This is a genomic window from Nonomuraea sp. NPDC003709, from assembly GCF_040610775.1.
Taxonomy (GTDB): domain Bacteria; phylum Actinomycetota; class Actinomycetes; order Streptosporangiales; family Streptosporangiaceae; genus Nonomuraea; species Nonomuraea angiospora_A.
The window spans coordinates 1-57,671 of sequence record NZ_JBEXMW010000041.1 but is presented as its reverse complement, the minus strand read 5'-3'; the positions used below and the strand labels follow the sequence as shown (position 1 = coordinate 57,671).

Below are 57,671 nucleotides of genomic sequence, written 5' to 3'. Positions count from 1 at the left end.
ACAGGGTGGTGGAGCTTCCGTTCAAGGGCTACCGGGATATCGAAGACGTTCTGGAGTCCTGGTCTGTCGTGGGCTTTGATAGGCTTCGTTAGTGACTGAATGGACAGCGATCGACGCAGTGCGGTCTTTCGAGGCCGCGCTGCGTTCTCTTCGTGATCGGGTCATTGCTCAGATCGCTGATGCCGACAGCATCGAGGACGTGGTCCATATGGCGCAGCGGGGGGCTGTTCCACGGGATGGCACGCTTGAGGACGGGACGCGCTACTCAGTTCACGGAATCGGCTGCTGGATGGCGGATACCCGAGGCCGAGAAGTCGATGTGGATATTGACGAAAAGGGCCGCGAAATTTTCGATGACTGGCGCATGGTCATGCATTGGGAGGCCGTTTCCGGAGAACGCAGCAGTCGAGAGGATATTCTCGCGGAATGCCGCCGGCTCGTTGATTCCGGGGAATTGATCGAGTCCCGGAAAAATTGGTTCTGCTTGCTTGCCTGATCAGGCTCGTTGACCTCGATGACTCACGGGTGGCCGTCCCTCCTGATCAGTTTCGGCTGGTGGAGGTTTCCGCCTGATCGTCCTGTTCGCTGTGGATGGTGGCACGGCAATCTGCCCGGGACGCTCGGGCGGGCGGCGGTTCCACGGGCCGCGATGAAACCGGCACTCCTCCTTCCGGGATCTGGGGGACGCGTTGGCAATGGTCAGGTGGGTGCTGGCAGGGCGCTGAGCCGCTGCCAGCAAGTCAGGAAGGCGTGCTTCCACGGCCAGGTGGTACTGATCTTCACGATCCGCTGGCGGGCGTGACAGACCAGGCGGGCGGGCAGGTGCCTCAGGCAGTAGCGCAGTGTCTGTGGTTCGGCGCGGGCGAGTGCGGGCTCGTCATGCAGACCGAGGAGCCGGGTCCAGGCATCCAGGTCAGCGGCGAGGTTGGCCGCCAGTACCCACCCGACGTTCACATTCCACGTCTTGGAGGGCAGGTTGCGCAGGCCCACGGCCTTGTTGGTGCGTACCCGGTCTTCGACCTCAGCGTGATCGCGATGGACAGCGTCGATGAACTGCACGTGGTGGCTGCCGGGGATGCCGCGCAGTCCGCGCGGGCCGAGGTTGGTAGCGATGATCGCGTACTTCCAGCCGGTCTTGGTCTCCAGTTCCGTCAGTTGGCGGGCGTCGCGAGCCGAGGGCTTGACCCGGCGTACCAGCAGGCGCACGCCCCAGGCTGTGGCGCGTTGGTCCAGGCCGGTCAGTTCGGCGACGTGAGCGTGGGGGTGTACCCGGCCGTCCTGGCGGACGGCGGCGTGCCAGGCGCTGGCGGGGAGCTTGGCGATCGCGGCCTCGTCGACGTCGGTGATCTTCCAGCCGACGGTGAATCGGCGGCCGGCGTACGCGTCGATCCCTCAACGTGACGGCGACCTGCCCCGACGGACCTGGCTGTCCGCGCGGGTTGCCGTCAGGGTTGCCGTCACCGTTCGGTGAGATAGTCACCGGCCCCTGACCGCGTTCGCCTGTACAAGGTCGACAATTGTTATCCGCGGACACTGGTGCGTCGAGGCCCTGCACCACATCCGCGACGTCACCTACCGCGAAGACGCCTCCCGCGTCCGCACCGGCACCGGCCCTAGTGCTGCGTTCCTCAAAGAGCATAGACCAACCGTCGACGTAGGTAGCGGGGAGACGGCGGTGGACGTCCCCATACCCAGGGCTTGGCCTGCTGGTTGAGCTGCGTGGTGGCGATGCGGGTGGCGTAAGCGATGTCGTCGCGGTCGGCGAAGGACACCCCGGCCAAGGCGTGCCGTCGGAAGATACGCCACCAGGCTTCTTGCATATTGAGCCAGCAAGCCCCGATCGGGATGAACGCGTGCCGGATCCGGGGATGGCCGGCCAGCCATTCCCGGGTGGCCACGCTGTTGTGGCTGGACAGGTTGTCGGCGATCACCCAGATGTCGCCGTCTCCAGGGTTGGCGTCCTCTACCTGTTGCAGGAACTGCTGGTAGCAGGCGCTGTTGCGGGACGGAGCGGTCATCGTCAGCGCGGTGCCGTCGGCGATGCGCAGGGCGCCGTACACCCAGGTCTTGTCCGGTCCTCGGGCATAGTCCAGCGGCGCTTTGATCCGGTGGCCATCGGGCGACCAGGCCGGTCCGGGCGCAAAGGAGCGGGGAACGATCGGCCCCAGCTCGTCGGCGCACACCACGACCGCGTCGGCGGGCGGATCGGTGTACAGGCCGACGATCATCGTTCTTTTGCGGCGAACTCGGGGGCCTTGCTGGTCGTCCAGGATCGGGTACGGCGCCATCTCACCCCCTCCTTCAGCAGGATCCGGCGGACCTGGGAGCGGTGCACGTCGATGCCGGCCCCACGGGCCGCGTCGGTGAGCGTGTCCAGCGTCCACACCGCCGGCCCGTTCTCGTCGGAGGCTCTCAGCTCACCGCGGTCTTCCCAGCGCGGATGCCCCGGTGGCGGGCTTTTGGCCAAGGCCGTGAAGTTAAGACGCGCGTGCCTGTAGGCAAGGGATGATCTCGATGTGATGGCTCGCTGAGCGAAAGAAGCGGAGCTCCGGTAGAACGACGTCTGCCAAGACCAACCGTTCGACCTGAGGAGCTCCGCTGTCTGATCAATGTGTCATCACCCGCGAGATCGCGGTAGCCAACGGCTTGCACGCCCCGGGACATCTGGGTGAGTTAACCCAGATCGTGCCGTTTGAGATGGTCGATGCGGCTCTGGCCGAGTGCGGGGCCGTTAAGCGGCGATTGCGTAGTTACCCGCTCGAGTGGTGGTCTATCTGCTACTGACAGCGGCGTTGTTCGAGGAATGCGGCTACCTGGCCGTCTGGCGCAAACTCACCGCAGCGTTGGCCGGCCTGCCGATTCCCCACGTCACCGCCACCGCGTTGTGGCATGCTCGCACCCGGCTCGGCGTGGCTCCCGTACGTGCCCTCTTCGACCTGCTGCGCGGACCGGCCAGCGCGATCCGGACCACAGGCGCGCGCTGGGCCGGGTTGCTGGTGGTCGCGATCGATGGCACCTACCTAGACGTGCCCGACGATCCGGCCACGCGCGCCCGGCTGGGCAAGGGCTCCAACCAGTACGCCACATCTGGCTACCCGCAGATCTTGCTGGTCGCCCTGGTCGCCTGCGGAACCCGAGCCATCATCGACGCCACCTTCGGCCCCCGCACCGCCAGTGAGACCCACCAGGGCACCCGGCTGCTGCGCTGTCTGCGCGAGCAGATGATCGTCCTATGGACCGCGGCTTTGCCACCAACGCCTTCCTCACCGCCGTCGCCGACACCCCGGCGGCCTTCCTGGCCCGGCTGACCGCCACCCGCAAGCCGCCGATGCTGCGACGCCTGCCCGACGGCTCGTTCCTGTCGCTGATCGGACCGGTGCCGGTGCGCATCGTGGAATGCGAGATCACCATCGCCACCGCAGCCGGACGGCGCACCGGTGTCTACCGGCTGGCCACCAGCCTGCTCGACCATCGCCGCTATCCCGCCTTCGACCTGGTCAAGCTGTATCACGAGCGATGGGAAGTGGAATCGGCCTACTTCGCGATCAAGAAATCCATGCTCGGCCGCCGCGTGCTCCGCGCCCGCACCATGCCCGGCATCGCCCAGGAGGTCTACGCCCTGCTCAGCAATTACCAGATCATCCGGATCGCCATCGCCGACGCCGCGCACGCCAGGCCCGACCTCGACCCCGACCGGGCCAGCTTCAGCATCGCCCTGCAAGCCGCCCGCGATCAGATCATCCAGGCCGCGAACGTCCTCGCCGGCACCATCATCGACCTCGTCGGCACCATCGGGCGGGCCGTTCTCGACCAACTCCTGCCCGCCCGGCGACAAGCATGACCCGCTCCCAGCTCACTCCTCATGTGGGGTGCCAAACTGGCGGCAGAAACGGCCGCCAGCTGAGGTAATGGCTGGTCAGTGTTCTGAGATTGCCGTGTAGGTGGTGGATGGGCCGGATTTTGAGCGTGCGGGCGGCTTCGGTGACCGATACGCCTCGGCCACCAGGCGGCACAGGGTGGCCGGTTCGCCCGGGTCGACCACGCAGGGTCGGCCGATGCGTCTCGGTGAAAGTGATGCGGGCGTGGGAAAGCGTTCGCCATGCGGTGATCACCAGTCCGGTTCGGTGGGGATGTGGTGATTTCCTTACCGGCAGTCATGCGGCGAGCATGTCGAGCGGTCCGCCGACAAGCACCAGGGCGAACGCCGCCCAGCGGAACAGATGCAGCGGCCGAGTGCGATGCAGGAGCGCGCCGAGAAGCAGCTCGAAAGCGCCCCTCACAGCCCACCACGCTGCCTTGGCGAGCAGCCAGCTCCAGCCCTCATCCAAGAACCGTTGCCGATCAGCGGGCACATGTTCCGTCAGGAACGCGTCGATCCGCATAGAAATGTGACGACGCTGTCCGGCGCACAGAGCGTCGTGCTCGCGGTCGCATGGATTGCCGTCGTCCCCCACGTGGACGCGGGCAGCTCTGCGATGACGCTCTGATGGAAGGCCTGGTACTCCTCAAGCGAGCAGCCCAGCGCGCGGAGAACGTAGCCCGGACGGCTACGTTCAGCCAATACGTAGTAGGTAATGCCCCACTGATCATAGGCGTGTCCGTGCATGAACTGCTCCCGGACATTCGTGTTGAGGCTGGCCACGCCGGCTTGAGACAGCCTGAGCCGGGCACGGGCGAGAGCGCCGGTAGCGCGAGCCTTCAATTCGCCGCCCCGCATTCGCAGTTTGTGGGGGTCGAGAAGGTCCAACACGATGGACAGCGCGGCGAAGTACAACATGACCTTCCCGACACGGCCCCACACCAGCATGGGCCACCCCCACACCACCATGCTCGTGGTCGAACGGCCGTCGAACCATGTGGCGATGACGTCAAATAGTTCGTTTACGGCCTGCTCCTTCGCGTGTGCAGCGGCCTTCACACAGGTTCCGGTCTTCTCCCGGTTCGCCCCAGCATCAGCTAGGGCGTATCCAGGGGCCTGCTACGGCTGTACCGCTGAGCGCGGTCGTGCTCCTACGCGGGAGGTCACTTGGCGTGCGGATAGGTGACCATGGTGTTTGTGGAGTCGTCCCAGAACAGACCGTATCCGGAGTAGTCGCCGAAGGGAGCCACGACGTAGTCGCCGAGCTGGACTTGGCCTGTGGCGAGGTCGATGGTGACCCGCGGGTCGGCCTGGTCGGCGGTCGAGGCGCCGATACCGAAGGCGACGCCGGTATCGGTCACACCGGTGAGATGGACGGGCTTGTCTTGGTCGGTCTCCTCGAAGCAGTGGCCGGTGCCTTTGTCCAGGTCGAAGGCCGTGTGGCTGCGGACGAGATAGCGTCCGTCGGCGGACAGGGAGGCTCCCTTGGAGTCGTCGGCCGTCACGCGCTGATCCGGTGCGCAGTCGACTCTGGCGCGGACCTTTCCCGTGGCGGGGTCCAGGACGGCCCACGTGTCGTTGGGTGCGCCTTTGTCGCGCCACTGTGCGACGAGGGAGTCCTCGACCGGGGCGATGAAGAGCTTGTTCTCGCTGTCGGTGGTGAGAGTCCCGCCCGACCAGACTCCCGGCACCCAGTAGTGGCGGCGGGGCTGGGTGTTGGTGGCCAGCAGTGGCCCGCGAGGGGTGACCGCTACAGCCTCGGTCGAGGCGAAACACAGCTTGCACTCGCTGGCCGGGGGTTTCATCTTCTTCAGGTCGTACGTCTTCGTCGCGCCTGTGGCCGGATCCACGGTCATCACCACGTCTTCGTCGAACGACGCCAGCAGCCCGCTGCCACCGTCGCTGACCGCGCCGTCGCCATCGAGTTCGAGATGATGCGCCGGCGCGACGTTGTCTCCGGTGGCTCGGGCGGGGAAGATGTCGATCGTGGTGACCTCCCGTCCCTTGCTGACGACGTCGGCGCCCTTGGCGCCGGACGCGGCGGCGACCAGGTAGTCCTTTCCATTTACGGTGGCCGAGAACGCTGACACGATGCCGGGGCCTTTCACCTCGGTCTTCCACAGGCTTTGGCCGCTAGTCACATCGAGCACGGTGAAGGTGCCATTGTTCCTGCCACCTTCCCGGAAGACGGCGACCGCCCCGGAATGCGGCAGGGGGATCTGGGTTCCCGGCAGATCTGACTCCCAGCCGCGGGAGGTGTCATAGAGGCTGGGAACCGACAGCTGTGTTCTCGGCGCCACACGTTCAGGCGAGGCGGACGAGGACGGCGTCCCCGTGCCGGTCCGGGCCCCGTGCGACCCTCCCGAGTCATCGCTTGCCGCACCTCCTCCACAGGAAGTGAGAAGACCGGCGGCCACCACCGCCACGAGTACGCACCTGAGCCGATTCACACGAATCCTCCATTTAGCAGAACGCGTTGGTCGGTTCGGCTGCCGAGATCGGCGCAAGGTTCCGGATCCGGCGCGGTTGCTCTCACCCATTGCCCACTGCCACGTACGGGCCACGGTGACGTGGTTGATCATGGTGACGGTCCCCGCCGGAGGCGTGCGCTTTCAGCGCCATTCGATGAATGCGGCAGTGTCGCCGAGCGCGGAGAACTTCCCGGTTCGCTCGACCTTCTGGGGCGTGGATCCCGGCTTGGTGTCGCAAAGGTAGTAATCCATCGCGGCCCCCTTCTGGGAGAGAAAGGCGAATCTCTGACCGTCGGGGGAGATCACCATGGCGTGGTTGTCGTGGTCGTTGCTGGGGAGTATGGGCGCTCCAGGCTTCGCCCCCGAGGCGATGTCGAGCGCGGCGAACCTGCCGTCCGCGCTGCACAGCACCGTGTCGTTGTCGAGCCAGCCACCACCACAGGAGATGTATCTGCCCTTGTCCACGAGGTCCGGGCTCACCCCTTGGCCCTCGGCCGGGACGTCCAGGACGTAACCTCTCGCCAGAAGGCGTTTGCCGTCCGGTGAGAGGAAGGCGCTGCCGGCCACCACGGCCCTGCTCGGAGTTCTCCCCACCATGATGAGCTCTTGGGCAGTCCTGACCTCCAACTGGTCGACCGCCTTGTGGTCCCCGGCAAGCGCTCGGCTCGCGATCCGGTCCTTGGTGGAGATCCCAGGCTGGTCGGTCACCTCGTAGGTGAACCAGACCGCGCTCCCGTCCCGGGAGAAGGCCGCGTTCTGCTCGTGCGGAGTGTTGCCGAAGTCCTCGTTCCCGGTCAGGTCGGTGAACTTGCCCGCACGATCGACATACCCCACATGAGTCGCTGCGGTCTGCGGGTCCTGGGTGACCACGGCCATCTTCGTGAAGTCCTGGTCGAAGAGTGATCGGATGGCTGTCACATCCTCGGCATCAGCAGGCAGCTCATCGGGCTCGCACAGTTGCCTCACGGCGGTGTTGGGCTCGGATCTGTCGTACTCGACAATCGCCGTGTCCGGCAGTTGGAACTCCGTATGCGCCAGGTGTTTCCAGCTTTTCGGGTTCCAGCCATCGACGTTGATGACTCCGCCGCTGCCGTTCCCCCGCGAGCAGACAGCCGTAATGATCATGTTCTGCTGGGCGAAGTCTTCACTGGTGCCAGCCTCCGAAGACCTGTGGCCGGCGTCCGCTCCCGCCCGGGGCTGGCCTCCGTCTGATGAACAGGCAGCGAGGCTTGCTGCCAAGACCAGCCCGAGAAGGAACGCCGTTGCTCTTGGCGTGTCAACCATTCGTCTGTCCCCTGTCCAATAAGCCCAAGCACTCCTGGTCCGGGGGTTAGCAGACCCGCCGCCAGGATGGAGGTGATGGCCGCTGGTTCTTGATTCTCCCGAGGAGCCTTTCTACGAGTGGTCGCGATCGGCGTCCGGCCTGCATGTCTCGTAGTTCGAGTGACGGATGGAACTGAAGTTGTCGACGGACATCCAGCCGTATGTCCCCGTCCCCTTCACCCGGCCATAGACCCAGAGGTTGCCGCGCCCGTTCCGAACCCAGCAGTGGAAGTAGATGACCCGGCCCTTGCCGAGCCTGGTCACGTTCCCGCACCGGTCCGCATAGGGCCCCTTCTTGAGGTTGTAGGAGCCCTTCATCACGCCGTAGCCGCCGTCCAGGTTGGAGATGGAGGAGTTGTACGCGTAGCACGGAGACGGGGTGGCCGACGCGGCCGGCCCGTTCACGAGTGTCGCTGCCATGATCGCGCTGGTCGTAACCAGCATTCCTACCGCCTTGGTCCCGACTCGCATGTTGCCCCCTTGGTCCTGTTGTCAACTGGCGATCCACATGGTGCGCCGGGCGGTGTTGAGAACTTGTTGAGTATTCGTTGAGGAGGCGGGGAGCATCGATGGGGAATGACGCGGTGCGGCTATGGCCGAGCTGGCGCTGGGCCGCATGCGCGCCAAAATCGGTGACCTGTCGATGGCATTGGAGGGCCGCTTCAATGAGCATCACGCGCTGATGTGTCGCCTGCACCTGCAGCATCTCGATCTTCTCGATCAGAGGCTCGCCAAGCTGGATGCGCAGGTCAAGGAGATGATGGTGCCCTTTCGCCTCGCCCGGGAGCTCATGCCAAGCATCCCCAGGATCGGGCCGATGGCCGCCGTCCAGGTGATCGGCGAAATCGGTGTCAGCCCGCACTTCCGGATGCGATCCTTCAGCCGGCTGGCGGCCTTGGAATCGACCCGGATCTTGACTCCGGAGCGGGTGAAGTAGAACCAGAACCCCAGCAGCGTCGCCTGCGACGCGTGCCGGACCGAGGACTTCTCCCGGTTCACCTTGAGCTTCAGCCGCTGCTCGACCACGGTTGTGACCGAGTCGAGCACCCTTCGGGCGGCTCGTTCACTCCGCACGAAGACCCACAGGTCGTCGGCATAGCGCACGAACCGGTGACCGCGCCATAAGGATGTCGAAGTTGACCCGGTCGAAGAACCGTTCAAGATCGACGTCCACGACCTATCGCAGGCCGTCGTCGATGACTCACCGCGCGGCCCGCACCGCCTGATGGGCGGACTTCCCGGGCGAAACCCAAACAACGAACTCGAAAAGGACGGGGCGAAGATCGGCGTCAGGACCTGCGCGATCGCCTGCTGGATCAACCTGTCCAGCACAGCGGGCACTCCCAGCAACCGCTCCCCACCGGCGGGCTTGAGGATCACCACCCGGCGCACTGGTACGGGTCGATACGTGCCCGCGTCCAGCGCCTCCCGAACACCCGCCCAGCGCTCGCGGCCCCACAGCCGCAACTCCTCCGTGCTCATCCCGTCCACACCCGGCGCGCCCCGGTTGGCCTCCACACGCCTCAACGCCCTGCCCAGATTCGCCGGCGAGAGGAACTCCTCCCACAACGACGTCTCCAGGCCAGGGATCACGGACTCCGACAAGGGCGCCGACCTTGCGCCTGCCGAAAACCTCATCCACCCAGCTCAAGCAGCATGTGAGTATTCGTGGAGTACTCCGCCGAGCCGATCTCGTCGGCGTACCTTCAGGTCGACGATTCCGGCTGGATCAGTGATCGGATCGGGGACGGCGCGGAGTGGAGCCGCCTGGTCCAGGGCTTGATGGGCCCGGTGCCGGTTGTAGAACTCCTCATACTCGCGCAAGGCATTCCGCAGATGGCGCTCGTTCCAGAGCAGGCATCGATCCAGGAGCTCTCGACGGCACGACTGCACCCATCGCTCCATGACCGCGTTCATCCGCGGCATCCGGATACTGGTGAGCACGGTTTGGATGCCGATGTCGGCGAGGAGCTCCTCCGTCGGGGCCGGGAACTTCCCGTCCCGGTCGTGGATCAAGAAGCGCGCCCGGCAGCCTGCCTCCTCCAGATCCATGACGAGATTCCTGATCGCCTGGGTGACCCAGGCGGCGGTTGGGTTGGCGGTGGTGCCCAGCACGCGGATGCGCCGGCTTGCGTACTCGATGACCGCCAGAATGTACTGGCACTGCCCGTTCAAGGTGATGGTCTCGATGAAGTCGCAGGCCAGGAGCGCATCGGCTTGCGACCGCAGAAAGTCTGCCCACGTGACCGACATTCGGTCAGGGGACGGGTCTATGCCTTCCTGTTTGAGGATCTCCCAGACGGTGGAGGGCGCAACCTTGATGCCGAGGGTCGCGAGTTCACCGTGCACCCGGCGGTACCCCCACGAGGGGTTCTCCCGGACCAACCGCAGAACGAGCAGGCGGATGGACCGCACGGTGGGCGGACGCCCAGGTCGTTTCGGCCGACAGGTGCGGGCGTGCCGCTGCTTGAGCAGATCGCGGCGCCAGCGCAGGACAGTGTCCGGGCGAACGAGGAGCCGCAGCCGGCACAAGACCTCGCGGGGCAACGATGACAGGAGCGCGGCGAGGAAGGCTCGGTCCTCGGGAGCAAACCTCACCCTGGTGTCCGCGCCGAGCTGCCGTTCGAGAACGGTGATCTGGTGACGCAAGGCAAGAATCTCGACGTCCTTGTCCCGATCGCCCAGCGGCAACAACCTCAGCGCGGCAAAAACGTTCGTGACGGCCAGGTAGGCCAGGCGAAGAAGCACAAGTGATCATCCTGCCGTTGCCCTGCCCCTTTCGAACGCCAGAGCCGGCGCATGTCGGTCGCGGTCAGGGACGCCCGATGACCTGCACGGATGACATTATCGGCAGGGACAGTGCTGACCCACGACCGCGAGAAGCTCGATGCTGCCGCCGCGCGGCTGGCCGAACTCCTCGGCGACATCCTTTCGCGGAATCAGGAACTGCAGAAGGAATCCGCGCGAGTACGGGCAGAGATCATGGCCGACCTCCGGCCCGTGATCGAGTCCACGCCGGTCGAAGACCGCGGAGCCATCCTCAGCTACCTCGTCGTCCGCATGCAGGAAATCTTCGATCGGCAGGGTTCGCCCAAGGTCGGATTCTCGAGCGGATGCGCCGGAGCTGAAGGAGGAGGCGTACGCGTGACAGAGGATGGAGCGTACGCGGGCGCGTGCGTCACCGGCTCGGTGTCGGGAGGACCGACCGGAGGCGGGATAGAAGGAGGTTTCACCTACTGATCCTCGGCTCCGAGCCGTGCCCGGTGGTGACGGGTGCGGGCAGCAGTTTGCCGACCGGGACGGTGCTGGGGGTGTGCGGTGCCAAACTCGCCGATGGCATCTGATCTGGCCGTCTATCCTCGGCACACGTGTTCCTAAGCCTGCTGTATCTGCTGATGGTCCGGTTGTTCGGCTGGTTGACGCTTCTCGCGCGGGGCGACACCTCCAAGGAGGTGAAGATCTTGGTGTTGCGTCATGAGGTCGCTGTCCTGCGTCATCAGGTCTCCCGGCCACCACCAGATTAGGCCGATCGGGCGCCGCTGGCCGCACTGGCGCGAGCAGCCTGATCGCCCTCCAAACGCCCAGCTCAACAACAGCATCCGCGTTTTGGCACCGCACAGGCCTGAGGATCTCGCGCACCACGCCGGTAACGGCTCTCGTTCAGCAACACAGCTCCCACACAGGCAAGGGACATCGACCGGAAGACCCGGGTCAACATCCCCGCATGCGCGGGGAACACGTGAGCGAGCTTAGCTGAAGTATTCCTCCCACTCAGCTCGAAGCTTCTTAGGCCCCTGCACCTTTCGGCTCTTCCGAATCTCGAATTCCATCGCATCCCGTGAGCTGGAAGGTGGATTCATTGGCAGATCTCGACGTGCGAGCACGCGCACATGTTCAACTGTTCGTCTGATCGGCGCGACGCGTAAGCCTCCCGGTCTCAACCATAACTCACAGCAACCACACGTCGGGCTTCGCTTTTGGTTTCCAGATCAAGGTAGCGGAGCTTGCCTGCCATCTGTCGAGAATTTCTTCCGCGAGGATGTCGATCCTGCCCATATAGTATGGAACTCCAGTTGGAATCTCGTTTAGCGATTCAACGCATCCCACGAGAATCTCCGCTAGTTCAGGCTCAGGTGCACCTTTCCAGCCGAGTCCGATTGCAGCTCCCCATCTGATGATGTCTACGGGGTTATTCAGGAATCTTTGCAAGGTCGCGCCTGAATCTCCCCTGGCGGTATCCATCAAGCCAAGGGAAATAAGCGCCGTGGCCAATACCACCTCATCGTCTTCGCGCATCACTAGGTCAAGTATTGCGGGCGCAGACATAGAGGACTTGTCTGGATAATACCCAAGGATTGCGAGTATCCATTTGCGCCCATTAGGGCTACTGGTCGGTAGCAGCTGGATTACGCTGTGAATCTGGTCACCTACGGCGTCATAGCACTGAAGCTCAATGCGTTTGCTTTTTGGCTCCGCATTGCCGCCCTCATCTTGTAGGGAGAATTCCTGTCGATGATCAGCGTCAGGCATATGACGCTTGTTGGTCGTCTCAGAACGAAGGCGTTCCGGATTGAATGCTCCGAGTAGATAGTCTTGATCGTCTCCGATCGCAAAAAATGCGATCATTTCCAGCAGCTCTGTTCGCTCATCTGGGCCAAGATGCCTGAGCGTTCCAATAAGTAGAGGTATGGCGTGCGGCGTAGCTGGATAGCGCGTCCCGTGCACGACGAGCCTTGACCACAGGGTTTCACGGGCACGAACCCGGTCTTCCGCATCCTCGGCCGTCAGCATTTGAATAATTTGAGGAATATCTTCCGCGCTGCCGCTGGCATCTTCAAGCTCAGTCCAACTCAACTCCATAGTTAACGGTATCAAATACTGTCACATGCCGCAACTCTGGCCCTGCATTATTCAATGCAGGGCCAGAGTATTGGAGAGCTAGGCGGGGTCTGGCCTCCTATAGAGGTTCATTCCCCATGCATCTAGTATGCCCTCCACATAGGTTGAATCTCCCGCGAACAGCTTGCCCGTCGCGTGACCCATTTGTGCAATGCCGAAAATGTCGAGAATGCTCATCGCGCCAGCCGCGCCGCGGAACAATAGCGGTGCACCTGGACGACCTGTGGGCGCTAGGATCCCTGGCCCGCGAGGTCCAGTCGGTTTACCGGACTTCCATGATCCATCCTCGTTGAATACTGCCTCGGGCGTCGCGCCTGAACCAGGACGATTAGGTCCTACATTGTAGGGTTTGCCGTCGGCGGGACCGCCAAGCCATTTGAAGATGACACCTATACCCCTCTTTGCGGTTTCCTTCCTAAGCCAATTGTCGCAGCCGTTCTTCCCTGGACATGGGCCTTGATCCCCGTTTGCCACGATGACCAAGGTGTTGCCCTCTTTGAGCCATCCCTTCTTTTCGAGATAGGCTATGATTCGCCTCTCGAGGTGGGTGTCCCAGCTTTCCTTTTCCCCCATCCCTTCATTCTCGTGGCCGGAAAAGAATCCGGATTCGGAGTATAGAAGCTCGCCGTTCTTGCCGTACACTGCAGCCGCGCCCAGCATCGTTTTGGGCCTCTGCAGCAATCTTGTCGGTTCTTTGCCGCTCTTTCTATACGTCCAATCAAATTCCTCCTGCCATGACATGAGGCCGGTTCTGTATCGGTACTTCTTAAGCTCTTCGTGGCCTCGGCTCTGGGCTTCGTACTCTCCGGCAGACATGCCCTCGGGGATATGCCCATCGATTTCGATGTTGTTGATTGGGTTGCCGCCGGTGAAGCTATACCGGTTGGCGGTCCAGGGGTCGAGGCCGAGGGAGAGGTCGGCGAGGGCGCCGTTGTAGGTGTCGAGGTTGAGGAAGCGGTTGAGGCCGGGGTTGTAATTGCGGAACCCCATGTCGTACATGCCAGTGGAGTTGTCCCAGCGCTTGGCGTTGAAGCGGTAGGGGTTGTACTCCTCTTTGGCGGTGGGGTCGACGGGGTCGGGTTTGTCGATACCGGTGAAGAGTTTGTCGTCGTTCTTGCCGTACGCGGTGTAGCCGTAGGTGGCGCGGGTGTCGCCCGACTCCGAGGAGATTTGTTCGACGTCGGTGTGCGGGTTGTAACCGTAGTAGGAGGATTCCTCGGTGTTGTCGCCGTTGATCTTGACCTGGGAGAGGCGTTCGCCCCAGGGCGAGTATTGGAAGGACTTGACCAGTTTGCCGGCCACTTCCTCGTCCAGGACCTCGGCGGACAGGCCCAGGTAGGAGTAGGTGGTGGTTTTGGCGTTGGCGGTCCCTTCCTTCTCGGTCTTGCTGGTGGTGCGGTTGAGCGGGTCGTAGGTGTAGGTGGTGACGGTGTTGGTGGTGCCGTCGGTGCCGAGTTTCTCGTGCTTGGTGACGTGGTCGAAGCCGTCGTAGGTGTACTTCTCCCAGGTCTTGCCGCCACCCTGGATGGTCCGCAGCCGCCCATAGGGGTCGTAGGTGTAGGTGCTGGTGGCTCCGTTGGTAACGGAGGTCATCAGACGGTTGCGGTCGTAGGTGAAGGTGGTCTTCTTACCGAGCACCTCTTCTTCCCACACGTTGCTGTTGGGGTCGTGGGAGTAGGTCTCGGTCTCCGCCGTCCCGCCGCCGACGGGAGTTTTGACGGTTTTGGTGATGCGGTCACGGGGGTCGTAGGTGTAGGCGTAGTTGTTGTCGAGGTAGGCGCCGGGGTTGTCGGCGTTCTGAATCTTGGCGTGGTCGCCGGCGCGCTGGAGATTGCCCTGGTAGCCGATGGTGTGCTCGGCCACGACCGCGGCGTTGGGCTTCTTCTCCAGGCTGTGGCGTAGGGCGCCCGACAGGAAGTAGTCGTAGGTGACGGTGTTGCCGTTGGCCTTGGTCTCGCTCTGGCGTTCGCCCCTGGGGGTATAGGTGTAGCGGGTGGTCTTTGGCGCGGGGTCGGTGGCCGACTTCTTGTTGACCACCTGCTCGACCAGGTCACGCACGTCGTAGCCGTAGGTGGCGACCGTCTTGTCGTGCGTGCGCGTGGTGACGGCGCTGTTTTCGTTGTAGACGTAGCCGGTGGTGTTCTTCAGCGTGCCATCGAGCGACTCCTTGATGGCGTCGATCTGGTTGAGGTTGGTGTAGGAGATGTCCCACAGGTCGATCTTCGCGGTCGGGGACTTGTCTTCGATCGTGGTGAGGTTGGCGTTGGCATCGTAGGTGTAGGAGAAGTCCTTCTTCTCGGCGTCGGTGTCGCCGCTGTTGTCGCGGACCAGCCTGACCGCATCAGCCGCGACGGTGCCGTTGGCCTCATCGGTGAGGGTGACGCTGTGGGCGGTGCCGGCGGTGAAGGCGTAGGAGCCGAGTTCGACCCAGGTGCCGGAGTTCTTGGTCTGGTCCAGGGTGACGCTCGCCTCGCCGCCCTGGTGCTTGACCTTGTATGTGGCGTTGGTGGCCGTCGCACCGGACGGGTAGCGCACCTGCACCTTGTAGGTGCCGTCCGACGGGGTGGTCAGGTTCCAGGCGAACGACGATTGGCCGGTGCCCGCGGGAGCGGTGGCGTAGTCGTAGCCGACGAAACCAGTGGCCGCCTCGGCCTGCGGGCCGACGATGTTCGACGCCGAACTACCGCCGCCAGCAAGGGTCCACGTGCCGGTGGTGATGGTCTGGCCGGTGTCGGAGTTATCGGACAGGACGACGTCAAGGCCGAGGGGGACGCCGTCGTCGGAGTGGGTCTTGAGTTTGCCGTCGGGGTAGTACGACCAGTCCAAAGCCCGCTGCGACGAGCCACCCGTGCTGGTGACGGTGCGGTTGGTCTGCAGGCCGAGCTGGTTGTAGTCATAGGTGGTCTTGATGTCCCACGGGTCGGTGGTGGTCTTGGACCAGCCGTTGTCCCAGTAGGTCATCGTGGAGACGTTGCGGATCGTTTGCCCGTGCGAGGGCGGGTGGGAGATCTCCTTCAGCCGGGAGACCGCATCGTAGGCGTAACGGACGCTGTCGGGCTTGTTGTAGACCGGGTCGGACCGGTCGTAGGGGTAGATCTCCTCGATAGGACGGTTGAGCTTGTCGTACTTGGTTTCGGCGACGAAGTCGACCAGATCGCCGCCGCGTTCCACACCGCGCGGGGTGATGGTCTTGGTCTTGTTGCCGACCTGGTCATAGGCGAACTGGGTGGTGACGTACTTGATGACCCCGTCGGTCTCGGCGTGCGGGACCTTGGTCTCGACGACGTCGCCGCGCTCGTTGTAACCGGTGATCGTCTTGTTGTTGTCCTGGTCGGTCTGGCTTACGACCCGGCCGTCCAGGTCGTACTCAGTGCCTGTCTCGAACCCGGCCGCGTCCTTGACGGTCTTGACGCGGTGGTTGCGGTCGTAGGTGTAGAACGCCGCGTAGTCGCCAGTGTCAGAGGTGGCGTTCTTGCGCGGGTCGATGACCTTGATGACGTTGCCGACGTCGTCGTACTCGTAGGTGATCTTGTTCTGCCGACCGCCATTGGCGACGTCGGTGGCAGTGACGCCGATCACCTGGTAAATGTCGTCGTACGTGTACGTGGTAGTGAACTCGGCCGGGTCCGCGCCGGGCAGGTTGCCCTTGGGCTCGGTCTGGGTTTCCAGATTGCCGGCCAGGTCCCACGTGAAGGTGGCCTTGCGTACCGGCCCCTCGTCGCTGTCCTTGGGCAGGAACGAATCGGTCAGCTGGTCGGCATCATCGTAGACGGCGGTGGCGACGGCACCGTTGGGCGCGGTGGTCGTGGTGATGTTGTCGTTGGCGTCGTATTCCGGCGCCGGGGTGACGATGAACACCGGTGGAGAGGCGTCCTGGTCCTTGGGGACCTTGGACTCCAGCGGCCGTTACGCAGCGTGGCGGTATTCGCTGATCATGCCCGCGACGACGGGTTTTCGGCGGATGGATCGCAGGTCGTTGAGGTCGGTCACGTCGCGGGCGGCCTGCGTTGCGGTGTCCGGGGGCCGTTGGTGCCGGGACTGGTGCGGCCGGTGCCCGTTGTAGTGGATCAGATACCCCTGGAGCACGAGCGCCAGGCGGCGTTCATTGAGGATCAGAATCCGGTCCAGAAGTTCACGGCGCAGGGCGCCGATGGCCCGCTCGCCAGGTGGCGTTCATCCTCGGCGTCCGCGGCAGGGTGGTGATGGTCCATAGCCCTTCGGCCGTGAAGACCTCCCGAAAAGCGACGGCGAAGAGCGGGTCCCGATCGTGGATCAAGAACCGTAGCCCGGCGATGCGCTCCCCCAGGCCCATCACCAGGTTGCGGACCTGCTGCACCATCCACGCCCCGGTCGGGTGCGCGCTCACCCCACCCAGGCGCAGTCGCCGGGTACCGTGCTCGATGAAGACCAGCACATACAGCCGTTTGAGCAGCAGCGTCTCAACCCCACCAAGAAGTCACACACGATGATCGCATGAGCCTGAGCGGCCAGGAACTGCCGCCAGCTCGGCCCAGCCCGGCGGGGCGCCGGATCGATACCGGCCGCGCCCAGGATCTCCCACACCGTGGAGGCCGCGATCGGGAACCCCAGCCGGGCCAACTCGCCCTGAATTCTCCTGTGCCCCCAGGTCGGGTTCTCCCGCGCCATCCGAACAATCAGTGCCTTGACCGGCCGGCGGGTGCAGGGCCGCCCCGGGCTCCGCCTCCCGGTGAAGGTCCACTTCCGCGCCACGAGGTTGCGATGCCAGCGCAAGATCGTCGCAGGGGGTTACTGGGAACACCTCCGCCCACCGGCGGCGCTGGACCAGCCGCGACAACGCCGCAAGCCAGAGCCCGTCGGCGTGACCCCGCTGCGGCCGGACACCGAGCTGACATCGACGCACCTGGTTCTCGTGACGCAGCACCAGTAGCTCAGCTTCCTTGGACAAATCAGAGCGGACCAGCACCGCCACAAGGCTGCACAAGCACCGAACCACCCTGTAGACCAGCGACAACGACACCCCCGCGATGGGGACAGCCGCCGCACTGATCGCGCAGCAGAACCCCAGCTCAGAGCCCGAAACCGTGTTTCCGAGCGGGACACGGCCAGCGCTGATTCACCGCTGACCGGGAAACGGGTCACGTGGCCGGTCAGAACATACCGCCGCTATACCGCCTCTCCTTACGATTCGGACAGCGAGTCAACCGCCACGAGAAGGCGTTATGCGACTGGCCAACATCGGGACGTCTTTCGTCGGACTCGGCCTTGACGCAGGCTCCGTTTCGTGCGGTATCAGGATCCTTCCGGACGTAAGGAAATCATGATGAAGAATCTGCTCAAGGCCGCTGCGGTCGGCGCTGCCTTGGTCGCATCAAGTGCTGCGATGGCACAGCCGGCGATGGCGAGTGACCTCTCGTGGACCTTTAGCGACGGCGTCATCTCCTATAACGACAGCACGAACAAGTTCTGCGTGCGGGCGTACGACTCTGAGGGCGCCCGCCAGGTTTCAGCGACGATTACTCCCACGGGCGGCGGTAGGTCGGTCACTGTCACGGACAAGAACGACTTCTACGGTCACTCGGGCGGCACATGCATATACCTGAACAGCAGCTACGTCCCGGAGAACACCAGCCTCAGTGTGAGCGCCAAGTCGTACTGGGGCGAGCGCGGCACTTGGGTGGGGCGCGGGAGCAGGACAATCACCACCTGACCAACCTCCTGGCTCACTCCGCACGCCGTGCAGGCGCGCGGGGGGAGCCAGGCCGCGTCGGCTCCGGGGTGACGGTGCGGGCCGCACGCTGGTGTCCACGGCGAGGTCTCCCGCACCGTGGACACCTACCTGGCGGGCCCGGACGCTCCCGAGCGCCCCCGCCCCGCCACCGCGCCCAGCACGCGCGGGATCCGCAGCGGTGGCAGCGGCAGCCGCATGAGCAGGCGCAGTGCCGTGGACCTGGAGACCGCGACGGCCAGGACCGCCGAGAGCCGAGCCCCTGCCCGGCCGGCCGGCTCTGTGACTACGGCGCCCAGTTGGCCCGTGAGCCGACGAGTTCGACGCTGGTAGCGCTCGAGCAGCCCGGGTACCTGCTCACGAAACGTCTGCCGACCACATCCCATGCCGGGCAGAGCAGACATCGTCCCTGTACCGACACCACCACCCGCCGACCGTCGACGGGGAGATCGGCCGCCGTCCGGCTGTAGTAGCCGTGCACCCGCCCGGTCAGCGTCCCGCACACCGGGCACGGTACCGGCTCATCGCGCGTCCTGGCCATGACCCGAATGAGGTCGTCCTCGCCCTCCACACTCCCGATGACCAGGGCAGACAAACCCGTAAACATCACACCCGTAAGATCATCGATCTTCGACATGGCCCAGCCTGGCAGCTGATCACTCAGCGCCACCACCGATTACGGGCCAGAGCCGTTGTTCTTACACTCCCGTGTAGGACTCTGCTGGTTAACTCGTTTCAGGCGGTCAGGGCTGGTTCGAGTCGGGCCAGCTGGCTGGTGCGTTTCCGTGCCAGAGAGTGGCCGTTCCACCAGGCGTCCAGGCGGATCAGGTTGACGGCGATGGCGCAGACGATGTGTTCGAGGTGGACCTTCTTGATACCGCGGTAACGGGCGCGGCGTAGACCGGTGACGGTGACGGCTGGGTGGATGGTGGCGAGCCTTCAGAGAGATATCTGGCCGCTCCACCAGAGCAGGGGGTTCGACCCGCGACTTGCTGTGAACATACCACCGCTATACCGCCGGTGTTTAGCATTCTTCGCGGTGCTCTGATCACAGGCGGAGCATCGCGAAGTGTTCTTGTTAACTGACAAAGGATTCGAATTTCATGCGGAAGCTCTCCCCCTCGAAAATGCTCGCCACTGTTGTCGGGGTCTCTGCGGCCTTCGCCGTACTGACGCCGGCCATGACCGCCATGGCCTCCTCCGCCACCACCGCTTCTTCGAGCGTCTCTTCGGCCGACTGCAAGGACAAGTGGAGCAAGCTGAACACGAAGGACGGCTTCGTCAGCTACGTCCTGAAGCTCTGCAGCAACGGGTACGGCGAGGCGCGCGGCAGCGTGACGGACACCAAGAACGACGCCTGGACGACCGTGGTCGAGGTCTCCTTCAAGAAGAGCAACGGCAACGAAATTTACGGCGGGTACAAGGAGGCCGGCCGGAACAAGGGCCACAAGAGCTTCAAATGGTCCACGACCCGCACCAACCTCGACCGGATTACGATCAGGGCCAAGCGCTGCCTGCCGGGCACGATCGTGTGCAACAACACCAAGACCTACACGCTCTACCCCTGATCTGAGGCGTGGCAGTCGGGTCGCCAAAGGTTGGCAGTTTCGGTGAGAGATGGCCGAGAGCTTTCGGAGTTGTCGGGCCGCGCGTACCTTCGTGCAGCCGAGTAGCCGCCGCGACCGCCGCAGTAAATACCGGATTTGCTGCGGCAGCCGCCAGCGCCGTGCCCAGCTTCGTCTGGATCTGCCTGGCATGTTCCCGGTGCGTCGGCTCCCGTTGCGCATACAGCTTCAAGCATGACGCGTCCGCGATCCCCAACTGTTCGGCCAGATAGTCGATCACCTCGGTCGGCACCCTGAAGGGGACGAGGCCTTTCAGCTGAAGGGCACGCTGTGGGTCCGGGTGAGCAACCTCCTGCTGGAGGTTCAAAGCAACGACGCCACCGCGGTCGTCCGCCAGATCCTGGACCGCCTGCCCGACGGATAAGGATAAGTGGGCGTTTACGCCTGTCTGATCCCAAGTCTCAGGTGCCGCGCCAGGACGAGGTGGATTCGCCGGCGAGACGGCGGGTCATGACGTCGATCATGACGATGTGGATCACGACTTCGGAGCTCGTGGGCAGGGCCTCGTAGTCGCGGACCAGCCGGCGGTGCAGCATCAGCCAGCCGAGAGTGTTGGGCCGAGTCCGGGCGCGGTGCCTGGATTGCTCCAGGTCCGTTTCCCGGACCCGCCCGCCGAACCCGGCGTGCGACTCTCACCGCACCGGGCTCTCCACGAGGTCATGCCGTCGGGCAGGTGTGGTCAGGGCTGTCGGCCAGGGTGACGGGATCTTGGTGCCTCGATAGCGGTATCGGGTCACCGGAACCGATGCGATCTTGAACAGTTCGACCCCGTCGAAGGCGATGGGTTGCCATCCCCGTGGGGTGCGCAGCCATCGCTGGATGGCTCTCAATGTCATGCGGTTGCGCTGCATCACCCAGTTGATCACTCGCCACCAGATGAAGTTCTGCAGGTGGGAGAAGGTGTGCTTGGCGACCGCGTGCTTGAGGTAAGCCAAGCGCAGCACCACAACCGATCACCATGCCGCTCGCCGGGGCGCCCGGGACACCGCCAGGCCGAGATCGCCCATCATGCCTACGACCTGCGCGGATGAATATTCGGCACCCGCAGGGCCGTGCGGAAGGGCTGGCAAGCGGGGCAGCGCCCGACTTGATCTCAGACCCGTCCAAGCGCCGGCAAAGCCGCTTTCGGCTGAGGTTGAACGCCTTCACAGTGACTGCCGTTCTGATCTTCTCTATGGAACGGATCTGCGCATGATCGCTCGTATCCTCTTCTCAGAGGTACCGTCCTAGCCCTGCTCGCCGATCCGGCGGCGGCTGTCGCACCCAGCTCCGGCTGGAGCACCAGGGCCCACGGCCGGGAGCGTTCGTGTCTCGGCCGACCGCAAGCACATCAGCGTGTGCGACCGGGAGGACGATGGCAACAGCGTCGACGCCGAGTACGCCACCTCGATGCTCAGCATCTCCACCGTTTCCGACAGCAACGGCCCTTGGGCGGTTGCGGGAGCGACAGCACGTTCTTCACTCAGATCGACATCTTCAAGCTCTGCGTCAGCCGCAACGGGTTCCGGCAATGTGCGGACTCCGTCTGGACCAAACGATCCTAGGACAGCCAGCTGGGTCGTTCAGACATGAGGAGAGGGCCCGGCACCTGCCCAAGCCCTCTCCTTCGCTAGCCTGAGCCTCCGGAGGCGGCGCCGGACTGCGGCAGATCGATGGGCGACGCCACGGCCAAGAGCAACTTCGGCAACTCACTGAGATCGCCGCGGAACGGTCATAACCGCGGTTTCATCCGTCGGCTCCAGGTTGCGGCAGCCCGGGAAGCGCACTGCGGAAGAACGCGAACGTCAATGAGTTCGTCACCGCCTGAACGTTCGGCCCCGCGAAATAGTGACCTCCCACGGGAACGACGACATGCGCCGACGATGACCCCACACGCCTCAGCGCCCGGGCGAATCGTCGCGAGTGCTCCGGATCGACGATCGCGTCGTCCTCCGCCGCCATCACCAGCGTCGGCGGGAGCCGCCTGTCCAGCATGGCCGTCGGAGAGATGCCGGCGCGTTTCTGCCGGGTGGTGCGGCCGAGCCCGAGCTTGGTGACGAGCCTGGGGCCGCCGGCGAGCTCGCTCGCGTCCTCCAAGTCGTAGACCCCTGACTGCAGGACCGCCGCACCGAATCGCTCTGGGGACGAGACCAGCGCACCGCTCGCCACCAGAGCCCCGTACGAGGCTCCGAGCAGGCCGATCTGCTCCGGACGAGCGACGCCGGTCGCTACCAACGCGTCTACCACCGAGTGCAGGTCTGCGAAGGCCCGGCACACCCGGGGGCCGAACCCGGCGCTCGCCCATTCGGGGCCGAGCTCTCCGCCGCCGCGTACGTTTGCGATGACCACATTGCCCCCGCGCGCGATCCAGGCGGACTCGAGGTGGGGCATGTGACGCGGTCCGATGACCGCTCCGAAGCCGCCGTACACCAGCACCACCGTCGGACGTGGTGCGCCGCTCCCAGCCTGGTGAAGGGTGTACGGAACGCGTACGCCGTCGTCGGCGGTCGCCCAGAGGACCCGGGCCGCAGGACCTGTCGAGGTACTGAGGGGCGTGTCCAGGCGGACGAGGCGAGCCGGCGTGGTGAAGCCGGACGCGGTGACGAAAGGCGTGCCGTCCTCGCCGGCGACCAGTGCCTGCGGGGTGAACCCGGCGGGGATCGCAATGCGTACCGCGCTCGGCTCACCCGCCGAACCCAGCGTGACGAGCCGGATCTCGGAGGTGCCGTGGTCGAGCACGGAGAGTGCCAGGTCCTCGCCGGTGACGAGGAGCCTGGCGAGCGCCTGGCCGGCTTCCGGGCGGAAGAGCACGCGCGATTCGACCGGTGTTCCGCCTGGGGTCGCCGGTGGCTTGCACGCGAGGAGCGTGCCCGGCACCACGCCTCGGGCGGTGTCCCGTGTCCCGTTCCTGAGCACGAACACCCAGTTCCCGACACCGTACGCCTCATATCCCCGCACGGGCCGCACCCGCCACCAACCCGCGGCGGGACGTTTCATGACGAGGACGCGGCGGCCGTCGCGCGAACGTACTCGCGCCCACAGGGTTCCGTCGGCGCTCGCGTACGCGGTCACTGACGCGGCGTCGTCGCGGAACATGGCTTCGTCGTAGGCGTCCTCGACGCGGTCATGCCGGCGCACGGTGCGGATGCGCCACAGCGCCGCGCCGCCGGGTCCGGTCGTCCGGTCCGTCACGAGCACGGAGTCGTGTCCACGCCACGTCGCCGACACCGCCTCCCCCGTGAAACGGAACCCTCCTTCGGCCGTGCCCATCCAGCGCTGCTTGACGAGGTCGGCCTCGGCCACGAGCCGGCGACCGTCGTGAGCGTCTTCCAGAGTCACGAGGGCCCGCGACTCGCTCCATCCGGCGTGCGGCGGGCAGAGGATCTCGACACCGCGCCAGACGAGCCGACTAGACTCCGCTCCGCCGAGGTCGCGGGCCGTCAGGACGTGTGCCCATGGCCCGGCTATGCTCCCGTCGTCGTCGAGGACGGCACGCTCGATCCGGCCATGTCCAGGCGAACCGCCGTCGACGAGGCGGTAGACGCTCCTCCCCCGGACGACGAGGTACCGCGCGACGGGGCGCGCGGCCGAGTTCGCCATGAGGGACGGCGCATCCGCGCATTCCACCCACGGGGTCTCGGTCAGGCCGCCGGCGGTGAGGCACGAGAAGCGCACTCCAAGCACGTCGTGGTCGGTCATCGTCCCGGCGGCCTCGCCTGTATCGGTTCGGTGGGTGATTCCTGGCGCCGTCGACTTCGCTGCCCGGCGAGCTGCGCCGCGGTGCCCGCGACGATCACGGCGGAGAACGCGGCCATGCCCAGCCCATAGGGCACCGACGCCAGCAGCAGCCCACTGAGGATCGGCGGCAACGGCGCCAGGACAGCCGAGATAAGCTGGATCGAGCCCTGCACCCGGCCCTGGAGCTCATGCGGTGTCTCGGCGGCGATCGAGCCGAACACACCCGAGTTCCACGCGGGCAGCAACAAGGTGGCGATCCCGAACAGAAGACCGATGACGAGCGCGGTGTGCACGAACCCCGACAACACCGCGGCAGCCGCGTACGCGGCACCACACCACACGGTGACCGTCGAGACTCGCAGACGTCGGAGCAGGTAGCCCGCAGCGAAGACGCCGGCGATCGCCCCGACCGCGCTGACGGACTCGACAAGGGAGATCTCCGCGCTTGCCGTACCGCGCGAGCGCAGGGCGAGTACCGCGGTGAAGAGGGCACCGTTGATACCCAGATTGATCACAGCACCGCCGATCGCCGCGGTCCACACCGGTGGATTGTGCGCCACATACAGCAAGCCGTCACGCAGATCGACGAGGAACGCGGGCCGGGCCGTCCGTGTCACGTCGAGCGCCGGCGACCTCGTTCCCCGCACCGCGACTGCGGCGAGCAGCACGAGCAGGAGTCCCGCCGCGAGCACCCAACCGGAGTGCGCGGCGTAAAGCACTCCGGCAAGCGCCGGAGCGACGACCGAGATGACATGGATCCGGCCCTGGTTCACCGTGTAGGCGTCGCGGACCTCCTCGCGCGGGACAACGACGCGCAGGATCCCAGCATACGTGGGCACGAGGAGCGAGCCCGCGGCCGCCACCGCACCGGCGGCGATGGCCAGACCCAGCGGAGACCCTCCACCGGAACCCGACAGCGGGAGCAGGGCCCCAAAGGCGAGCGCCTGCACGAGCAGCGCCAGAATGACGAGCCGCACCCTGTCGTGTCTGTCGGCGATCGTCCCCGCCAGAACACTGAGCAGGGACGCCGCGGTCAAGCTGACCGCCGTGATGACACCTGCCAGCGTGGTCGACCCGGTGATGTCGAACGCGAGGAGCGGCAGCACGAAGTGCAGCATGGACGACGCCGTCGTCGACGAGAACTGGGCCGTGAAGAGGTAACGGTAGCGGCGATGCCGCAGAACGCTCGGCACGACGGTTCCTCCCTTCCTGAGGCGGGACGCCGACGTCGGGCAAGGGACTGCTCGGCACTGTCAGTAGATCGGGTGCGGCTCCGCGCGGTCGTCGCGCCGCCGCAGGAGCGGAGTGCGCACGCTCGCGGGTTCCACCGCCTGCTCGACGGGGTGGGCGTTGAGGGGTAGGAGCGTGTCGCTCAGGGCGCGCACGACCGGGATGCTCCCGGCGCCCGGCAGGGGCACGGTCCAGACGCGGTGGCCGGACGCTCCCAGCAGCGCCGCGAGCTCTCCCGGCCTGGGTGTACCCGGCGTCGGGGACTCGGAGCGCATCGGCTCAGAATCGCCGCCGACGATCCGCCGACGCACCGACTCCCAGATGAGCCCGCTCGCGAAGTACCAGGCGTAGCGGTCGGCGAGGCTGGCCACCTCCGCTGGAGGTCGTGACTCCGCGCCCACGCGGCCCGATTGGACCAACCCGGCGGCGGCCTCCCGCAGCGCGTGCTCCAAGCCCTTGGATGGCGTGGTCCCCGCGCCGCAACCCAGGGAATGCCGCAAGCCGGAGCGTGCGACGACGAGGAAGACTGTGATTCCCGGGACCCGCTCGATGACCACTCCGAGCGCCTCCGCTGGGCGGCCCACCAGGTCTTGGAGGAGGGCAACGCGCGCGTCCCCCAGCATGACGGGACGTCCCGGGCACCATCCCCACCACCAGGCGAGAACGGCGTCGCGCTCGCACAGTTCCAGGACGGCGGCGACAGTCGCGCGATCAGGCGTGGTCCCGGCGGCCAGCCCGTTGGATGTCCCCACCGACTGGGCGGGCAGGCCCCCATGGCCACCGCCGCCCAACCAGACCAGAGGGGCCGGGACGAGCATGACGGCGTTGCCTGCGAGTTCGGCGGCCGGCAACCACGCCTGGTACTCGTCGTCTCGAACCCACGACTTCCCCGGTGCCACATCCCGTTGCCGGGTGAGTTGCTGCTGCGTGCGGTGCGGCACTCCACGTGCGCGCAGCTCCTCGACGGTGGACCAGGTCGCGGTGCGGGCGTCCCAGCCATGCGCGGCCGCTCGCTCGGCGGCCTCGCCCCGCGCGACGGCGCGGGCCTCTTGCTCGGTGAACCCCGCCCCTGACCCGACCACGTCGAACGGGAACACCTCACCGCACCTTGTGGTGCAGGTCCCCCGGGCGCGCACGTGGGCAACGGCGAGGCTCACGCAGAGACCTCGCTGTCGTGCAGGTGGCCCACGACCGCCGCGCCGAACACCGAAACGACACGGTGTCCGTGCGGCATGCAGCGATTCACGTCCGCCTCGATGGTGGCACCGATGGGGCACAGGCCCACCGTTGATCCCACGGCGGAGTATTGGAGCGCCGTCAGGATTGCGCCGGCGTCCTTGTACGCGTTGGCGTAGGCGAAGCCTCGGTATTTGCCGTGCAGCACGGCGTCCGTCGCGCACAGCACGAGCACGGCCGCGGGCCCGCGCGACATGCCGGTCGAGGCCGCCGCGGCGTAGCGGATCCTGGACGCGGCGCCCCAGCCTCGGCCGGAGAACGTGCAGAGCTGATGCAGCGCGTCGCACTCCGGGTCGTATCGGTACGTCCCTGGCTCGACATCGCCGTCGAAGACCAGCAGCACCACGTCGAGCGGGTGCAGCGCGCCGGCGGACGGCGTACTGGTGCGGCCAACCTGCAGTCCCCAGCGGCTCGACCACCTTGACCGGAACCTGCGGACTTCCGACAGGTGCGCCGTGATCGCACCGACCCTGAGCGGCCCGTCGGCTACGTCTCTGCGAGACCGTCGGGCCGCGGCGAGATGGCGGAACGCGGCATTGACTTCCCTCAGGTTCGCCGCGCGCGTCCGTGCTGGCCCGAAGGACGGGTCCAGGGGTGCGGAGGTCGGGCCCAAGGGTACGGTGGCCCGGCTCGCCAGACCGGTCGGCGCCGGCTCCGCGCCGAAATCCCCTCCTGCGTCCTTCCACAGGGCGAGGTCCGCGTGCTCGCGGAAGACCGCCTCCTGCCAGGTCTCCTGCGGGCGCGGCGCGCTGGGGGCCGCTCGGTAGCCCGCGAGCACCCGCGCGAGCTCGGGATGCGCCGCTGGGGAGGGACCCGGCGAGGGCCAGTCGGGAAGCAGGGCGCTCACGAGCGCGGCCGGTAAGTCGAGAGTGCCGCTTCCGGGGAAGGTTAGGGATGCGCGGCGTCCGTCGAGCACGACGATGAGCCGCGCGGATCCGTCCACGCCGGACTCCGGCTGTGGCGAACGGGTGGCGGCGAGGCTGAACGGGCCCACTCCCCGCCCGTGAAGGCCCGGCGGTCCGCTCAGCCTGACCGTCAGCAGCCCGAGGAGCCCCAGCTCTTCCAAGGCGTCGTCTTCAGCGCACGCGTCGAGCGGCACTTCGCTGGCGGTGGTAAACGCCGCGATGGCACCGGTGACGTCGGCGAGCTTCATGCGCCACAGGGGCGCCGCCAACTCCATGGCATCGCCATGGCTCTTGGCCTGCACGTGATCGGCCAGTGCGACCGTGGCACGAAGGTCCGTGCACATGTCAGGACGCTGAAGGGCCGGCATGATTCGGGCACGCCGGGTCCGCCGCGATCTCCGTCCGGCGCATCGTCGAGCTGCCCGCATCCCATACGAGCTGGGCGCCGATCGTCCGAGGTCGCTCGAAACCGCTGCAGTGCCGCACGGCCTCGAGTACCACGACCCCTGCCATGAGCGGATGGTAGCCAGGCGTGATCGGCTGTGGATGCCGGGGGCGCTGGGCGCTCGACAGCAGCTCGACGACCTGGTCGAGCTCCGGGAACGTACTGCGGGTCCGCACCTCGAGGCAGTGCCAGCACGCGTCCGCGCCGCCAGGGACCACCAAGGGGCCCACGCCGCCCGCGGCGACGAAGAGGTGTGGGATGCGCCGCTTGTAGCAGACCTCGGTGATCCAGTTGCGGATCTGCAGGAACGGCTCGTCGGCGGACACGATGAGAAGGTCGCAGTCGGGAACGAGAGCGTCCGCGCCCTCGATGCCATCCACGAAGCCCACGCGTGGGTTTATCACGAGATCGGGGTTCACCTCGATCAGATGGCGGGCAGCGGCCTCGACCTTGGGCTGGCCGACCGCGTCCTCGCGGTAGAGGATCTGGCGGTTCAGGTTCGACATCGCGACCGTGTCGCCGTCGATGAGCGTGAGCCGCCCCACTCCCGTCGGTGCCAGCGCGAGCGCGATCCACGTGCCGAGGCCGCCGAGGCCGATCTGGGCAATGTGCGCGGACGACACATTGTCCTGCATCGTGAATCGGCTGTTCTCATCCGTCTCCGTGCCGGCGAACATGTCAATTTGCCGGGCGTAACGCTCGCTATGCGATTGTGTATTCGCCGGGCGTTCCTCGAACAGCAGGTCACGCGCGTGGAGTTGTTCGAGAGCAGTGATTACTGTTGCCGGTTCATGTCCTTCCGAGGCGACGGCGCCGACAATGGCGCTCGACTCGTACCCGACCCGAAGTTTTTCCACGAGCGACCACAACAACGGGTCCGCCGCGGCGCGAAGTGGCTGGCTCCCCGCGAAAAAGAGCACCTTTCCGCTGGGCAGGACAAGCGGCACCACTGTCGACCTGAAGCGGAGCCGGCTCCCCGATTCTGAGTGGTTGAGGACGGTGGACAGACTGCGCATGCTACTCCTTTCCGCTGGTCCCGCGGCCCGGCCGCCTGCCCCGTGGCGGGGGAACCGCCACGGGACAGGTGCCTTACGTCCGTGAAGTGCTCACGCTGATTAGCGCGGCTCCTCCTCGTAGCTCAGCGCCAGATATGCGCCGGCCTCATTAGGATCGATCTCCTCGAAAACGAGGGGCGTAGCCTGCTCCTGGATCTCCATCGTTAACTCACCTCCTTTGCACCGAACCCGGCCGCGCCAGGTTCAGGAATTTGGCAATTCCAGGGTGAGATCCCCTGGACACCTGCAAAGTTAGTGAGTCCCGGTATGTTTGCGGTATACCGCAACGGCACCTTGGCTTCGTCAGCCTGTCGTACATGAAGAACCCTGGCGACCCAGGAGCCCGTCTATTTGACCTACCTGGCCCGCATCTTCCCGCCCGCCCACCGAAACCGGGCGGTGCCGCCGAAGCGGCCCGATCTCGCGCGGTTGGACACGGAGACCGGAACGGTGCTCGAGACGGTCCCCGTGCGCGGCCTCTCCACGACGGCCAACCACGTCTATCTGCGCGGCTGGATCAGCTCCACCGAGATCACCGGCTCCGCCAGGCGGCCGGAATCGGAATAGCGAAGCGACGGGTCACGCCGCAGTGTGTCGATCATTCGTGTGACGTCGATCCGGTCCGTGGTGCCGCCGGCGCCGTTCAGCGAGGCCCTTCGCTGAGACACGTCTTCTTCGGTGGACTTCAATCGATCAGGCACGGGGTCCACGCCCGCGAGGACCCGCCGCCGCACGTCCTGGGCAGTCGCGATCGAGATGCCTGCCACTTGAGCGATCTCCCTGAGCGTCGCGTCCGGGCGCTCCGCGATCACCTCGCCGGTGACCAGTCGTCCCTTCGCGGCGTTCAGCGGCCGGACTCTGCCATCCGCGCCCGTCCTGGTCTGGACTTCACCAGACCCTTCGGTCTGCGCGCGCAGGACGCCACGGTTGCCGCCGCCAAGCCCGCCGACAAGGCGACCGCCCGGTCCGAGAGATACGGTTGAGAGCAGATGATGCATGCCGCGGCCGACTTCCGGTCGGCCAAACTCAGCGGTAGACCATGTGAGACGTTCGCCTGGACGCCCAACCGGAATGCATCGTCGGAGGTCCCGTGAAAGAACTGCACCTCGATGTCAGTGCGACCGGCCAGCCGGGCGGCAGTGAGGCGATGCATCCCGTCGATGACGCGCATGGTGGCGAAATGCACGAGTATGGGCGGTAACGGGTCCCCACCTCGGCAAGTGCACGAGCATGGTCGAGATCGACTCCCCGGCGATGTGGCGAATCCGCCGCCGTCAACTCATCGAGCCTCACGCGTACGACATCGTCGGCGATGAATCCGCTCTCCCGGTCCGCCGGCTCTGAAGAGCTTCTCTCCACGAAACTTCCTCCCGATAGATACGGCCACCACAACTCGCCGTGATCACGGTGTTGCCTCGACACAGGCGTGCTATCGCCGGCAGCAGGGCGGCTCGATGCCGCTGCCGGATCGACCAGGTCAGACCGTGTTCGAGTCCCGGGCCTTTCCCCTTGAATGTGGAGTCGGAGTGACCGCACTGCGCGGCAGTCCCGACGCACGCGTACGGCGGGCCCGCGATGGGATACGCGCCGCGCACATCCAACACGGTGCTCCCTTGCGACCGCGTGGCTCATGCGCGGACCCTACGGTATAGACGTATCGGTCCGAGAACCGCAAAGCCGGTTTGTCCTCGCGGTTGACTCATCCACCTCTTCAGGATCCCCAACCGCGGTATGGCTCGGATATGCGTTGCCCTCGCGCCATCCCCCAGATATCGGCCTCTCCCGCGGCACAACGGGTCAACGACCGCGTCGACCTTCCGGGGTGCCCCGGCACTCATGGAACGAAGCGGCCCGGGCGGGCGCCCGGGCCGCTTCCGCCGCCGTGGGTTAGAAGTAGGGGGTCCAGCCGGGGCCGATGGCGGTGGCGGGCCCGAACTTGTTGCCCCCTTCGCCATTCCAGACGTAAAGGGTGCCGTCGGTCATGGCCGCGATGTCGTCGTGACCGTCCCTGTTCACATCACCGAGAGACGTGAGCGTGCCGTCGTAGGGGGCCCATCCACCGCCGATCTCGGTGGCAGGGCCGAACTCGTTGCCGCCCTGGCCGTTCCAGATGTACAGGGTGCTGCCGCTCTTGATGGCGGCGATGTCGCCGATGCCGTCATTGTTGAAATCGCCGCCGACGGTCTTGCCGAACGCCGACCAGCCGGCGCCGACGCGGACGGCGGAGCCGAACTTGTTGCCGCCCTTGCCGTTCCAGATGTAGAGGGTGCCGTCGGCGATGGCGGCGATGTCGTCGTGGCCGTCCTGATTGACGTCACCGAGGGACGTGAGCGTGCCGTCATAAGGCGCCCAGCCACCGCCGATCTCGATGGCGGGGCCGAACTTGTTACCACCCTCACCGTTCCAGATATGCAGCGTGCTGCCATTCTTGATGGCGGCCAGGTCGCTGATCCCGTCGTTGTTGAAATCACCGGCGACGGGCTTGCTGAACGCCGACCAGCCACCGCCGATCTCCTGCCGGGTGGCGAAATTGTTGCTGCCCTTGCCGTTCCAGATGTTCAGCGTGCCGGTGGTCTCGGAGAAGATGTCGCCGATACCGTCAGCGTTGAAATCCGCACCGAACAGGCTGTGCGGCTTCCAGAGGGCGTCGACGATCTTCTGCGCGTCCCCGGCTTCGGGCTGGTAGCGATCCGGATAGGCGGAGACCTGTACGGCCTGACACACTTCGCCGATCGGTGCCGTCTTCCAGGCGTTGTTCGGGTAGACCCTGATCATCTTGTTGAGGAAGGCATCGGTGGCCCAGATGGGGTCGAGTCGTTGCTCGTCCGAGCCCCATGACGCGCGCTGCTGGAACAGCCCGAGGCTGTCGTGGTCGACCGTTTCGGCGACGTTCTGGATGCTGGACTCCACGATGGTGGTGGTGATCGCGATGACCGCGGCGCGAGGCGCCAGGCCGCGATCACGAGCGGCCTTGACGACCATGCGGGCGCACGAGACGCGGTACGCGTTCATGTGGCCGTCCATCTTGGCCGTCAGTATGCCGTTCAACTGGGTGGCAGTCGCGGCGTCCGCACTGGTCGGGCCGTTCGGGTCGCAGGGCGCGGTCGCGTAGGCAGCGGTCACTTCGCCGGCGGGAGGTTCGTCGGGGTCAGCGGCGTGTGCGGGCGTGCATAACGCGAGGATCGCGAAGGCGGTCAGTGCCGCCGTCGTCTTTGACAGCATGGGCTGCTCCGAATCCTGGGAAGGGGCGGTGTGGGTTAGAAGTAGGGGGTCCAGCCGGGGCCGATGGCGGTGGCGGGCCCGAACTTGTTGCCCCCTTCGCCATTCCAGACGTAAAGAGTGCCGTCGGTCATGGCCGCGATGTCGTCGTGACCGTCCCTGTTCACATCGCCCAGAGACGTGAGCGTGCCGTCATAAGGCGCCCAGCCACCGCCGATCTCAACAGCGGGGCCGAACTCGTTGCCGCCCTGACCGTTCCAGATGTACAGCGTGCTGCCGCTCTTGATGGCCGCGATGTCGCCGATGCCGTCATTGTTGAAATCGCCGCCGACGGGCTTGCCGAACGCCGACCAGCCGGCGCCGACGCGGACGGCGGAGCCGAACTTGTTGCCGCCTTCGCCGTTCCAGATGTAGAGGGTGCCGTCGGCGATGGCGGCGATGTCGTCGTGGCCGTCCTGATTGACGTCACCGAGGGACGTGAGCGTGCCGTCATAAGGCGCCCAGCCACCGCCGATCTCGATGGCGGGGCCGAACTTGTTACCACCCTCACCGTTCCAGATATGCAGCGTGCTGCCATTCTTGATGGCGGCCAGGTCGCTGATCCCGTCGTTGTTGAAATCACCGGCGACGGGCTTGCTGAAGGCCGACCAGCCGCCGCCGATTTCCTGCCGGGTGGCGAAATTGTTGCTGCCCTTGCCGTTCCAGATGTTCAGCGTGCCGGTGGTCTCGGAGAAGATGTCGCCGATACCGTCAGCGTTGAAATCCGCACCGGACGTGTTGCTGCAGCCGTTTCGGCTCTCGACGTTGCGCCACTCGCCGCCGGGGGCGGGGCCGTACGCCTTGCCGTCGAACCTGGCCGTGACGCGCTCGGCGCCCTCGAACCCCCAGGAGACGCTCCCGTCGCCGTCGGCGTCATAGCCCTGCTCGTAGTGCAGGTGCGGGGTTCCGTTCGAGGTGGGGCCGGTGTGCCCGACCCGCCCGATGGTCTGCCCCTGCGTGACTCTGTCGCCCACGCTCACGGCGCGCGACTGCAGGTGAATGTAGGTGGTGAAGTGGCCGCCGCCATGGTTGATCTGGATCATGTTGCCGGCGTTGCTGTGGTAGTACGACTGGTTCACCGTGCCGGAGGCCGGGGCGACCAGCAGCGAGCCCTCGGTGCCCGATTGCGGCTCGCGGACCATGTCCACGGCGGGGGCGTGCGTGGAGTCCCAGGTGTTCAGCCGCCACTTCTGACCGCAGGGGAAGGGCAGTTGGTAGTTCGGGGCTGCTGCGGCGGGAGCCGATATCGCGACCAGGCCACCGGCTACGACGGTCAGGAGCATGGCCGCGTTTGCTAAGCGCCTTCTCAGCATGTCGTTCCTTTCACACGAGGGTTCGGGAAGGCTCTTGACAGTAGGTTTTGGCGGTATAGACCCGGTATGTTGCGGAAATGCCGCGGTCAGAGCTGCAGCAGGCGGAAAGCGCAAGCGGTTGGCGGCCGAGGCGGCGGTGGCGAAGTGGCTCGTCGAGCAAAATCAGTTGGCCGGCCTCGCGGGAGACGTCGGGTACCGGAGACGCCTGCAGGTCCGAGAACGTGGATAACTGTCCTACAGCATGTTCCTGATCGGCCCCGGCATGTCCGGGACGGGCTGCCCGAGCAGCTCGTCCACCTCCTCGCGGGTCAGGAGGCGCGTCTCCAGCAGGGTCGCGAAACAGTCGCGCCAGTCCTTCCGAGCCTCGGCGTGCCGTCCCAGAGTGTGCAGGGTCTGGCCGAACCACCAGGCGGCCACGGCGTAGCCGATGCGGTATCCGGCTTCGCGCAGGAGCGCCAGCGCCACCCTGTAGATGTCGGCCGCCTCAGCAAGCCGTCCGGCATGCAGGTAGGCGCAGGCCAGAGTCGCGCGACCTGAGCCCTCCCCGTACAGGGTGCCGATGCCGCTCCATTCCACGATGGTCACCTTGCCTGTGCTATGGCCTCCTCGAACCGGCCCTGCCGGTAGAGCACATACACGCGGTTGTTGAGGATGGCGCCCCGCGCGTAGCGGTCGTCCCTTTCCTCGGCGATCTCCAGGGCCCGTGCCAGGTTGGCGTGGGCGAGGTCGAGCCGCCCCAGCATGGTGTAGATGATGCCGAGGTTGTTGAAGGATCCCATTCTCCGGTGCGGCAGAGCGGCCTTGTCCCAGCAGGCCACTGCCCGTTCCAGGTGGTCGATCGCCTGCTCGTGGCGCCTCTGGTCGCGGTGGACCCACCCCAGGTAGCTCTCCGCCTGCGCCTGGCCGGCCCAGTCTCCGCACCGCGCGGCCACCTCGACCGCGCTCCGGTGGACGTCGGCCAGGTGCGTGACCCAACCGCGATAGTTGAACGGCATGTGCAGCCCCACCGCCAACCCGACAGCGGTACACGGGTCGGCGGACTCGGTCGCCTGATGGGCCGCGGCCAGGAGGTTGTCACGCTCGGCCTCGGTCCACTCTCTGGCCTCCCGCGCGCCGCCGAGCCGTTCGAGCGCCGCCTCCGCCCGTGACTCGGGCCAGCCGGCCAGGGCGGCCGGGGTGTAGGTCGGCATGTCGAGCAGTCCGAGAACCGGCAGGACATGCGCGGCGTCGAGGCCGCTGGGCCCCTCACGCAGGTGCCGATGGCTCACCGCGATGCAGGCGCGTACGGTCAGGTCGTCGTTCTGCAGGGGTCCAGGCGCCGGGCGGCGTCGGCCAGACGACCAGACAGGTCGGCCAGCCGCCATCCGGGCCGCGCCGCCAGCCGGGCGCCGGCGACCCGGATGGCCAGCGGGAAGCCACCGCACAGCCCAGCAATCTTCGCGGTGGCCACCGGCTCGCGCCAGACACGGTCGGGGCCGGCGATCCTGGCCAGCAGCGTGACGGCATCGCGGTCGCCGAGCCCGGCCAGATGCAGGTGACGGGCGTTGTCGAGCGTGATCAGGGCGTCGCGGCTGGTGATGACGGCCCGGCAGCCCGCGCCCGTGGGGATGAGCGGCCGTACCTGGTGGGCGTCGAGGGCGTTGTCGAGGATGACGAGCAGGTCGCTCGCAGCGGTGAGCGACCGGTAGCGGGCGATCGCCCTCTCAAGGTCGGCCGGTACGCGGAGCCGTCCAGCCCCAGCGACCGCAACAGGTGCCCCAGTGCGTCGAGCACGGGCCGGGGCTGCACTTCAGGGGTGGCACCGTTCAGGTTGACGTAGGCGACACCGCCGCGGAACCGACCGGCCATCGCGTGCGCGACATGTACGGCCAGCGCCGACTTGCCCACCCCGCCGGACCCGTCCACGACAACCACGTCCGCGTTCAGCAACGCCTTCCGCAACCAGCCCACCTCCTCGCGCCGGGCGGTGAACGAGCGGGTGTCGGCGGGCAGCTCGGCGGGGACGATCGTGCCGGACTGCTCCGGTGTGGCCAGTTCGAGCGCGGGATCCCTGGTGAGGATGGCGTGCCGTAGACAGCGCAGCCGCGTCCCCGGTTCGAGTGCGAGCCCGTCCACCAGGACGGTGTGCCCCTCCTGGTAGACCGCGAGCGCTTCGGCCGGCCGGGCCGCCCGGTAGAGGGCCAGCATCAGCTGGGCGCGCGGTCCCTCCCGCAGCGGGTGGGCCTGCACGTGCTGGGCGAGGTCGGTCACCACCCGCGTGGTGGTCCCCCGCGGCCAGCCGCAGGTCGATGTGGTCCTCGAAGACGGCCAGGCGCTCGTCTTCCAGGCGCCTGGCCTCGATCCGCGCCCACGGATCGGCCAGCTCGGCCAGGGCCGGCCCGCGTCACAGGGCCAGCGCCTGCCGGAAAAGCCTGTCGGCCGTGCCCGGCTCGCGCCGGTCGCGCGCCATCCGCGCCTGGCCGGCCAGCAGGGTGAAGCTGTGCGCGTCGACCTGGTCGCGGGACAGCTCCAGCAGGTAGCCGCCGGGCACGGTCGCGATGAGCTCGGGGGTGAGCACCTCACGCAGCTTCGAGACCACAATGTGGAGCTGCTTGCCGGCCGTGGTCGTCGAGGTCCGCGCCCAGACGTCGGTGACGAGTTGGCGCGTGGTGACGGGCCGGCCAGCGTCCAGCGCCAGGCGCGCCAGGACGGCGACGCGGCGAGGACCCGCCAGCCGTACCGGTTGCCCGTTCACCTTGATCTGCCAGGGCCCGAGGAACCCGATCTCCAGTGTCATCAAGGAAAGGAGCCTACGAAGGGTCGGTATGTCGCCGGTATGTTCTCGGACGCGACTTTCTTCGACTGTGCGTACGGTATGCGGCGGGTATATCGGCCCACGTCCATCGCCCGAATGCGTTGACAGTCAACCCGACGGCTGGCGGAATAGGCGTCCTGTCTTCGGAAGGAAACCCGTGCGTCTAGCTCGTCCTGCGGCCGCCACCGTACTCGTGGCCGCCGCTTTATCCGTCCCGCAGCCCGCGCAGGCGGCCGTGTTCAAGCACCCCGGTGTCCTGGTCAGCCGCGCTCAGCTTGACTTCGTCAGGGCCAACCTCGGCAACGAGCCGTGGAAGTCCGCCTGGACCGCCCTTCAACGCAGTTCCCAGGCCGCGCTCTCCTACACGGCCAAGCCTCGGGCCGTCGTGGAGTGCGGCCCGGTGTCGAACCCCGACCACGGCTGCTCCGACGAGCGCAACGACTCCATGGCGGCCTACACGCACGCCCTGCAGTGGTACCTCACCAAGGACTCCCGCTATGCCAAGAAGGCGATCCAGATCATGGACGCCTGGTCAGCCGTGATCACCAAGCACACCGGTAGCAACGCTCCGCTGCAGACCGGATGGGCGGGCGCCAACTTCTCCCGCGCCGCCGAGCTCATCAAGCACACCTACTCCGGTTGGACCCAGGCCGGCCGGTTCGCCGGCAAGCTCCGCACCGTGTACCTGCCGACAGTGATCGCCGGCGCACCCAACAACAACGGCAACTGGGAACTGATCATGACCGATGCCGCCATCGGCATCGCCGTGCACCTGGACGACCGCACCTCCTTCGACCGGGCGATCACGACCTGGCGCGGCCGGCTGCCCGCCTACATCTATCTCACGACGGACGGCTCATTGCCCAAGGCACCACCGGGCAGCAAGTACGACACCAAAGCAGAGATCATCGACTACTGGCGGGGGCAGACCAAGTTCGTTGACGGGCTGACCCAGGAGACCTGCCGTGACTTCTGGCACACCGGATGGGGTCTCGCGGCCATCTCCCACGTCGCGGAGACGGCCAGCCACCAGGGCGTGGACCTGTACGCCAAGGCCAAGCACCGGCTGCGATTCGCGATGGACCTCCACGCCCGCCTGCAGCTTGGCGGAACGGTGCCGTCGTGGCTGTGCGGCGGGAAGGTCACCCGCGACCTCGGGGCGCATTTCGAGGTCGGCTACAACGCCCTGCATCACCGTCTCGGATACGACGACATCCCTTACGCCACGCAATGGGTCGAGCAGAAGCGCCCCGTCGGAGTGTCGCACTTTCTGGGCTGGGAGACCCTCACCCATGCGCAGAACCCGCACTACGCCGGTATGGGGACGTCGGCCACGCCGGACTTCAACGCCGACGGCGTGGGCGACCTCTTCTCCACCGCCACCGGAACGCTGACCGTCTGGAACGGCAAGGGCGACAACACCTTCGGCCCGGCCACCACGGTCGGCGGTGGCTGGACGGCCTTCTACCGGCCAGTCGCCGGCGACTTCAACGGCGACGGCATCAGCGACCTGCTCGCCGTCAAGAAAGACAACAACAAGCTCTATGTATGGAACGGCGAGGGGGGCAACGAGTTCGGCCCCGCCGCCGAACTCGGGCCCGGCTGGGAACCGTACGCCAGCTCATTGGTGTCTTTGGGGGACGTCAACGAGGACGGCCGTACCGACATAGGCGCCGTACACAGCCAGACCGGAACGCTGACCATCTGGAACGGCAAGGGCGACAACACCTTCGGCCCGGCCACCACGGTCGGCGGTGGCTGGACGACCTTCTACCGGCCAGTCGCCGGCGACTTCAACGGCGACGGCATCAGCGACCTGCTCGCCGTCAAGAAAGACAACAACACGCTGACCGTCTGGACCGGCAAAGGCGCCAACGACTTCACGGCCGCGACCGGACTGGGCCCCGGGTGGGAGCCGTACGCGAGCACGTTGATGTCTCTGGGAGATGTCAACCAGGACGGCCGTACCGACATAGGCGCCGTACACAGCAAGACCGGCACTCTGACCATCTGGAACGGCATGGGCGACAACACGTTCGGCCCAGCCACCGCCATCAGCCCCGGCTGGACACCCTACTTCTGAGTCGCCGTCGATGGTGATGAGCAGATGTGGCGGTGGCGCCCGGGCCGATGCCATGCCGCTGCAGCACCGGCCAGGGTCCTCTGGCAGAAGGGGCGAATCGATCTGGATGAGCCGCTGGGGCATCAGTGATGCCAGACCTCGCCGGACATCCATTGGCGCCAGTGACGGTCCACCGGTTGCCTACTCACACCGCAGGCGTCCCTCCGCGAGCCAATCTCCGGGCCCTGTACGGCGGCGAACGCGAGATCCACGCGGGGAGTGCTGCGAGAGACGCTGAACCGCAGACCCGGCATCGCCGTGGAATATGCCAATCGGGCAACCCTGATCAGGGGATGGTCATCGAGCACCTCAATGACGCCGGCTTGGACAGGATCTGTGCAGAGACCGGGTAGGGACCGCTCGGGATGAACCACTCCAGGTTCGGTCCACTCCCCTCCGCCCTGATCGGCCAGATGGCTCCCGCTGAACTCGACCTGGAATCGAGTGAACGGCTCTCGAGCATCGCCCACGACTACTCGGCTCGGCTGCTGGGAATTTGCGGCATCACTGGTGCTTTCTCTGTGCAGGTGTAGCGCTGTCGGCGGACCAGCAGAGTGCTGTGCCCGTCCGGGTGGCTGTCGGGGGTATGTCGACCTAATGGTGATCATCGCCCACTCATGGTGGCGGTCACCCTTGGTGCCGTGACCGGTCCGAATCCGCTGCCGCTCCCTCACGGGTATGCGTTTTACGAGGTCGGTAACGGCGCAGACTGCCTGCGGGGTGGTCACCCGGTGGTTTGTCTTGACCGCGGTCACATAGCCGTAGCCAAGGACACGGATCGCGGTGCGCGTCTTCGGCCGCCGTACACCTCATCGGCAGCGAGCCGGGCATCGGAGATGCCGTCGACGTGCAGGCGGGCGAGCGCGTTGGCCGCGAGCTGCGACTTGGTCGCGAACATCACCTCCGGTGGGGTTCCAATCAGATCACGGCGTTCTTCACGCCGCCGGCCCAGCGGGCGATGGCCGAGCGCGCCGGGGCGACGGTGGCGGAGGTCGTCGGCAGCCAGGCCGTCGACGTCTCCCAGCCCGCCGCGGTCGCCGACCTGATCCGCCAGGCCGCCACCCGTTAGTGGGCGGGCAGGCGGCTCAGCACCTCGGCGACCGCCGCGCGCATCTCCGGAGTCACCTTGCCGTCTGTCTGGTTGAACGGGATCTTCAGGACGAGGTTGCTGACCCGCACCCAAACCGTCACCTGGTACTGCTGATTGTCGGAAAAGGCCTCGTCCCCCAGGCCTTTCAAGGAGTGGACCCGCTGGAAAGGCCTCCTCTTGTAGTAGTCGAAGATCTCCTTGGCCACAGTGACCCCGCTCTTGCCCTTCCACGCTCGCGCGTGCCATACCTTGAGCCCGCCGCATTGGGTCGCCGACTGGGGGACGCCCTCCGGCAGCAGGGAGCAGGCGTACGGCGCCGCGGCGAAGCGCCCGTCCGACGGATCGGCGGTGGGCGCGGGCCGGTCGACGGCTTCGGCGATCCACTGCGCGGCCTCTACCGCACGTTCCTGGTGCTGCGGGCCGGGCGGTGCCCGCCAGCCGTAATTGATGTTGATCACCGCGTTGCTGAGCCGGAAGGCCAGGATCGTGGTGTGCGACTCCGGGACTGCGAGGATGAACGACTCCTCACCCACGTTCGCGCTGGTGTGAGGTTCGGGCAATTCCGTGGACGCCATCGCGGGGAAGGCGGATTTCGGGGGCTTGGTGAAGAAGGAGTGCGCCGCCGTGACGTCGGCGGCCAGGTGGACGCCGACCTCGAGCGCATAGATCGCGCGCCCCTTCAGCCCCAGGCTCGGGGTCGACCAGGTGCAGCCCGCTTCGACGTATTTCTGCTCGGCGAGCGTGACCAGTTGCTCCACCTGCTCGACGGTGAGCAGCGAGCAGGCATCCAGGACCCCGGTGAACCTGCCGGGCCCCGACGGCGGCGCGCTGGCGGCCTGGGTCGGGCCGGGCGGCGCGGGATCCGCCGAGCAGGCGGCGGTGAACAGCAAAAGCACGGCCAAGGCCATCCTGATCACGACAGCGCCTCCACGATCCACCGTGCGGCCTGCTCGGCCTGGGCCGGGTCACGCGCCTGCACGTAGCCGATCAGGTTGGCCTTCCTGAAGACCACGACCGGCTCGCCGGGTTGCCGGGGTGTCCCGGTACGGAAGGCGAGCGCCTCGTCCGTGATGTCCAGCGGCGCTGACTCCGGCTCTCTCCATCCGGAGAACATCTCCTTCGCCTGGGCGACGCCGTCGCCTGCCGGGCCGCGCTGGGGAGCCCAGAATCGCAGTTCCAGCTGCGCATCGAATGACGTGTTCGGTTTCTCCCATGAGCAGTCCGCGGAGTTCTGCCAAGCCCGCGCGTAGGTGTCTGGGTCGACGAGCTTCTTCGTCTGTTCAGGGCTGAGGAGGGCGCACGCGATCGGCGGCTCAGCGTAGGTGCCGGGCGGCGGCGTGGGCGTGGGTTCAGGGGGGCTCATCCGGTCGAGCGCGGCCGCCACGCGGCGGCTCACCGATACCGCGCCATGACGCACGCGGTCGGCCGCGGCGTACTCGATCTCTATCAGGAGGTTGCCCGTGCGGAAGAGAACCGTGACGAGCTCCACCTGCTTGGTGCTTTTTGATAGGTGGTCGACCAGGTAGGCCTCACTTCCCACGCCCGCTATCGCCTGCGCTTGCGTGGTGCTCAGCTCGCGGGACCTGCTGTTGATCCATGCGGTGCGGGACGGGTCCGGGCGGAGGTCACCGATCAGGCTACGGCGGTACTCCTCATGGGCCTGCGCAGAGGTGTAGTCCCAGTGCTCCCCGTTCTCGTTGGCCCATCTGACGGTCAGGTTCGTGCCCGGTCGGCGCCAGACACAGTAACTACCGTCCAGGCTGGTCTCAGCGTCGGGCACGAGCCGTTCGACCAGGTCCCGGTCGACGGTCGCGCACAGGTCGAACGACGCGGGGAACCTCGGCTGGATCTCGAAGGGGAGCGGGTTGAGCCACAACATCAGGGCGATCACTAAGCGCACCAGCGGACCTTACGAGTGCCCGGTATGTTTCCGGTATGGCCGCCGTGGCTGCGTGCTTTGTCCGTCGTCCGGCCAGGGGTGGTGGGGCAGTGTCGAGGATGTCCGCTACTCGGACTGGGGAATGAAACTCACCATCAAGCCCCCACCCGCCGCTCAGACCATCGCCCTCAGCAAGCTGAAGGACTGAGTGGCGAGTATCTACCACGGGGCGCCTGTGCAGTGCGGGAAGCGAGCTTCTGAGTACCACTCCGCCCCAGGTCAAGCCAATTCGTGAACTCCCCACCAGGAAGATGCAGGTGAGAAGGGTCTTTGGAGCAATCCAGAGGCCCTTTTCTCATGTCTGGAAGTCGATGGGAGTCAATCGGGGAGCCAACTCACTCGGACTCTCTACCCGTGTCGGCTGTCGCCGAAGATGGTCTTCATCGTCTGGGCACCGTTGGTGATCACCGGCCCGAGGCGTCCAGTGGAGTGCCGACGCTCGTGCAGAACCCCAGGTTGTGATCTTGCCCAGCCTCGCCGGCCTTGAGCTTGAGGACGGCTTGGCGGGTGTGGTGGTGCCGCAGCGCCTGCGCTGCCAGCTTGGGCAGTTCCAGCGTGCGGCGTGACTTGCGGGTCTTGGTGTCCCCTCCCTCTCGGTCGGCACGCCATACGCAGATGGCGAGCGTCTTGTGGTTGAACCCCGCCTCCGTGACCGGTCGCCAGGACTTGAGGTTCGGTATCAAGGCGTGATCCCAGCGCAGCGCGCGGGCCTCCTCGGTGCGGATCCCGTGGTGAGGCTGATCACCACGTAGGCGTGGAGTTCGGACGACTTCGCGGCCTTGAGCACTGCCTCCGCCTGGTGCCGGGTGAGTGCTCTGCCGGGCGCCCGTCCGTGCCCTTAGGCGTGGTGACCAGCTCGGCAACGTTCCTGAGCGCCATGTCGCGTGCCTGAGCTTGCCGGATGGCCCTCTTCAATGCGTCGTGAATCTCTCGCGGGGTGGTGGTTGCCGTGGATGTCGGGCGGCAGGGATGGGGATGTACAGCGGTCGAGGCGCTCACCCGGCAGGGTGAAGCGGTGTCGATCGCGTCGATCTTGGAACGTCAGCGTGGCGCTGATCGCCATTCGCGCCTCTCCTGCTAGGCGGCGCTCTTGGCCCGCCCCTCCCGCAGGCGCGGGTCCGACAGTACATGTGGTCACCTACGGGGGTCGGCTCCGCACGTGCGGTGATGGCCCGAAGGCTACAAGGTGACGACTATGTTCAAACCCACAAGCCATCCCCGTGGACGCTGGATGCTTATGCACCAGGCCGCTGCCCGGGCTCGGTCCGGCGACCACGAGCAGGCCATCGGCGACTACACCGCGGTCGTCACCGTCGACCCGAACGAGTCACGCGCCTATTTCGAGCGCGCTGCCCTCCACCGGCGCCTCGGGCGCTTGACCGAGGCGCTGAACGACTACGACCAGGCCGCCCGGCTGGCCCCCGCCCTCCTCCGAGGTGGTCTGCAACCGCGGCAACGTCCGCGTGGACGTCAAAGAACTGGACGGGGGCGTCCAGGTCTCCGTCCTGGTCGGCCGGCGCATCGCGGGACGCTCCCGCCTCGGCCGGCCTGGAATCGGCTGCGACCGCGGCTGACAGGGCCGCCTTGGCGGCCTGAATGTCGTTGTCCTCGGCCAGGAGTCGGCCGCGCAGGCACAGCAGGTGGGGATCGGACGGCGCGAGCGTCAAGCCGGCCTCGACGTCGCGCCGGACGTAGACCCTGTCGCCCAGGCCGCACAGGAGCCCGGCCCGGTTCACGTAGGCGTCGACGGCTCCATCCCCCGTGTGGATCTCCAAGGATCCCAGTACGTGAAATCTCATTATTTGCCCCCTCTTGTCGTGCTGGAGATCTAAGGTCTAAGGCGGCCCAGGGATGTCCGAAATAGCCCTCCGTGGGTCCAGGACAACGCGGCGAAGACTCCGGACAACAAGAGGTGAGTGCACATTGGGGCGGCCCGAGCAGCCGGTGGATCCGCTGGCCGGTCCCGTCGAAAGGCTCGCCTGGGAATTGCGCCGGCTCAGGGACGAGGCCGGGCGACCGAGCTACCGCGTACTCGCGCAGCGCGCGCATTTCTCGCGCAGCACCCTCGCCGAGGCGGCCACCGGGACGCGGCTGCCCACTCTTGAGGCGACACTGGCGTACGCCGTCGCCTGCGGTGGCGACCCCGCCGAATGGGAGCGGAAGTGGCAGCTGGTCGCGGCCGAACTCGAACGGTCGCAGCGCCGTTGCCCTTATCCCGGCCTGCTTCCGCTGGACGTCGACGCCGCCGACCTGTTCTTCGGCCGGGACGAGCTTCTCGAGGTCCTGCTGAAGGCCGTGAAGCAAGGACCTCTGACGGTGGTCCGCGGGGCCACCGGCAGCGGCAAATCCTCGTTGCTGCGGGCCGGGCTGGCCGCGCGGCTGACCGCCGACGGAACTACCGTCACGCTGCTCACTCCGGGTGCGCACCCGCTGTCCCGGTTGCACGCCACCGACGCTGACGGCTCCGACGTGATGATCGTCGACCAGTTCGAGGAGACGTTCACGCTCTGCGCCGACGAGCGGGAACGCGCCGGCTTCCTCGACGCGCTGAGCGAGCTAGTCAGCGGTCAGGACGGCCCGGCGCTGGTGATCGGGATCCGCACCGACTTCTACGAGCGCTGCATGTCGCATCCCGGTCTGACCGCAGCCCTCCTCGACAGCGTTCACCTGCCGGTCGGACCCATGTCCGAGCAGGAGCTGCGCGCCATCATCACCGAACCCGCCAGCCGGGCGGGGCTGAGCGTGGACCCGGATCTGGTGGTCACCGTGGTGGCCGAGGCCGCCGAGCAGACGGGGGCGCTTCCGATGGTCGCGCACGCGTTGCGCGAAACGTGGAGCAGGCAGCAGGGAGACACGCTGGCGCTGGCGGACTACCGGGCCGTGGGTGGCGTGTCCGGCGCGATCGCGCGGACCGCTGAGCACCTGTACGCCGATCTGGAAGCCGACCAGCGGCAGTTGCTCCGCGCCGTGCTGCTGCGGCTCGTCGCCCTGGGCTCGGGCAGCTCCGACACCCGCCGCGGTCTCGACCGGGACGAGCTCGCCGGCATCGGACCCGCCGGCGAGCTGGACGCGGTCCTCGACCGGCTCGCCGCCGCCAGGCTCATCGTCGTGGACCAGGACCTGGTCGACATCGCGCATGAAGCGCTCCTCACCGGCTGGCCCCGGCTGCGGGAATGGCTCACCGCCGACCGTGAGACCCTTCTGCGGCACCAGCGGCTCACGTCTGACGCGGCCGAGTGGGACCGCAACGGGCGCGGCGAGGACTACCTGTACCGCGGCACTCGCCTCGCCCTCTGGGACGGCGAGGCGAGCTTCGTACCGCTGAACGAGCTGGAGCGAACCTTCCTGGCGGCCTGCCGCTCGAGCGCGGCCGAGCGCGACCGGGCCCGCCGCCGGACCCGTCTCGCCTTCGGCGGGCTGCCGGTCGCCGCCGTCGCGGTCATCGTGCTGGCCGCGCTCGTCCTGGTCCAGGTAGGCAACAGGAACGTCGAGCGCGACCGTGCCGCCTCGGTACGGCTGGCCGCCGAAGCGCGCCGCCAGCTCCAGCAAGACCCGGAACTGGCGTTGCTGTTGGCGATCGAGGCGTACGAGGTGGAGCCCACTCCGGAGGCCGACCTCGTGCTCCGCCAGGCCACTGCAGACTCCCGGCTGCGCGGCTCCACCCCGGTCGGCCTGCGCAGGGTTACCGGAATGACGGCCACCCCGGACGGTCGGAAGATCGCGATCTGGGGCGCCGGGTCGGGCCCGGCGGGCCTGGAGATCTGGAGCCTGGACGGTACCGCGCCGCGCCGGGCCGGCCATGTGCTCCAGGCGGATCGGACGGACGGCATCCTGAGCGCCGCGTTCAGCGAGGACGGCCGGCAACTCGTCACCGGAGGCTCCGGAGGAGAACTGGTGCTATGGGACCTGGCGTCAAGCGGTCCGCCCGTGGTTCTGGGGACCCTTGACGGTAGCGTCCACGGCGTCAGCGTCAGCCGGGACGGCAGGGTGGCGAGCGCGCACAGCGACGGCGTGCGCATCTGGAAGCCGGGACGCTCCAAGCCCGTCAAGCTCGATGTCCCCGGCCGCGCGGTCAGGAGCGTCTCGTTCAGCCCCAGCGGCCGGCTGCTCGCCACCGGGGGCAACGGATCGCCGCTGCGACTATGGGACATGACCCGGGACCGGCCCGTTCTGCAGCGCGCGGCCGCGCGCGGTGAGCCGGAGCAGGTGGCCGTCAGCCCGCGCGGACCATGGGTCGCGACCGTCGAAGGCGACGTTCCCCGTGTCTGGGACGCGACGGAGGCGTCGGCCGGCGACTGGATCCCGCAGATTGACCTGGCCGGCCACCCCCCGAAGCTGAACGGCCTGGTGTTCACCGCGGCCGGGGATCGCATGGCGACCTACGGCGCCGACGGCGTGATCCGCGTCTGGACGACGGGCAGCGACGCCGACCCGCTGGTGTTGCGCAGCCCGAAAGGGAATCCGCGCGGGGCGGCGTTCACCCCGGACGGGAAGTCATTGGTCAGCGTCGATGCGGACGGCTCCCTGCGGACGTGGGACATCACGGCGGGCGACCCGACACCGAGCGAGGGCAGGCCTCTGGCGCTCAGCGCCGACACGGGCACGGTGGCGGTCAGCGCGGGGCCGGATTCACTCCTCAGCCCGCGGGACATCCGCATCAAGATATGGCGCGGCACGACCCCGGCCGAGGTGCACGGCCCGCGTGATGCCGGCTACCTCGTCGCGCTGAGCCCTGACGGCCGGCGGATGGCGGGCATCGGCCGGGCCGGGACCCTGAGCCTGTGGGACCTCACCACCGTCGGCGCGCCAGTCACCACACCAGCGCCCTTCCGCGGCCTCCCGGGCGGCCTGGTGTTCAGCACCGATGGAAAGCGGATCGTGGCGGGCGCCTTCGACACCGAACCGCAGGTGTGGCAGATCTCCCCGTCCGGCGGGCTGACAGCGCTCACCGGCTGGCAGGCCCGGCCCACGGGCCGCGCCGACGGCGACGTGGCACTCAGCCCGGACGGCATGAAACTGGCCGACGCCCGTAACGACCACACCGTCGTCGTCTGGGACCTGACCGGCAAGAGCGAGCCGAAGATTCTTCGCGGCCATGTGGAGGACATCACCGGCCTCGCCTTCAGCCCAGACGGGCTGCGACTGGCCGCCGCAGCCGCGGACGGCGCCATCCGGCTCTGGGACACCGGCGGCCGGGGCGAGCCCGCGGCCGTGCTGCAGGGCGCCGAGAACACCGTCCGTAAGGTGAGGTTCAGCCCTGACGGCACCTGGCTGGTCACCAACGAACCCGCGGGCCACCTGCGGCTCTGGCGGGCAACAGGCGGCGGCGAACCGCTGGAGTTGACCGGCTGGGGCGCGACCGGCGGTCTCGCGGCGTTCAGCCCCGACGGTACGCGGATCGTCAGGGGGTTGAGCCCGCAGATTATCCTCGGTCGCCCGCTGGCGACCGGTCTGGGCGACAGCCTCGTCCGGACCCGCGCCTGCGAGGTGTGCGGCCCGGCCGGAACGGTGCTCGAACTGGCCAGATCGCGCCGTACCCGCGAGCTGACCGCGGAAGAACGCCGCAGCCATCTCGGCCCGAACTCCTGACCTGCACCGTTGCCCCGGAGCGTGGGAGTCCAGCGTGGCGGTCGTGGGCGAGCGCGCCGTCCGCCTCATCGACGGCCACCTGTCAGGTATACCGGGGACGCATCCTGCGCCGAAGCTCGCAGTGGACGGCGTCCAGCATCACGGCCCGGGCGCCGTCGAGATCTTCAACGAGGTCGCTCCGAGCAGCTCCATGATCCGGCGGCCACGCGAAACCACAGGTAGAGGCGCTTGCGATCGGTGGGCGCCATGCGTCGACGGCGGCCAAGCGTGGTTCTGGCACCCATTTCGGTCGTCTACCGGGCGATCATCGATCTGATCAACGCGCTCCCGCGCTCAAGTGCTTGACGGGGTCGGGAGGCTGAGGGAGGTCCTGGGCGAGCAGGACCTCCAGCTCCTCCTCAGTGAGGAGATGGACGTCACACAGAATCCGAGCTGACTGATGCCAGCGCTTCCGTGCCTCGTCCTGCCGTCCAAGATCGTGCAAGGTGTCGCCGAGCCCCCACAGGGTAACGGCCTCCAGCGCGCGGGCACCGGCCTTGTGGTGGAGGTAGACCGCCCTCCGGTATCCGGCCTCGGCCTCAACGAGGCTGCCGGCGCGTCGGCAGGCATCGGCCAGCGTGTCGGTCGCCGTTGCCTCGCCGAGGGGATTGTCGAACTCCGCCCAGATCTCCAGGCTCTTTCGGCCCGCGTCGATTGCGTCGTCCAGCCGGCCCATTCTGATCAGCACCGCGGCCCGGCCGTTGAGGATCATCGCTTGGTAGTCGCGCAGGCCGCTGGCCGTCGCTGTCGCCATCGCCTCGTCCTGGGTGGCAAGCGCGTCGTCGAAGCGCTCCAGCTTGCCGTAGGTCGTGCCGAGGTTGTGGAGGGTGCCCGCCTTACGCAGGGGCAGACCTGCTCGATCCCAGCACACCAGGGCACGCTTGAACTGCTCGACCGCAGGCTCGAAGCGACCCTGGTTCTTGTGGATGCTGCCCAACTGGTTGTGCCCGCGGGCTTGGCCCGCCCAGTCACCAGTTTGGACGGCCACCTGCAGGGCCTGGTAATGGATCTCGGCCAGGTCGGCGAGCCAGCCTCTGTGGCTAAAGGGTCTGTTGAGACTGGCGGCGAGGCCTTCGACCGTGCCGGGATCGTGGGTGCGGGTGGTGGCCTGCCGGGCGACGGCGATGAGGTTGTCGCGCTCCAGCTCGATCCAGTCGATCGCCTCCTGCGGTGTGTCCAGGCGAAGGCCCGGTTGGTCGGCGCGGAGGTTTCTGACAATGGGGGAGGTGGGATCGAGCAGAAGGCTGGCCGTCCTGGCTGTGGCGAGGTAATAGTGTAACGCGCGGCGGGTGGCGGCCGCTCGATCGCTCTCCTGGACGATGTCGTCGGCTTGTTCGTGGGCGTAGAGGCGGACGAGGTCGTGCATCCGGTAGCGGCCCACCCCCGCCGATTCGAGCAGCCGGGCATCCAGGAGGCGGTCCAGCGTGGCCTCCACCGTGCGCTCGGGCCGATCAGCGAGAGCGGCGGTGGCTGCCGGGGTGTGGGTGGGCGTGTCGAGGAGGCCGAGCAGGGCGAACAGGTGGGCGGCGTCCTGGCCGGCGGGCTCCTCCTGGAGGTGATGGAGGCTGACGGCGATGCCGGCACGGACGGCCAGGTCGGCATGCTCCAGCGTGTCCAGGCGGCGGGTGGCGTCAGCGAGCCTGTCGGCGAGGTAGGACAGCGTCCAGTCGGGGCGGGCGGCCAGACGAGCCGCCGCGATGCGAAGGGCGAGGGGCAGGCCCCCGCAGAGCCGGACGATCCGCCCGGCAGCCGCCGGCTCGGCGTGGACCCGGCCGGGACCGGCGATCCGGGCCAGCAGCGCGGTGGAGTCGGACGGGTCGAGTCCGGGCAGGTTCAGCTGGCTCGCCCCGTCGAGGGAGGTGAGAACCTGCCGGCTCGTGATGACGACCGCGCACCCCGATCCGGCGGGAATGAGCGGGCGGACCTGGCGGGTGTCGAGGGCGTTGTCGAGGATGATCAGCACGTTCCGCGCCGAGGTGAGGGATCGGTAGCGGGCCGCGGCCTCGTCGACCGTGGTCGGTACGGCGGAGCCGTCCAGCCCGAGCGAGCGCAAAAGCCGGCCGAGCGCCTCGAGCGGCGACAGAGGCCGGAGCCCGTCGGTGGCGCCGTGCAGGTCGATGTAGAGAACGCCGTCGGTGTAGCGGTCGGCGACGGCGTGCGCCAGGTGTACGGCCAGCGCGGATTTGCCGATCCCGCCGGAACCGTCGATGGCGACGATCGCCGGCGTGCCGGCTTCCGAGGCGGTGAGCGCCTTGTCGAGCCAGGCGAGCTCGACATCGCGGGCGGTGAAGGCGCGGGTGTCGGCGGGCAGCTCGGCCGGGGCGACGGCGTGGCCGAGCGTGGCATCCTGCGCCGGAGTGGCCAGATCGAGGACGGGATCGCGAGCGAGCACCGCCTGCTGGAGCCGGCGCAGCTCGGCACTCGGCTCGATGCCGAGCTCCTGGATCATGACGCGGCGAGTCTCCTGGTAGACCGCGAGCGCTTCCGACGACCGTCCAGCGCGATACAGCGCCAGCATCAGCTGCGCATGCGGCCTCTCCCGCAGCGGGTGCGCCTCGATGTGGACGGTCAGATCCGGTATCACCGCATGGTGATCACCCGCCGTCATCCGCAGATCGACGTGATCCTCCAGAGCGGTGAGACGTTCCTCCGTCAGACGGGTGGCCTCGATCTGGCCCCACTCCGCCGACATGCCCGCCAGAGCCTCTCCCCGCCACAAGGCCAGAGCCTGCCGGAACGACCTGTCAGCATTAACGATCTCTCCCCTGGCCCGGCCGGCACGCGCTTCGCGCACCAGCCGCATGAACAGGTGAGCATCGACGTGATCAGGTGGCACGTCAAGGCAGTATCCACCCGGCGCGGTCACGATGACCTCGTCGAGCGCCCGAGGCGCAAGGAACTCGCGAAGCTTCGACACCACGATGTGGAGCTGCTTCGGCGCCGTCGCCGCCCGGCTCTCTCCCCACACATCGGTGAGGAGCTGGTCAGTGGTAACCACTCGGCCGGCGCTCAATGCCAGCCGGGTCAGCAGGCCGATCCGTCGGCTGCCGGTCAGCGGCAGCACGTCGCCGTCTGCCGTCAGCTCCCACGGCCCCAAGATCTTGATCCCCAGTCCCATCGCACCACCCTCCGTAGGCAGGACCAGCGTTTCATCGGTCATGACCGTTACCTGTTGGAGGGCATCCTCCGCGATCTTCTGAGCGGCAGGTGACGAACCTACCGGAACACATCGCGTGTTGGCACGCTGTCGCCGTGTCGTTGCGTGCGCGGGCCGCTTCAGCTGCCACGTCGGACGCAGATCCTCGGAGGCGTCGAGATCGACTCGCTGGGGTCAGGCATGGCCAGAGTTGGCACCTCGACAACGACCCGCCATTTCCACCGCAGGGAGGAGCCACTTCTGGGAGCCACCGCCCTGCGACTCCCCCAGACTTCCCGGTGTTCCTTCGCAATCGAAGGGGTCAGGGGTTCGAATCTGTCGACGACAGGTGAATACTGACCCCCAGGCGACGGGCGGGTTCTCGGCCCGGAGTGTGCACGCACAGCAGATCGGCAGCCGTGCAGCGCGGGCAGGGGTGGCGCTCGACCTCATCAGCGTCACGGTCGGCGTCGCTCGGGGCGTCGGTCATGCCCGATGCTCTCACAAACATTTCTCAGAACCGTGTTGCCCAGCGTTTACGTGAGAACGGGGTTCTGAGAACCGATCGGCGGTCCGCTGCATCCTGGTTCCCGATGTTTGATCGTGCTCTGGGAATGGCGCTGCAGGTGAACGCGCCGTGCGGGACTGGCTCGCACGGCGCGTTCAAGTGGTCTCGTTCCAGCCGCCCCGGTGGAGCGGGCCGCGTACGGCGAAGCTGTAGCAACTGCCCTGCTACTCGTTGGCGACATCGGGTCGATGATTCTCCTGGCAGGCCGGTACGGATACCGTGGGGCAGTCTTACCTCTGGTCTCTCCCGGTGATCGGTAGCCTGCAAGTCACATGTAGGCCTGCACGTCTAGACATGCACATATGAACCAAAGATGCCGGAAGTTCGCATGAAGACAGTGTTCCATCCCGTCATTGCCGCGGATAAGCCCGCCATCTCGTTAGAATGCCGACTCCACTAGGGAGGGAAGTACGCTCCTCATGGCGCTGGAGATCAGGTTCCTCGGCCCGTTGGAGGTCCTGGCCGGTGACGAACCAGTGCGGCTCGCCGGGCAGCGACGAATCGGTGTGTTGGCCAGACTCGCCCTGGACGCCGGGCAGGCCGTGAACACCGAGCGGATCCTCACCGACATCTGGGGAGACGGCTCCGCGGCGACCGCGGCCAAACAACTCCACATCGTGATCTCCAAACTGCGCCAGACCCTTGGACCGCATGCCACCGAAGAGATCATCCAGACCACGCCCGGCGGCTACCGGCTCGCGCTCGAACCAGACCACGTCGACGCCCACCTGTTCCTCAGCCTGGCCAAACGCGCCCGCACCGGCCAGACGCAAGGAGCCGACGCCCTGTTCCGCCAGGCCCTGCGGCTGTGGCGAGGCGACCCGCTGGCCGAGCTGGCCGCTCCCTGGGCACGCATCGAGGCCACCCGGCTCGGAGAGGAACACCTCACGGTCGTGGAAGACCACGCCGATCTGCGCCTCGCCGCCGGGGACCATCACGCGGTGGCCGTCGACCTGGCCGCGCACGTTCGGGCCTATCCGCTGCGCGAACGCCCCGCAGCCCAGCTCATGCTCGCCCTGTACCGCGGCGGACGCTCGTCCGAGGCGCTCGCCGTCTACCAGGCCACCCGCCGGATCATGGTCTCCGAACTCGGCATCGAACCCGGCGCCCAACTGAGCCGCCTTCATCAGGCCGTTCTGGTGAAGGACCCCGCGCTCGACCTGACCACCCCGGACCAGCAGGTCATGCTCGGCGCGCCGTACATCCCGGCCGAACTTCCCGCCGACACCCACGCCTTCACCGCTCGCGCCACCGAGATCCAGCATCTGCGCGACGTGCTCGGCCAGTCCGGCGAACCCGCACGCGGGCCCTCCGTCACCGTCATCGACGGGGCCGGCGGCATCGGCAAATCCGCCCTGACCGTTCACGTCGCCCACGGCGTGGCCGACCGGTTCACCGACGGCGTCATCTATCTCAACCTGCACGGATCCACCCCCGGACTCGATCCGCTGACCCCTGCCCAAGCCCTGCGCCACCTGCTGCGCTCGCTCGGCCTGGACGGCGCCGCCGTACCCGCCGATCCCGGGGAGGCCGCGGCCCGCTACCGCTCCCTGACGGCGACCGGCAACCTGCTGGTCATCCTGGACAACGCCCGCGACGTCCGCCAGGTCCGCCCGCTCATCCCCGCCGGTCCCGGGTGCAAGGTCCTGATCACCAGCCGGGACCCGCTGGTCACCCTGGACAACGCTGGCCACCTCCACCTGGGCACGCTGAACGCCGCCGACGCCGCCGCGCTGCTGTCCCGCCTGGCCGGGCCCGACCGGGTGCGCGCCGAACCGCAGGCGGCCGAGCGGATCGTCCACCTGTGCGGCGGCTTCCCCCTCGCCCTGCGGATCGTCGGCGCCCGCCTGGCCGCCCGCCCCGACTGGACCCTGTCCGGCCTGGAAGCGCGCCTCGCCGACGCCACCCGCCGCCTGGACGTGCTGGAGTACGCCGACCTGGCCGTCCGCGCCAGCATCGCGGTCAGCCACCACCACCTCCGGGAAGAGCCCACCGGCCACGACGCCGCCCACCTGCTGCCGCTGCTCGGCCTGCTCGGCCTGCCCACCCACACCCCGCCCACCACCGCCGCCCTGACAGGCTGGACCCATCGCCGCGCCGAAGCCGCCCTGGAACGCCTCCTGGACGCCCGCCTCCTCGAACCGGCCGGACCCGACCGTTACCAGTTCCACGACCTGGTCGGTCTCTCCGCCCGCGAACTCGCGCTCCAGGACCTCGCGGAGGAGGAACGCACCACCGCCGTACGGCGCGCGCACCACCACTACCTGACCACCCTCTGGCTGGCAAGCACCCTCCTCAGTCGCGATGCCCTCGTACTGCGACGCCCCGTCGAGTTGCCCGATATCACCTTCAAGGACCCGGCGGAGGCGGGACGATGGGTTCAGGACGAGCGGGACAACCTGCTGGCCGCCGCGCAGCAGGCGTTGGCCAGCCCCGACCCGGCAACCGCCGTCGGCCTGGCCATCGGGCTCCACTGGCCCTTCTGCTATCAGGGCTGGCACACGCAACTGGCCGACATCTACGCGCACGCCATCGAGGCGGCCGATCGCATCGCGGCGTGGGAGGACAAGGCCCAGCTCCGCAGCTTTCTCGGCTGGGTTTTCCGCGACCAGGGCCGCTACGACGCCGCGATCGCGCAATTGCAGACAGCTCTCACCGACTGGGACCGTGCCGGCCTGCCTCGGCGAAAGGTCGGGGCGCTCAACAACCTCGGCGTCATCAACACGATCGTGGGCCGTCTCGACGACGCGCTCGCCCACCTGGAGTTTGCTCAGACGCTCAACGACGACGCCGAACGCCCGGGGGCCGCGGCCGCGCTCCGCAACAACCGGGTGCATGTCTACTGCCGGCAGGGGCGCTTCGACGAGGCGATCGCGGAAGCACGCCAGTTGGTGGCACTGTGGCCAAAGGCAGACCCGCGCGCCGGTGCGGGCACGGCACACGATTCGCTAGGCGACGCCTACCGTCATGCCGGTCGCCTGACCGAGGCGGTGGACAGCTACACGACGGCCGTGCGGCTGCTCCGCGAATCGGAATACCGTCTGGGAGAAGCCGTGTCACGCTGGTGGCTCGGCACCACGCTACACGACCTCGAACGGCACGGCGAAGCACGGAAACAATGGGAGGAGTCCGTCCGTCTCCTGTGCGACGCCCGCCTGCTCACGCCTCGGGAGGCGACCGAGATCCTCGCCCAGGCCGTGCCGGAAACACCCCAGCCGATCAAGAACATGCTTTGACTCTTCATCCCGATGCGTGTCCCACGTTGGTGCGTAACCTGCTCGCGACCGCATGAGCACCCGCGACGAACGAACCAGCCCGCCGACTACGCCGGCTCGACACCCTGGTCGAGGACGACGATGAAGGTGAGGAGGCATACGTGCAGCTCATAATCCGTGGGTCGTGGGTTCAAGTCCCACCCGCCCTACCACGTCGGCCTGCGGCTTTACGCGGATCCGTAGTCGCGTCATCTGATCGTGAGTCACGGTGAGCCACATGTGAGTCACGTCGCCCACGTGCCTTGCCGATCTTCCGGTTGGTCGCCCGGACCGCCTTCAGCACCAGCTTCGCGGTCGCCCGGGCGCTGTCGTGATACAGCTGCGGCAGCACCGAGACGTAGGTGTCGGCGGTCAGCACGATGCCGGCATGCCCCAGCGTGCCCTGCACCACCTTCAGCTCCGTCCCCGACGCCAGCGCCAACGTCGCAGCTCCATGGCGCAGGTCGTGCAACCGCACCGGCGGCAGCCCACTCGCGCTCACCAGGTTGCGGAAGCGGTGCGTGAGATAGCTCGGCTGCACCGGCGCTCCGCTCCCCAGGGTAAAGATCGGGCCGGTCGGTGACCACCGCTCCCCCGGCAACCGGCGCTGCGCACGCTCGTGCCAACGCAGCAGCCGCACGGTCTCCGGATCGAGCGCCAACGTCCGCCGGCTGGCCGCGCTCTTCGGCTCGCACCAGACCAGCCCCTCCTCGGTGTGCACCAGCTGATGGACGATGGTGAGCTCGCGCCGCTCCAGATCGACGTCCACCCAGCGCAGCCCAGCGGCCTTCCCCCGCCGCAGCCCACGCAAGGCCACCAGCCACCACAGCACGAACAACGGGTCCTCCCGCGCGAAGCGCAGAAAGGCGGCCAGCTGCTCGACCGTCCACACCGCCACCGGCGGCCGCTCTCCTCCACGCCGCCAGGCCGCCTCCCGACGAGATCCCGGCCGATGTCGACTCCCTAGAGCAGGTCGATACAAGATCGTCCAGGAGCGGCAGGCGACGGTACGCAAGTTCGGCCTGCTGCTGGCGGTCCCGGAGACGGAGGCCGACTGGGAGGAGATGCCTTGGCTGATGGGGCAGGGCGTCGGCCTGATCCACGACATCGAGCCGACTGCGGAGCTCGTCAGGGAGATGATGGAGCAGGCCAAGTGGATGCTGGCCGGCTTCGGAGGCTGGCCGGGCAAAGGGGCCGACCCCCTGGGAAGGAGGGCGGAGTGATGTCGCGTACCTGGCGCGGCTGGTGTCTCCTGCGGCCCGGCCTCATGCTGTACGGCGGCGCGATCGGCGGCAACGACCTGCACGCGCACCACGCGGTCCAGCTCGTCATCGCCACCGAGCCGTTCACCATGGCCGACGCCCACGGCGAACAGCTGACCACGCACATCGCCGTCATCCCGCCCGACACCGGCCACACGGTGCTGACCGGGGCTCGCGACGCCCTGCTCGCCCACCTGGATCCGCGCAGTTCGCCGGGCAGGTCCCTGCTCGCGCGCTCCAGCACCGGGCCGGGGGCTTCGTCCTGGTCGCTGTCCGCCGCCCGAGCCGGACACGGCCCTCCGCCGATCGACCCCGTGAGCTCGCAGCCGGCGAGCCGCGTGGGAACGCGGCCGCTCATGTTCACCGAGCCGCCGGTCGGTCACGCGCGCTCGGCCGAGGCGGCGAGCGCGCTGCGCGCCGTCGAGGCGTGGAGCGGCCTCGTCGGCCCCGGCGGCGTCCCGCCGCACCCGGCGGTGGAGGCGGCGATCGCCGTCATTCCCGCGCTCCTGGCAGGAGGACCGGTGAGACTGCGGGCGGTCGCGGACGCGGTCCACCTGTCGCCGAGCCGGCTCGCGCACCTGTTCAGCGCGCACGTGGGGATCCCGCTACGGCCGTACGTGCGGTGGCTGCGCCTGCGGCGGGCCATCGACCGGGTGGCCGCCGGGGAGACGTTGACGGCGGCTGCGCACACGGCCGGGTTCACCGACGGCCCGCACTTCACCCGGGCCTTCAGACGCACCTTCGGCAACGCGCCCTCCGAGCTCGCCGCCGCGATCGACTGGTTGCCCTGACTCCGGCGAGTGCCTAGCGCAACTCACGCTTGAGGATCTTGCCGGTCGCGGTCATCGGCAGGCTCTCACGGAACTCGATGGTCCGCGGGTACTTGTAGGCCGCCATGTTCTCCCGGCACCAGGCGACGAGCTCGTTCTCACTCGCCGTCGCACCGGCCGACGGGACGACGTACGCCTTGACCTCCTCCCCGTAGGAGCCGTGCGGCACGCCGACCACCGCCACCAGCGAGACCGCCGGGTGCGTCATCAGCACCTCCTCCACCTCGCGCGGGTAGACGTTGAACCCACCCCGGATGATCATGTCCTTGGTGCGGTCGACGATGGCGTAGTAGCCGTCCTGGTCGCGGGTGGCGATGTCGCCGGTGCGGAACCAGCCGTCCCGCAGGACCTCCGCGGTCTCCTCGGGCCGCCCGTGGTAGCCCTTCATGACGTTGTGACCGCGGATGGCGATCTCGCCGGGCCCCTCGCCCTGGACGGTGTTCCAGTCGCTGTCCACCAGCCGCATCTCCACCCCCCAAAGGGGGAAGCCGATGCTGCCGGGCTTGGTGGGCCGGCTGAGCTGGTTGAAGCAGGCCGCGGGCGACGTCTCCGACAGGCCGTAACCCTCCAGGATCGGGATGCCGAACGTGGCCTCGAAATCCTTGAGCACCTCGACCGGGCAGGCGGCCGCCCCCGACACCGCCACCTGCAGCGTCGGGGGCGCCTCGACCCCCTCCGCGTGAATCTTCGACAGCATCGCCCAGTACATGGTGGGTACCCCGGCGAACATGGTCACCTTCTCCCTGCGCATGAGCTCCAGCGCCTGGCCGGGCTCGAAGCGCGGCAGGAGCACCAGGGTGGCGCGGCGGCGCAGGCTCACGTTCATGACCGAGGTCTGGCCGAAGGAGTGGAAGAGCGGCAGTACGGCGAGCGAGACGTCACCCTCGGGATCGGCGGGGAACATCTGGTCGCTGACGATGGCGTTGATCAGCAGGTTCGCGTGAGTGAGCTCGGCGCCCTTGGGCCGGCCGGTGGTGCCGGAGGTGTAGAGGATGGCCGCGACGTCCTCCGGCCCGGGTCGAACCGTCTCGAACTCCCCGGGCATGCCGTCCAGCGCCGCCCAGAACGACTCGCCGTACTCCGACTCGGTGGCCAGCGGCGTGGCGGGCAGGACGAAGAAGTGCTCACACCCCTGCGTGCCGTCGAACCCCTCCCGTCCGCGCGTCCCCGTTGGCAGCTCATCGGTGCCCTCGAAGCAGAAGAGTGCCTTGGCGTCGCTGTCGGTCAGGTGGTACGTGATCTCGCGCGGCTGCAGCAGCACGCTGAGCGGGACCACGGTCGCCCCGGTCTTGAGAATGCCAAAGTAGACGAACGGGAAGTAGGGGAGGTTCGGGCAGAGCAGCGCCACCTTGTCGCCCCTGCCGATCCCCCGCGCTACCAGCAGGTTGGCCACTTGGTTCGCGACGGAGTCCACCACGGCGTACGACAGGCGCAGGTCACCGAGGACCAGGGCGGTACGGTCCGGCACGTTGCGGGCGCTGTCTTCCAGAACGATCGACAGATTGAGCATCGTGACCCTCTCGTGGGAACGCGTCGTCCGTCTCCAGGATGCTCCGGTGGATCACGGCAGCACTTGTACGAACGTGCCGACTCCTCTCCCGCTGCGGGCGCCGGAACACGGCGGCCAGGCCGAGCCCTCGACGCGCGGGCGTAGGCTTGCCGGCCCTACTCCACCTGCCCTTCGTCAGCCAGAACGGTCGCGAGGGCCTCAAGGCAGGGGGCCGGTGAACCCGACGGCGGGCGCCGTTCTGAATGCGGCACCTGGTGGAACCGGGCGGGATAGGTGCCGCTGGCGCGACGCAGGCTGACCTGGAATTCCTCGACGATCAGAGCGGCGAACCCGGGCGTCAGGGTCGTGGGCAGGCCGGCGGCCGGACCGCGCGGGTCCGCGTCTTCGCCCGGGCGGCGGCCGACCTGATGGCCGGTCAGCCCATCGAGATGAGGATGGGCGCGACGTATCGCCCGCGGTCGCCCGGGTGGCGGTGGGCGCCGTAAACCATCGTCG

The 57,671-nt window shown here is 67.4% G+C and carries 49 protein-coding genes and 5 pseudogenes (1 of these 54 running past the window's edge); 15 read left to right on the top strand and 39 right to left on the bottom strand.

Annotated features, from left to right (window positions below):
- Both ABZX61_RS60530 and ABZX61_RS60525 read left to right on the top strand, forming a co-directional pair.
- Positions 1–92 carry the final stretch of a polymorphic toxin-type HINT domain-containing protein gene (locus ABZX61_RS60530; protein ID WP_355210980.1) on the top strand. Its footprint begins 6,817 nt before the window's first position, so 92 of the gene's 6,909 nt are visible here — the last part of the coding sequence; its start codon lies off the left edge, out of view; its stop codon occupies positions 90–92.
- On the top strand, positions 92–496 hold the full coding sequence (locus ABZX61_RS60525; RefSeq protein ID WP_355210977.1) for a hypothetical protein: 405 nt from the start codon (positions 92–94) through the stop codon (positions 494–496). Before ABZX61_RS60530 ends, ABZX61_RS60525 begins: the two co-directional genes overlap by 1 nt.
- A gap of 203 nt (positions 497–699) precedes the next feature.
- Here ABZX61_RS60525 and ABZX61_RS60520 read toward each other — a convergent pair whose 3' ends face one another.
- From ABZX61_RS60520 to ABZX61_RS60510, 3 genes are all read right to left on the bottom strand, one after another.
- On the bottom strand, positions 700–1,206 hold the full coding sequence (locus ABZX61_RS60520; protein ID WP_355210975.1) for a transposase: 507 nt from the start codon (positions 1,204–1,206) through the stop codon (positions 700–702).
- 422 nt (positions 1,207–1,628) lie between these two features.
- Positions 1,629–2,228, bottom strand: coding sequence for an IS630 family transposase (locus ABZX61_RS60515; RefSeq protein WP_355210972.1), 600 nt, complete (start codon positions 2,226–2,228; stop codon positions 1,629–1,631).
- A complete protein-coding gene (locus ABZX61_RS60510; RefSeq protein WP_355210969.1) occupies positions 2,225–2,467 on the bottom strand; it encodes a hypothetical protein in 243 nt (80 codons plus the stop codon). Before ABZX61_RS60510 ends, ABZX61_RS60515 begins: the two co-directional genes overlap by 4 nt.
- A 230-nt stretch (positions 2,468–2,697) precedes the next feature.
- Between ABZX61_RS60510 and ABZX61_RS60505 the strand changes: the two are divergent.
- Together ABZX61_RS60505 and ABZX61_RS60500 are read left to right on the top strand one after the other, a co-directional pair.
- Positions 2,698–3,308: pseudogene (locus ABZX61_RS60505) on the top strand (transposase domain-containing protein).
- Positions 3,233–3,841 (top strand): transposase, encoded by a 609-nt coding sequence (locus tag ABZX61_RS60500; RefSeq protein ID WP_355210966.1) that lies wholly within the window; start codon positions 3,233–3,235, stop codon positions 3,839–3,841. Before ABZX61_RS60505 ends, ABZX61_RS60500 begins: the two are co-directional and overlap by 76 nt.
- Positions 3,842–4,154: 313 nt before the next feature.
- Here ABZX61_RS60500 and ABZX61_RS60495 read toward each other — a convergent pair whose 3' ends face one another.
- The 7 genes from ABZX61_RS60495 to ABZX61_RS60465 form a co-directional block, all read right to left on the bottom strand.
- The gene (locus ABZX61_RS60495) at positions 4,155–4,382 is read right to left on the bottom strand and encodes a hypothetical protein (protein WP_355210963.1); all 228 of its coding nucleotides are present in this window, start codon (positions 4,380–4,382) and stop codon (positions 4,155–4,157) included.
- On the bottom strand, positions 4,361–4,918 hold the full coding sequence (locus tag ABZX61_RS60490; RefSeq protein WP_355210961.1) for a hypothetical protein: 558 nt from the start codon (positions 4,916–4,918) through the stop codon (positions 4,361–4,363). The genes ABZX61_RS60495 and ABZX61_RS60490 overlap by 22 nt, the downstream gene beginning before the upstream one ends.
- Before the next feature lie 104 nt (positions 4,919–5,022).
- Positions 5,023–6,285 (bottom strand): hypothetical protein, encoded by a 1,263-nt coding sequence (locus ABZX61_RS60485; RefSeq protein ID WP_355210958.1) that lies wholly within the window; start codon positions 6,283–6,285, stop codon positions 5,023–5,025.
- A 186-nt stretch (positions 6,286–6,471) separates the two neighbouring features.
- Positions 6,472–7,614 carry a hypothetical protein gene (locus ABZX61_RS60480; RefSeq protein WP_355210955.1) on the bottom strand — a complete coding sequence of 381 codons (1,143 nt, stop codon included), beginning with the start codon at positions 7,612–7,614 and terminating at the stop codon, positions 6,472–6,474.
- Between the two features lie 111 nt (positions 7,615–7,725).
- Complete coding sequence (locus tag ABZX61_RS60475) at positions 7,726–8,073, bottom strand: hypothetical protein (protein WP_355210953.1); 348 nt, start codon at positions 8,071–8,073, stop codon at positions 7,726–7,728.
- A 300-nt stretch (positions 8,074–8,373) separates the two neighbouring features.
- Positions 8,374–9,258, bottom strand: a complete 885-nt coding sequence (locus ABZX61_RS60470; RefSeq protein ID WP_355210951.1) for a hypothetical protein — start codon at positions 9,256–9,258, stop codon at positions 8,374–8,376.
- A 42-nt stretch (positions 9,259–9,300) separates the two neighbouring features.
- On the bottom strand, positions 9,301–10,401 hold the full coding sequence (locus ABZX61_RS60465) for an integrase core domain-containing protein (protein ID WP_355210949.1): 1,101 nt from the start codon (positions 10,399–10,401) through the stop codon (positions 9,301–9,303).
- Positions 10,402–10,512: 111 nt separating this feature from the next.
- On the opposite strand from ABZX61_RS60465, the gene ABZX61_RS60460 reads away from it, so the two are divergent.
- Positions 10,513–10,893, top strand: coding sequence for a hypothetical protein (locus tag ABZX61_RS60460; RefSeq protein WP_355210946.1), 381 nt, complete (start codon positions 10,513–10,515; stop codon positions 10,891–10,893).
- Between the two features lie 128 nt (positions 10,894–11,021).
- Positions 11,022–11,177 carry a hypothetical protein gene (locus ABZX61_RS60455; RefSeq protein ID WP_355210943.1) on the top strand — a complete coding sequence of 52 codons (156 nt, stop codon included), beginning with the start codon at positions 11,022–11,024 and terminating at the stop codon, positions 11,175–11,177.
- 424 nt (positions 11,178–11,601) lie between these two features.
- Here ABZX61_RS60455 and ABZX61_RS60450 read toward each other — a convergent pair whose 3' ends face one another.
- From ABZX61_RS60450 to ABZX61_RS60435, 4 genes are all read right to left on the bottom strand, one after another.
- Complete coding sequence (locus tag ABZX61_RS60450) at positions 11,602–12,513, bottom strand: HEAT repeat domain-containing protein (protein ID WP_355210941.1); 912 nt, start codon at positions 12,511–12,513, stop codon at positions 11,602–11,604.
- A 78-nt stretch (positions 12,514–12,591) separates the two neighbouring features.
- Positions 12,592–16,410, bottom strand: coding sequence for an RHS repeat-associated core domain-containing protein (locus ABZX61_RS60445; RefSeq protein WP_355210939.1), 3,819 nt, complete (start codon positions 16,408–16,410; stop codon positions 12,592–12,594).
- A gap of 48 nt (positions 16,411–16,458) precedes the next feature.
- Complete coding sequence (locus ABZX61_RS60440) at positions 16,459–16,665, bottom strand: hypothetical protein (RefSeq protein WP_355211064.1); 207 nt, start codon at positions 16,663–16,665, stop codon at positions 16,459–16,461.
- Positions 16,666–16,684: 19 nt separating this feature from the next.
- A complete protein-coding gene (locus tag ABZX61_RS60435) occupies positions 16,685–16,966 on the bottom strand; it encodes a hypothetical protein (protein WP_355210937.1) in 282 nt (93 codons plus the stop codon).
- A 249-nt stretch (positions 16,967–17,215) separates the two neighbouring features.
- Between ABZX61_RS60435 and ABZX61_RS60430 the strand changes: the two genes are divergently transcribed.
- Together ABZX61_RS60430 and ABZX61_RS60425 are read left to right on the top strand one after the other, a co-directional pair.
- Complete coding sequence (locus tag ABZX61_RS60430) at positions 17,216–17,461, top strand: hypothetical protein (RefSeq protein WP_355210934.1); 246 nt, start codon at positions 17,216–17,218, stop codon at positions 17,459–17,461.
- 390 nt (positions 17,462–17,851) lie between these two features.
- Positions 17,852–18,241 carry a hypothetical protein gene (locus ABZX61_RS60425; RefSeq protein WP_355210932.1) on the top strand — a complete coding sequence of 130 codons (390 nt, stop codon included), beginning with the start codon at positions 17,852–17,854 and terminating at the stop codon, positions 18,239–18,241.
- Positions 18,242–18,414: 173 nt separating this feature from the next.
- On the opposite strand, the pseudogene ABZX61_RS60420 reads toward ABZX61_RS60425, so the two are convergent.
- Together ABZX61_RS60420 and ABZX61_RS60415 are read right to left on the bottom strand one after the other, a co-directional pair.
- Positions 18,415–18,866, bottom strand: a pseudogene (locus ABZX61_RS60420) (transposase family protein); the annotation flags it as partial.
- 128 nt (positions 18,867–18,994) lie between these two features.
- On the bottom strand, positions 18,995–19,186 hold the full coding sequence (locus tag ABZX61_RS60415; protein ID WP_355211061.1) for a transposase: 192 nt from the start codon (positions 19,184–19,186) through the stop codon (positions 18,995–18,997).
- Between the two features lie 176 nt (positions 19,187–19,362).
- Here ABZX61_RS60415 and ABZX61_RS60410 point away from each other — a divergent pair, with 176 nt between their 5' ends.
- Positions 19,363–19,827, top strand: a complete 465-nt coding sequence (locus ABZX61_RS60410) for a hypothetical protein (protein WP_355210929.1) — start codon at positions 19,363–19,365, stop codon at positions 19,825–19,827.
- Here ABZX61_RS60410 and ABZX61_RS60405 read toward each other — a convergent pair.
- From ABZX61_RS60405 to ABZX61_RS60330, 16 genes and pseudogenes are all read right to left on the bottom strand, one after another.
- Entirely contained in the window at positions 19,757–20,116 is a 360-nt protein-coding gene (locus ABZX61_RS60405) for a DUF4158 domain-containing protein (protein WP_355211058.1), read from the bottom strand. The two genes, ABZX61_RS60410 and ABZX61_RS60405, sit on opposite strands and share 71 nt — an antisense overlap.
- Before the next feature lie 169 nt (positions 20,117–20,285).
- On the bottom strand, positions 20,286–20,420 hold the full coding sequence (locus tag ABZX61_RS60400) for a hypothetical protein (RefSeq protein WP_355210926.1): 135 nt from the start codon (positions 20,418–20,420) through the stop codon (positions 20,286–20,288).
- A gap of 96 nt (positions 20,421–20,516) precedes the next feature.
- Positions 20,517–20,831, bottom strand: coding sequence for a hypothetical protein (locus ABZX61_RS60395; RefSeq protein ID WP_355210923.1), 315 nt, complete (start codon positions 20,829–20,831; stop codon positions 20,517–20,519).
- A 778-nt stretch (positions 20,832–21,609) separates the two neighbouring features.
- The gene (locus tag ABZX61_RS60390) at positions 21,610–23,562 is read right to left on the bottom strand and encodes a prolyl oligopeptidase family serine peptidase (RefSeq protein ID WP_355210920.1); all 1,953 of its coding nucleotides are present in this window, start codon (positions 23,560–23,562) and stop codon (positions 21,610–21,612) included.
- Positions 23,559–24,794: an MFS transporter gene (locus ABZX61_RS60385; RefSeq protein WP_355210917.1), complete on the bottom strand. Its 1,236-nt coding sequence runs from the start codon at positions 24,792–24,794 to the stop codon at positions 23,559–23,561. The genes ABZX61_RS60390 and ABZX61_RS60385 overlap by 4 nt, the downstream gene beginning before the upstream one ends.
- 60 nt (positions 24,795–24,854) lie before the next feature.
- A complete protein-coding gene (locus ABZX61_RS60380; RefSeq protein WP_355210914.1) occupies positions 24,855–25,928 on the bottom strand; it encodes a YcaO-like family protein in 1,074 nt (357 codons plus the stop codon).
- A 56-nt stretch (positions 25,929–25,984) separates the two neighbouring features.
- Positions 25,985–27,316, bottom strand: coding sequence for a hypothetical protein (locus ABZX61_RS60375; RefSeq protein WP_355210911.1), 1,332 nt, complete (start codon positions 27,314–27,316; stop codon positions 25,985–25,987).
- Position 27,317: 1 nt separating this feature from the next.
- Positions 27,318–28,433 carry a TOMM precursor leader peptide-binding protein gene (locus ABZX61_RS60370; RefSeq protein ID WP_355210908.1) on the bottom strand — a complete coding sequence of 372 codons (1,116 nt, stop codon included), beginning with the start codon at positions 28,431–28,433 and terminating at the stop codon, positions 27,318–27,320.
- Positions 28,434–28,972: 539 nt separating this feature from the next.
- A complete protein-coding gene (locus ABZX61_RS60365; RefSeq protein WP_355210905.1) occupies positions 28,973–29,470 on the bottom strand; it encodes a hypothetical protein in 498 nt (165 codons plus the stop codon).
- Between the two features lie 889 nt (positions 29,471–30,359).
- Positions 30,360–31,694, bottom strand: a complete 1,335-nt coding sequence (locus ABZX61_RS60360; RefSeq protein WP_355210903.1) for a VCBS repeat-containing protein — start codon at positions 31,692–31,694, stop codon at positions 30,360–30,362.
- Positions 31,695–31,729: 35 nt separating this feature from the next.
- Positions 31,730–33,013: a VCBS repeat domain-containing M23 family metallopeptidase gene (locus tag ABZX61_RS60355; RefSeq protein WP_355210900.1), complete on the bottom strand. Its 1,284-nt coding sequence runs from the start codon at positions 33,011–33,013 to the stop codon at positions 31,730–31,732.
- Positions 33,014–33,277: 264 nt separating this feature from the next.
- The gene (locus tag ABZX61_RS60350) at positions 33,278–33,628 is read right to left on the bottom strand and encodes a tetratricopeptide repeat protein (RefSeq protein ID WP_355210898.1); all 351 of its coding nucleotides are present in this window, start codon (positions 33,626–33,628) and stop codon (positions 33,278–33,280) included.
- Positions 33,625–34,311 carry a tetratricopeptide repeat protein gene (locus ABZX61_RS60345; RefSeq protein WP_355210895.1) on the bottom strand — a complete coding sequence of 229 codons (687 nt, stop codon included), beginning with the start codon at positions 34,309–34,311 and terminating at the stop codon, positions 33,625–33,627. The genes ABZX61_RS60350 and ABZX61_RS60345 overlap by 4 nt, the downstream gene beginning before the upstream one ends.
- A 289-nt stretch (positions 34,312–34,600) precedes the next feature.
- Positions 34,601–35,299, bottom strand: a pseudogene (locus ABZX61_RS60340) (BTAD domain-containing putative transcriptional regulator); the annotation flags it as partial.
- Between the two features lie 25 nt (positions 35,300–35,324).
- Positions 35,325–35,414: pseudogene (locus ABZX61_RS60335) on the bottom strand (hypothetical protein); the annotation flags it as partial.
- 12 nt (positions 35,415–35,426) lie between these two features.
- The gene (locus ABZX61_RS60330) at positions 35,427–35,819 is read right to left on the bottom strand and encodes a winged helix-turn-helix domain-containing protein (protein WP_355211055.1); all 393 of its coding nucleotides are present in this window, start codon (positions 35,817–35,819) and stop codon (positions 35,427–35,429) included.
- A gap of 175 nt (positions 35,820–35,994) precedes the next feature.
- Here ABZX61_RS60330 and ABZX61_RS60325 point away from each other — a divergent pair, with 175 nt between their 5' ends.
- A complete protein-coding gene (locus ABZX61_RS60325; RefSeq protein ID WP_355210893.1) occupies positions 35,995–37,920 on the top strand; it encodes an FG-GAP-like repeat-containing protein in 1,926 nt (641 codons plus the stop codon).
- Between the two features lie 1,104 nt (positions 37,921–39,024).
- Here ABZX61_RS60325 and ABZX61_RS60320 read toward each other — a convergent pair.
- The 3 genes from ABZX61_RS60320 to ABZX61_RS60310 all read right to left on the bottom strand — a co-directional run bounded on the left by ABZX61_RS60320 (position 39,025) and on the right by ABZX61_RS60310 (position 41,671).
- Positions 39,025–39,966 carry a hypothetical protein gene (locus tag ABZX61_RS60320; RefSeq protein WP_355210890.1) on the bottom strand — a complete coding sequence of 314 codons (942 nt, stop codon included), beginning with the start codon at positions 39,964–39,966 and terminating at the stop codon, positions 39,025–39,027.
- The gene (locus tag ABZX61_RS60315; RefSeq protein ID WP_355210888.1) at positions 39,963–40,949 is read right to left on the bottom strand and encodes a hypothetical protein; all 987 of its coding nucleotides are present in this window, start codon (positions 40,947–40,949) and stop codon (positions 39,963–39,965) included. Before ABZX61_RS60315 ends, ABZX61_RS60320 begins: the two co-directional genes overlap by 4 nt.
- Positions 40,950–41,392: 443 nt before the next feature.
- On the bottom strand, positions 41,393–41,671 hold the full coding sequence (locus ABZX61_RS60310; RefSeq protein WP_355210885.1) for a hypothetical protein: 279 nt from the start codon (positions 41,669–41,671) through the stop codon (positions 41,393–41,395).
- A gap of 512 nt (positions 41,672–42,183) precedes the next feature.
- On the opposite strand from ABZX61_RS60310, the pseudogene ABZX61_RS60305 reads away from it, so the two are divergent.
- A pseudogene (locus ABZX61_RS60305) lies at positions 42,184–42,402 on the top strand (BTAD domain-containing putative transcriptional regulator); the annotation flags it as partial.
- Between the two features lie 509 nt (positions 42,403–42,911).
- Positions 42,912–46,577 carry a helix-turn-helix domain-containing protein gene (locus ABZX61_RS60300; RefSeq protein WP_355210882.1) on the top strand — a complete coding sequence of 1,222 codons (3,666 nt, stop codon included), beginning with the start codon at positions 42,912–42,914 and terminating at the stop codon, positions 46,575–46,577.
- Positions 46,578–46,893: 316 nt separating this feature from the next.
- Here the strand turns inward: ABZX61_RS60300 and ABZX61_RS60295 are convergent, their stop codons facing one another.
- The gene (locus ABZX61_RS60295) at positions 46,894–49,776 is read right to left on the bottom strand and encodes a BTAD domain-containing putative transcriptional regulator (RefSeq protein ID WP_355210879.1); all 2,883 of its coding nucleotides are present in this window, start codon (positions 49,774–49,776) and stop codon (positions 46,894–46,896) included.
- 963 nt (positions 49,777–50,739) lie between these two features.
- Between ABZX61_RS60295 and ABZX61_RS60290 the strand changes: the two genes are divergently transcribed.
- Entirely contained in the window at positions 50,740–53,556 is a 2,817-nt protein-coding gene (locus tag ABZX61_RS60290; RefSeq protein WP_355210876.1) for a BTAD domain-containing putative transcriptional regulator, read from the top strand.
- 169 nt (positions 53,557–53,725) lie between these two features.
- Here ABZX61_RS60290 and ABZX61_RS60285 read toward each other — a convergent pair whose 3' ends face one another.
- Positions 53,726–54,472, bottom strand: a complete 747-nt coding sequence (locus tag ABZX61_RS60285; RefSeq protein WP_355210873.1) for a site-specific integrase — start codon at positions 54,470–54,472, stop codon at positions 53,726–53,728.
- 166 nt (positions 54,473–54,638) lie between these two features.
- Between ABZX61_RS60285 and ABZX61_RS60280 the strand changes: the two genes are divergently transcribed.
- Entirely contained in the window at positions 54,639–54,797 is a 159-nt protein-coding gene (locus ABZX61_RS60280) for a hypothetical protein (protein ID WP_355210870.1), read from the top strand.
- A complete protein-coding gene (locus ABZX61_RS60275) occupies positions 54,797–55,627 on the top strand; it encodes a helix-turn-helix transcriptional regulator (RefSeq protein ID WP_355211053.1) in 831 nt (276 codons plus the stop codon). Before ABZX61_RS60280 ends, ABZX61_RS60275 begins: the two co-directional genes overlap by 1 nt.
- 13 nt (positions 55,628–55,640) lie before the next feature.
- Here ABZX61_RS60275 and ABZX61_RS60270 read toward each other — a convergent pair whose 3' ends face one another.
- Positions 55,641–57,176 (bottom strand): long-chain fatty acid--CoA ligase, encoded by a 1,536-nt coding sequence (locus ABZX61_RS60270; RefSeq protein ID WP_355210868.1) that lies wholly within the window; start codon positions 57,174–57,176, stop codon positions 55,641–55,643.
- Positions 57,177–57,331: 155 nt separating this feature from the next.
- The coding region (locus tag ABZX61_RS60265; RefSeq protein WP_355210865.1) for a hypothetical protein at positions 57,332–57,671 on the bottom strand (340 nt) is incomplete at its 5' end.

Bases quoted from the DNA above. Each gene is read 5' to 3' on its own strand.
- ABZX61_RS60515 (WP_355210972.1), bottom strand. From the start codon at position 2,228: ATGATCGTCGGCCTGTACACCGATCCGCCCGCCGACGCGGTCGTGGTG.
- ABZX61_RS60500 (WP_355210966.1), top strand. From the start codon at position 3,233: ATGGACCGCGGCTTTGCCACCAACGCCTTCCTCACCGCCGTCGCCGAC.
- ABZX61_RS60495 (WP_355210963.1), bottom strand. From the start codon at position 4,382: ATGCGGATCGACGCGTTCCTGACGGAACATGTGCCCGCTGATCGGCAA.
- ABZX61_RS60480 (WP_355210955.1), bottom strand. From the start codon at position 7,614: ATGGTTGACACGCCAAGAGCAACGGCGTTCCTTCTCGGGCTGGTCTTG.
- ABZX61_RS60475 (WP_355210953.1), bottom strand. From the start codon at position 8,073: ATGGCAGCGACACTCGTGAACGGGCCGGCCGCGTCGGCCACCCCGTCT.
- ABZX61_RS60450 (WP_355210941.1), bottom strand. From the start codon at position 12,513: ATGGAGTTGAGTTGGACTGAGCTTGAAGATGCCAGCGGCAGCGCGGAA.
- ABZX61_RS60425 (WP_355210932.1), top strand. From the start codon at position 17,852: ATGATGAAGAATCTGCTCAAGGCCGCTGCGGTCGGCGCTGCCTTGGTC.
- ABZX61_RS60410 (WP_355210929.1), top strand. From the start codon at position 19,363: ATGCGGAAGCTCTCCCCCTCGAAAATGCTCGCCACTGTTGTCGGGGTC.
- ABZX61_RS60400 (WP_355210926.1), bottom strand. From the start codon at position 20,420: ATGCTGCACCGCCGGCTGGTCCGCGACTACGAGGCCCTGCCCACGAGC.
- ABZX61_RS60390 (WP_355210920.1), bottom strand. From the start codon at position 23,562: ATGACCGACCACGACGTGCTTGGAGTGCGCTTCTCGTGCCTCACCGCC.
- ABZX61_RS60375 (WP_355210911.1), bottom strand. From the start codon at position 27,316: ATGTGCACGGACCTTCGTGCCACGGTCGCACTGGCCGATCACGTGCAG.
- ABZX61_RS60370 (WP_355210908.1), bottom strand. From the start codon at position 28,433: ATGCGCAGTCTGTCCACCGTCCTCAACCACTCAGAATCGGGGAGCCGG.
- ABZX61_RS60365 (WP_355210905.1), bottom strand. From the start codon at position 29,470: ATGCATCATCTGCTCTCAACCGTATCTCTCGGACCGGGCGGTCGCCTT.
- ABZX61_RS60360 (WP_355210903.1), bottom strand. From the start codon at position 31,694: ATGCTGTCAAAGACGACGGCGGCACTGACCGCCTTCGCGATCCTCGCG.
- ABZX61_RS60355 (WP_355210900.1), bottom strand. From the start codon at position 33,013: ATGCTCCTGACCGTCGTAGCCGGTGGCCTGGTCGCGATATCGGCTCCC.
- ABZX61_RS60330 (WP_355211055.1), bottom strand. From the start codon at position 35,819: ATGACACTGGAGATCGGGTTCCTCGGGCCCTGGCAGATCAAGGTGAAC.
- ABZX61_RS60295 (WP_355210879.1), bottom strand. From the start codon at position 49,776: ATGACCGATGAAACGCTGGTCCTGCCTACGGAGGGTGGTGCGATGGGA.
- ABZX61_RS60290 (WP_355210876.1), top strand. From the start codon at position 50,740: ATGGCGCTGGAGATCAGGTTCCTCGGCCCGTTGGAGGTCCTGGCCGGT.
- ABZX61_RS60280 (WP_355210870.1), top strand. From the start codon at position 54,639: ATGCCTTGGCTGATGGGGCAGGGCGTCGGCCTGATCCACGACATCGAG.
- ABZX61_RS60275 (WP_355211053.1), top strand. From the start codon at position 54,797: ATGTCGCGTACCTGGCGCGGCTGGTGTCTCCTGCGGCCCGGCCTCATG.
- ABZX61_RS60270 (WP_355210868.1), bottom strand. From the start codon at position 57,176: ATGCTCAATCTGTCGATCGTTCTGGAAGACAGCGCCCGCAACGTGCCG.